The following is a 57,671-nucleotide window of genomic DNA, read 5'->3' as shown; positions in this document are numbered from 1 at the left end:
ACTGGCTGTTGCGCAACTGCATCAGCTTGAGTCCGGCGTGAGTGTTGAATACCGCCAGATCACCGCCGAAGACCTGGCCATCGAAATGCCCGAGCAGTTCGATGTGGTCACTTGCCTTGAAATGCTGGAGCACGTACCTGACCCGGCCTCCGTGATTCGCGCCTGCTACCGCATGGTCAAACCCGGCGGCCAGGTGTTTTTCTCGACCATCAACCGCAATCCGAAGTCCTATCTGTTCGCGATCATCGGCGCTGAATACATCATGAAGCTGATCCCCCGCGGGACCCACGACTTCAAGAAGTTCATCCGCCCCTCCGAACTGGGTGCCTGGAGCCGCCAGGCCGGACTGAGCGTCAAGGACATCATCGGCCTGACCTACAACCCGCTGACCAAACACTACAAGCTGGCGGCCGACGTTGACGTCAACTACATGATCCAGACCCTTCGCGAGGAGTAACACATGCGTTTAAGAGCAGTTCTTTTTGACATGGACGGCACCCTGCTCGACACCGCGCCGGACTTTATCGCGATCTGTCAGGCCATGCGGGCTGATCGCGATCTGCCCCCTATCGCAGACAAGCTGATACGCGACGAAATTTCCGGGGGCGCGCGCGCCATGGTGGCGGCCACCTTCGGCATGGACCCGCAGGCGCCAGGCTTCGAAGACTTGCGCCTGGAGTTCCTTGAGCGCTACCAGCGCGATTGCGCGGTGCATACCAAGCTGTTTGATGGCATGGAAGAGTTGCTGGCCGATATCGAAAAAGCGCACCTGGTGTGGGGCGTCGTCACCAACAAGCCCGTACGTTTTGCGCAGCCGATCATGGAACGACTGGGCCTGGCACAACGGTCGGCCCTGCTGATCTGCCCGGATCATGTCACCCACAGCAAGCCCGATCCCGAGCCGCTTATCCTGGCCTGCAAAATGCTCGACCTCGACCCGGCCAGCGTGCTGTTTGTGGGTGACGACCTGCGCGACATCGAGTCCGGACGGGACGCCGGAACCAAAACTGCCGCCGTGCGCTTTGGTTATATCCACCCTGACGACAATCCCGATCACTGGGGTGCCGACGTGGTGGTCGACCACCCGGGCGAGTTGCGCAAAGTGCTGGATAACGCGATGTGCAGCTGCTGACAAGCGCCAGCTGACGATCCTAGATTTTTGTTGAGGTTTGATATGTTTGATTATTCCGCCCGCCCCAACCTGCTTCAGGACCGGGTCATTCTGGTCACCGGTGCTGGACGTGGCATCGGTGCTGCGGCTGCCAAGACCTATGCCGCTCACGGCGCAACCGTCCTGCTGCTGGGCAAGACCGAGGCCAACCTGAGCCAGGTTTACGACGAAATCGAAGCCGCGGGTCATCCTGTACCGGTCGTCATCCCGTTCAATCTCGAAACCGCCCAGCCCCATCAATACGATGAGCTGGCCGCCATGATCGAAAACGAGTTCGGCCATCTTGACGGGCTGCTGCACAACGCTTCGATCATTGGCCCGCGCACGCCGCTGGAGCAGTTGTCCGGTGAGAACTTCATGCGCGTGATGCACATCAACGTCAACGCCATGTTCATGCTCACCAGCACCCTGCTGCCACTGCTCAAGCTTTCCCAGGACGCCTCGGTGATCTTCACCTCCAGCAGCGTGGGCCGCAAAGGCCGTGCTTACTGGGGCGCTTATGGTGTATCGAAGTTCGCTACCGAAGGCTTGATGCAAACCCTGGCCGACGAAGTCGAGAGCGTCGCCCCGGTGCGCTCCAACAGCATCAACCCTGGCGCGACCCGCACCAGCATGCGCGCGCTGGCATATCCGGGCGAAAACCCTGAAAACAATCCTGAACCGCACGCGATCATGCCAGTTTATCTCTACCTGATGGGCCCGGACAGTACCGGAATCAACGGTCAGGCTTTCGACGCGCAGTAACAACGCCTCAAACAAAAACCGCAGCCTGCATGTGAATGCAGCCTGCGGTTTTTTTACCCGTGAAATCTGGCACTGGGCATTCAGCTCTCAACCAACTCACGACGTCCACGCACAGCAACCGCATTGTCGAGCTGCAAGCAACTTTGCAAAAACAGGTACATGTAGTCGTAACTCTTGCAAATCGCCTTGCGCAGATCGTCAATCAACTCCTGACCAGGGTTCATGCCTGCCAGCGTACATATGATTTCAAGCGCTTCCCAAGGATGCTCATCATCATACTGGGCATGCATCTTCAGCCATTTCATCGCGCGTTTACGCCCCTCGAGCGGAAACGACTCTTCGTAGATATTCTTTGAACACACGACGGCCGCCCACTCACCCACCGCACCTTCAATGGCGTAATTGGTCGCTGCCATGGCCACGGCCAGTGAATCCGTTGCACAGGTATGCCAGCACCAATCGTTGAGGGCCTGGAATTCAGCGGGAAGGTCCTGCGCGTTCAGCTCTTCAAGGCTCACGCCATGCGCCCGAGCCCAGTACACCCAGTAATCGGCATGGTTGAGCTCGACCCGAATATTGCGGATCAGCCAGCGACGCGCCATGTCCTCACCGGGATGACGCCCATAACGGGTTTTCCCAAGGTTACGTCCCATATACAACGAGAACTGCTCGACGACCGGCCAGCCGCCAATCAGGTACGTTCGCATGGCCCGTGGACTCAGGGTGTTATCACGCATGCGCTTGTATATTTCGTGCCCGACAGCCCGGCGCTTGCTCTCGCTGCAGTCGCGAATCAACTGCTGCGCCCACTGCGGATAACTGGCCTCTTCCATGAGAGGCCCTGTCCGGTTAAATACAGTAATCACAATCCAAATCCTTTTTGAGAAGAGACTTCAGAAACTGTACAACACCTCAACGTAAAGTTCCCGGCAACTTCAATGTCAAAGATCTGGATCGCACAGGGCGCTTTAATAAACTGTCAAAGGTAAACAACTGCGGACGCTGAACTATATAGCCCTGCGCATAATCAACTCCGATTTCAATCAACGCCTGCTCGATTTGCGTGCTTTCAACAAACTCTGCAATGGTGCGTTTACCCATGACATGGCCAATATGATTAATAACTTCAACCATGGCCCGGTTGATTGGATCATCCAGCATGTCCTTGACGAAACTGCCATCAATTTTCAAAAAGTCGACGGGCAAATGTTTCAAGTATGCAAATGACGACATACCGGCACAAAAGTCGTCCAACGAAAAATGACAACCCAACGCCTTGAGATCATTAATAAATCGGATGGCACTGCCCAAGTTTGCAATGGCGCTGGTTTCGGTTATTTCAAAGCAGATCAGTTTGGGCGACACGCCATAAAAATCAAATTGCTCATGCAGGAACTCCAGGAAATCGTCATCCCCAATGGTCGAACCTGACAAGTTGATGGCACACATTGCCATCGGCTGTCCGTCTGCCTGGGCTGAACATTCGGAAATGACCCTGAATACATTTTCGACTACCCAGCGGTCGATCAGGCTCATCAACCCATAACGTTCGGCGGCGGGAATAAAACTGTCAGGAAAAATCATCCGCCCGCTTTCATCCTGCAACCGCAGCAGAATCTCGATGTGCCCGCCGCCTTCCTGCACCTCCCCCAAGGGCGTGATTTCTTGTGCATAGAGGCTGAAATGGTTTTCTTCCAGCGCCACATGCAAACGCTGCACCCATGCCATTTCACCAAAACGCAACGAAAGCTCGGTGTCATCCACGTGATAGACCTGCACCCGGTTGCGGCCCTTCTCCTTGGCCATATAACAGGCCATGTCCGCAGCGCGCATCAACCCTTCCAGGGTCGCGGGGGGTTGATGGATGTGTACCAGGCCAATGCTGATGGTGCTCATGAACGGTCGCCCCTTCCAGGCAAAATGCAGGTTTTGCACCGACTGGCGCAAACCTCCCGCTATTTTTTCTGCCATATCGACCGGGCAGTTTTCCAGCAGGATGCCGAACTCATCCCCTCCCAATCTCGCCAGGGTGTCGCCTTCGCGCAACCCGGCTCGCAGCAACACACATATATGTCGTAACAGCTCATCACCTGCCGCGTGGCCGCAGGTGTCATTGACCAGCTTGAACTGGTCAAGATCGAGAAACATCAGTGCATGCCGGCCTTGTTGTCGGCCCAGATTCTTCAGCACCAACTCCAGACGGTATTCAAACTCACGGCGGTTGGCCAAACCGGTTAGCCCGTCGTGGGTGGCTTGCCAGGACAGGTTGGCGATGTATTGACGCTCCTGGGTCATGTCATGCAGCACCAGCACCGCACCGCTCACCTCCCCCCCCGTGGAGGATAGGTGCACCCACCAGCGTAACCGCGACGGTACTGCCATCCATTCGCTGAATCTGCCTGGAATGCTCGCGGCTGTTACCCAGCTGGCCGCTGAGAATACGATCAATCAGCTTGAAGCCGTCGTCCTGATCATTGTCGTCGAGCAACTTGAACAGCGCCGCGAGGGTGACGCCTTGTGCCTGCTCGGACTTCCATTGGGTCAGTTGCTCGGCCGCCGGATTCAGGTAGGCAATGGCACCATTCACGTCGGTCGTTATGACGCCGTCGCCAATGGACTGAAGCGTGATTTGTGCCCGTTCTTTTTCCAGCTGCAGCGCTTCTGCAAATGCCCGACTCTGAGCAAGTACTTTATGAGTCCGCTTGAGCACCAGAAGGATCAGCCCCAGGGCTGTGGCTAAATTGATGGCGACCAGCAACTGCCAGATAAAACGCGACCCCTCACCCAGGGCATCGCTGAAAGCCTTGGCCGCCGGTGCAATACCTTCATTGATGGCAAAGATATTGTCTTCCCAGCGCTTGACGTCCACTTCACTGACCGGGCCGCCAAGCAATGCCTGATGCATGTCTTGAGCCAGCTCATCGAGTTGAATGAGGTAAGCATCTCCCAGGGTCCACTTCTCAATGGCCGTTTTCATATAACTGACGTTACGGAAGTAGCGGTAGAACCAAATGATGCTGGAAGCATCTTGCTCACTGTTACCGCCTTGCAAAATACCTTCTCGGGCAGAGGCTACATCAGGGGGAGATTGATCCATCGCAAGCCGCAGTTTGTGGCCGCCCTGGGGGACACTTATAGCCTGCTGATATTTGCTGAAGTAAAGCGGATTTTGAGTATCGGAATACAAGTGGAGGAAGTAGATGGCATCTTTCTGGCCCTTGGACCACAAACTTTCGCCCCCTACATAACTGCGCACTGCAGAGAGCATATACAGACTCACACACCCCAATAGCGCCTGGAAAAGCACGACGGCAATAAAGGGCCAAACAATGCCCAGCAAGCGTGGTGTCCCATGGGGGCGTTTTGATTTCATGAGTTTCCTTGCTTCATGGCGTCGGATGAAAACCAGAGAGAAAATCTCACTACAAATCAGCCTAGGCCAATTTTCAAAAACCTGAGCAGTGCGTGTTGCCCGAAACCGACAAAAAACCCGAACCTGGGCAGCCCCCTGCCCTTTAAAGACAACCGCTTGTATCAAGTTTGTTGAAGATGCCCGTAGAGCTTGGCGTAAAGCCCTCCCTCTGCAATCAATTGCTGGTGACCGCCTTCTTCAGCAATGCACCCACCATCAAACACCAGCACTCTGTCTGCCTGTTTCACCGCAGACAAACGATGAGCGATGATTAAAGTGGTACGCCCGCTCAAGAATTTTCCCAAAGCGTGATGCAAGTTGTATTCGGTGGCCGCATCCAGGGCGCTGGTCGCCTCATCCAGGATCACGACCTTGGGTTCGGCCAGCACCATCCGTGCAATGGCCAGACGCTGGCGCTGACCACCCGACAATCGCACGCCTGAACGCCCGACAATACTGTCCAACCCTTGGGGGAGCGTGCGAATGGTGCCGTCGAGCTGGGCGATTTCCAGGGCATGCCAGCACGCCTCATCCGTTCGCTCACGGCCCATTGTGAGATTGGCGCGCACGGTATCGTTGAACAACGAGGGATGTTGCAGCACCACCGCGACATGCTCGCGAATGGTCTGCAGACCGATTTCTGGCTGGCTCGCACCTGCAAAGTAGATGCTCCCCGACTGCGGCGTATACAGCCCGAGCAACAGTTGCACCAACGTGCTTTTTCCCCCGCCACTGGTGCCCACGATGGCCACCTTTTCGCCCGGAGCAATGGTCAGGTTCAGATGATCCAGCACTTTTTCATCGCCATAGCTGAAGCTCAGGTCGCGCACCTCGATACCCACAGTCTGGCGGCCCAGAAACGGATTAACACCTGCTGGGTATTGCGGCTCGTCGCTGCGTGCCAGTAACTGGTTGATTCGCGTCACGGCACCGTCGGCGGCGTAGAACGCATATTGCAAGTTAAGCAACTGCTCGACGGGCCCGATCATGAACCACAGGTAGCTGAACACGGCGAGCATCTGGCCAATGGACAAATCCGAAAACAGTACCGTGAGCATCGCAGCGGCGCGAAAAATATCGATGCCAAACTGGAACAACAACCCGCTGGCACGATTTGAAGCATCGCTCTTCCATTGCGAAGCCACGGCAAAGTCCCGGACTTCCCGCGCACGCATCCCCAGACGACCGAGGAAAAAGCCCTGACGGTTACCCGCACGGACCTCTTGAATCGCGTCCAGTGTCTCGGTCAATGCTTGAGTGAAACGCGCCGTACTGTCGTTTTCGAGTTTTTTCAGGTGCTTGACCCGCTTGCCCAGTTGCATCGTGGCGTAGATCACCAGCGGGTTGAACAGCAAGATCAGCAGAGCCAGTTGCCAGTGCATCCATAGCAAAATCGCCGAAGTTCCCACCAGCGTGAGTATGGCCACCAAAAACCGGCTCAAGGTTTCGCCGACAAACTTGTCGAGAGTTTCGAGATCGGTGACCAGATGGGCGGTCACCGTGCCACTGCCCAGGTTTTCATACTCAGCCAGGGATATTCGCTTCAAGCGCTCAATCAGGCGCAAGCGAATGCGAAACACGATGTCCTTGGCCAGGCGCGAAAACAGACGGGCCTGCAGGACGTTAAACAGCAATGCCCCACAGCGCAGCATCAAAGTAATGGCCAGCATGAGGCCAATGTAGCCCGCTGCACTTTGCCAGGCTGTCGGTAGCCAGTGGTTCATGACTTTCAGCGCTGCATCACCGTTGCCCAGCAACACTTCGTCCACCAGCAAGGGCAGTAACAACGGGATGGGGACGCTGCACAGCGTAGCCAGCACGGCCACGCCGTTGGCAATCCACAGTGCTTTTTTATGGCGCAAGGCCAGGCGACGAATTTCAGCCCAGGTCAGGTGATCCGTCACAGGGGACGAGGGCGAGGACTGCACCGCAGAAGGGTCAAACACGCGTAGCGCGTTCAAGCCAACGGGCAAGCAGGTCAGACAATGGCTCAAGTGGCTGATAGCCATTGGTCAGCAAGGCCAGTTGACCGTTACGCTCGGCGAGCAACGTCGGAAAACCGGCAATTCCCAGGTCTTGTACCCAGGTAAAATCGGCACCCGTGGCCGTATGTTGTTCGGCCGAGTCAAAGGCGGCAGCAAACTCGATACGCGGCACCCCTGCCGTTTCAGCGAGCTCAACCAGCACACTGGCCTGGGTGACATCGCGCCCTTGCACATAAAAGGCCTGCTGAATCAGCTTGACCAGCCGCCAGGCGCAATCGGGCGCAAGACTGCGTGCCGCTACCACAGCCCGGCAGGCAGGTTCGGTGTCATACACAAAACCGTCCGGCAAGGCACCGTCGAAATTGAAGGTTTGCCCGGTAGCCTCTGTGACCGCCTGCCAATGCTCAAGGATGTAGCGTCGCGTGGCGGGCTCAAGCGCCGAGCCACTGCCAGTGCGCAATCCACCCACCACCAGGTGCAACTCGACGCCTGCGGCCTGCGCCTGCTCAACCAGCGCTTCGGCGATGGGCGAAAAGCCCCAGCACCAGGAGCACATAGGGTCCATCACATAGAGCAGGCGCGCTGTCATCTCAGGCCTCGGCAGCTTTACGGTAGTTGTGGCCAATCGGGTGCGGCTGGTTACGTTCCTTGGCCAGGTCGATCTGCTTTTGCCGATCAATTGCGCTGCGACGGGTTTTCTCGCTCAGCGTGTCCCAGCAATGGGGGCAACTGATGCCGGGCTGATAGTGCTCGGATTCACGATCCGCGATGCTGATCGGCGTGCGGCAGGCATGGCACTGGTCGTACTCGCCGGCACTCAGGTCATGGCGCACGGTGACGCGGTTATCGAATACGAAGCAGTCGCCCTGCCACTTGGTTTCTTCCTGCGGCACTTCTTCGAGGTACTTCAGGATTCCGCCTTTAAGGTGGTAAACCTCGTCAAAACCCTGGCTGAGCATGTAGCTCGACGCTTTTTCACAACGAATGCCGCCGGTGCAGAACATCGCGACTTTTTTGTGCTTGGCCGGGTCGAAATTGGCTTTGATGTAGTCAGGAAATTCGCGAAAGCTGGTGGTCTTCGGGTCAATGGCACCTTCAAACGTACCGATCGAGACTTCGTAGTCGTTACGGGTGTCAATCAGCAACACCTCTGGATCGCTGATCAGCGCATTCCAGTTCTCGGGGTCGACATAGGTTCCGACTTTCTTGTTCGGGTCTACGCCTTCAACGCCAAGGGTAACGATCTCTTTCTTGAGCTTGACCTTGGTCCGATAGAACGGCTGGTCATCGCAGTAGGATTCTTTGTGGTCGATATCGACCATGCGCGGATCGTTCTTGAGCCAGGCCATCAGGCCGTCAATGCCTTCACGAGTTCCGGAAACCGTGCCGTTGATGCCCTCTTCGGCAATCAGCAGGGTGCCCTTGATGCCGTTGGCGACCATGGCATTGAGCAGCGGTTCACGCAGTTCAACGTAATCTTCAAGGGTGACGAATTTGTACAGTGCAGCTACAACAATTGGCGCGGTCATCGTGTTTCTCTCCAGGTGGCTACCCTCGCAAAGGGTGAACCGGATGCAAAAAAAACGCGCCGGCTAAGCGGCGCGCTGCGGATTCTAGCAAAAAGCAGGTGTATTACACCAACTCAGTGCCCACCGCCAGCACAGGTCGGCGATGCCGGGGCCGTGCCGATTTTTGCCCATTCCTCAGGCGTGTACGTGTGCAGGGCCAGCGCATGGAACTCGCCCATCAGGTCACCCAGGGTGGCATAGACCTTCTGGTGACGCTTGACGCTGTTGAGCCCGGCGAACTGCTCGCTGACCACCACCGCCTTGAAGTGGGTCTGCAACCCGCGACTGTGCATGTGGCTTTCATCCAGCACACTCAGGTGCTCAGGTTGCAACGCGCTGAGCGTCGATTCGATACGTTGCTGCATGTCCATTCAGGCTCCGCTTACTTCTTCTTGGCCGGGGCCGCTGCTGGCTCCAGCTCGGCGGTCATGTCGGCCAACAGCTTGTTGACGACCGGCACTGCGCTTTCCAGTTTGGCCTGGGTCATTTGTGCCGATTGCTGGGTCAGCTGCGGCATTTTTTCCAGGACTTTCTTGCCCAGTGGAGACTGGTAGAACGCTACCAGGTCCTTGAGCTCGGATTCGGTGAAGTTGGTGGTGTACAGCTTGACCATGTCCGGCTTGAGTTTATTCCAGCCGATGGCCTGGTCCAGAGCGGTGTTGGCTTTGGCCTGGTAGGTTTCCAGCAGGGCTTTCTTGGAGGCTGGCGCTTTGGTTTGCTCGAAACGCTGAGCGAACATTTGCTGCACTTGCATATACACCGGGGTACCCAGCTTATCGGCATGTGCCAGTTTCAGGAACGTTTCAGCACTGGCAGCGTGGCTAGCTGCATCGGCGAAAACCTGGCCGCTGGCGCAAACCAGAGCAACCGCTGTACAGATGGCGCGAAGACGGGTCATCGAGTTTCCTTTTCTAGCAAGCGAGGTTGAACCCCAAGGGCGGTCATTCTGCGCCTAATAAAGTGTGTCACTCAACCCCGAGTCTGATAGACGTTCTCATCATCTGACCAAAAGCATTAAAAACATCAGATTGAACCCCCGGTGCAAACCAGCGCCTAAGCTGTCTGGTCAGACCTATAGGAGAAAGAGCCGATGAGCCGTATCGAAACCGACAGCCTGGGTGAAGTAAGTGTGGCCGATGAGGCTTATTGGGGCGCTCAGACTCAACGATCGCTGATCAATTTCGCCATCGGCAACGAAAAGATGCCCCTGGCCGTGTTGCACGCCCTGGTGCTGATCAAGAAAGCCGCTGCCCGGGTCAATAACCGCAACGGCGACCTGCCCGCCGACATCGCCCGCCTGATCGAACAGGCCGCCGATGAAGTACTCGACGGTGAGCACGACGACCAGTTCCCGCTGGTCGTCTGGCAAACCGGCAGCGGCACGCAAAGCAACATGAACGCCAACGAAGTGATCGCCGGCCGCGCCAACGAGCTGGCCGGCAAAGGCCGGGGCGGCAAATCCCCGGTCCACCCCAATGACCACGTCAACCGTTCACAAAGCTCCAATGACTGCTTCCCGACCGCCATGCATATCGCCACCGCCAAAGCGGTACACGAGCATTTGCTGCCCGCGATCAGCGAGCTGTCAGGCGGACTGGCCGAGTTGTCGGCGCGGCACATGAAACTGGTTAAAACCGGCCGCACCCACATGATGGACGCCACACCCATTACCTTTGGCCAGGAGCTTTCAGCCTATATCGCCCAACTCGATTACGCCGAGCAAGCCATACGCTCAGCCATTCTGGCGGTGTATGAACTGGCGCAAGGGGGGACGGCGGTAGGGACCGGACTCAACGCGCCACACGGCTTTGCCGAAGCGATTGCCGCTGAGATCGCCGCATTGTCCGGATTGCCATTTATCACGGCGCCAAACAAGTTTGCTGCACTGGCGGGGCACGAACCCCTGACCACCCTCTCCGGCGCACTCAAAACCCTGGCCGTTACCCTGATGAAACTGGCCAATGACTTCCGCCTGCTGGGTTCTGGCCCGCGTGCCGGGTTGGCCGAGATCAAGCTGCCAGCCAATGAGCCGGGCAGCTCGATCATGCCGGGCAAGGTCAACCCGACCCAGTGCGAAGCCCTGTCGATGCTGGCCTGCCAGGTGATGGGCAATGACGTGACCATCGGCTTTGCTGCAAGCCAGGGGCACCTGCAGCTGAACGTCTACAAACCGGTGATCATTCACAACCTGCTGCAGTCGATTCAGTTGCTGGGGGACGGTTGCGTCAACTTCCAAAAACACTGCGTCACCGGCCTTGAAGCCGACGCCGAAAAAATGGCCGAGCATCTGGAGCGCGGCTTGATGCTGGTGACAGCGCTCAACCCGCACATTGGCTACGACAAGTCGGCCGAGATTGCCAAAAAAGCCTACGCCGAAGGACTGACCCTGCGCGAAGCGGCATTGGCGCTGGGCTATCTGACCGATGCCGAGTTCGATCAGTGGGTACGCCCGGAAAACATGCTGGGTGCTGGCAAGCACTGAAACGTCACCCTGTAGCCGCTGCCGAAGGCTGGGAGGGACTTGCAGTGGCATCAAGAAAACGGGGGGCTTCGCCCCCCTTCGCAGCCTTCGGCAGCGACTACTTTTTGCGCTTCTTGTCGCTCTTCTCGAATGCGGCTTCCAGCGCCTCGTTGATCGTGCGCAACACTTTGACCCGCGCCCAGCGCTTGTCATTGGCTTCAACCAGTGTCCAGGAGGAAATCTCGGTGCTGGTGCGGTCAACCATGTCGCACACTGCCTTGCGATACACATCCCACTTCTCGCGGTTGCGCCAGTCTTCCTCGGTGATTTTGAAGCGCTTGAACGGGATTTCTTCACGCTCATGAAAACGCTCAAGCTGGACATCTTTATCAATCGCCAGCCAGAACTTGACGACAATCACGCCCGCAGCACGCAACTGCTCCTCGAAGTCATTGATCTCACCATAGGCGCGCATCCAGTCAGCCGGGGTGCAAAAGCCTTCGACCCGCTCCACCAGTACCCGCCCATACCATGAGCGATCAAAGATGGTGAACTTGCCGCGCCCCGGAATCTGTCGCCAGAAGCGCCACAAGTAGGGCTGTGCGCGCTCATCTTCAGAAGGCGCAGCAATCGGCACGATATTGTACTGACGCGGGTCAAGCGCCGCCGCCACGCGCTTGATCGATCCGCCCTTGCCTGCCGCATCGTTGCCTTCAAACACCGATACCAGCGCATGACGACGCATCCGCTTGTCGCGCATCAATCCCGACAGGCGCGCCTGCTCGGTGATCAGCTGTTCCTGATAATCGTCTTTTTCCAGATGCTGGGTCATATCCAGGCAGTCGAGCAGGCTCAAACCGTCCTGGGTTTCAGTCAACGGCGCGACATGGGTGGCGCGCACTTTTGTTTTGGGTTCATTCAGCGCGGCTTGCAGACCCTCAAGCAGAATCTTGCCCACTGTCAGGCTGCGGTAATACGGATCGACACCCTCAACGATGTTCCAGGGCGCGTAGTCACGGCTGGTTCGACGAATCACACGCTCGCCAAACCGTACGAAGCGATCGTAGGTTTCTGACTGTTGCCAATCCAGTGGACTGATACGCCAGCTATGCAACGGGTCATCCTTGAGTGCCTTGAGACGGGCTTTCATCTGTTTCTTGGACAAATGGAACCAGAACTTGAAAATCACCGCCCCTTCGTTACACAGCATTTTTTCCAGACGTTCCGCGCCATTGATGGCCTGATCGAGCACGGCATCCTTGAAACGACCATGAACCCGGCCCTGCAGCATCTGGCTGTACCAGTTACCGAAGAACACCCCCATGCGACCTTTGGCCGGTAACTGGCGCCAGTAGCGCCAGGCGGGCGGGTGCGCCAACTCTTCATCGGTTTGCTGATCAAAGGTTCGCACTTCAATCAGCCGCGGATCCATCCACTCACTCAACAGCTTGACCGTCTCGCCTTTGCCGGCGCCTTCAATACCATTGATCAACACGATGACAGCCGAGCGCTTCTGCTGGTGGAGATCGTATTGAGCTTCAAGCAACGCTTCGCGTAAGGCGGGAACTTCCCTGTCGTAGGTTTCTTTATCGATGGCATGACCGATTTCAGCGGATTCGAACATAGAAAGCTCCCTGGCAAGATTTCACAAGCCTAGCGGATTGCGTCTAAACGTGTAGGAACAACACTCACAAAACTGTCATGGATCAGTCGCACCGCTGCTGATCCGCTAGAATGGCCGTCTTACCGCTGCCGAGCCGCACATGACTACTGAAATGCCCAATGCCCAGATTGACTGGGATGACCAAGGTCGCCCCCATTCGCGGGTGTTTGATGACGTGTACTTTTCGGACAAGTCCGGCCTGGAAGAAACCCGTTATGTCTTTATCGAGCAGAACGCACTCGCAGAGCGTTTCGCGGCTTTGCCCGCCAATGCCCAGCTGGTGATTGGCGAGACCGGTTTCGGCACCGGCCTGAATTTTCTGTGCGCCTGGCAGTTGTTTGAACAAACGGCACGGCCCGACGCCCGCCTGCACTTCATCAGTGTCGAGAAGTACCCGCTCACCCGCCAGGACCTGCAGCGGGCCCTCGCCCTGTGGCCCGAACTGACGCCATTCAGCGATCAGTTGCTGGCGGCCTACTTTGCGATTCACCCGGGATTCCAGACCCTGAGCCTGGACAATGGCCGGGTAACCCTCACGTTATTGATCGGTGACGTGCTGGAACAACTGCCGCAACTGGACGCGCAAGTCGACGCCTGGTTTCTCGATGGCTTCGCTCCGGCAAAAAACCCCGAGATGTGGACACCCGAACTGTTCGCGCAACTGGCGCGCCTGGCAGCTCCCGAGTCCACCATCAGTACCTTCACCAGCACCGGCTGGGTGCGCCGGGCGCTGAACGAAGCGGGTTTCAAGATGCGCCGCACGCCTGGGATCGGTCATAAATGGGAAATCCTGCGCGGCACTTTTGTCGGGTTGCCTGACAGCGTGACCGCGACACCCGGCGTCAAACCCTGGTTTGCCCGCCCGCCTCAGGTACAAGGCCCACGCAAAGCGTTGGTCATTGGTGGCGGCCTGTCGGGTTGCGCCAGTGCCAACAGCCTGGCCCGCCGCGGTTGGCAGGTGGTTCTGCTGGAGCGCCATGAGCGGCTGGCCAAGGAAGCATCGGGTAATCCACAGGGCGTGCTGTACCTCAAGCTGTCGGCGCACGGTACAACCCTGTCGCAGTTGATTGTCAGCGGATTCGGCTACACCCGTCGCCTGCTGGAACACCTGCAACGCGGGCGTGACTGGGATGATTGCGGCGTTCTGCAATTGGGCTTCAATGCCAAGGAAGCCCAACGCCAGGCCCAACTGGCCGCGGCATTTCCACCTGAGCTGGTGCATCTGGTGGATCAGCCCCAGGCACAAGCGCTGGCCGGAATAGAACTGGCTCACGGCGGGCTGTTCTATCCCGAGGGAGGCTGGGTTCACCCGCCCGCACTTTGCCATTACCAGACCTTGCACCCCAATGTTCAGGTCTTGACGCACCATGAGGTGTTGCAACTGCACAAGGTCGATGACCAGTGGCAAGCCTGTCAGGACGACACACTACTGGCTCAAGCACCGGTGGTAATTCTTGCCGGTGCTGCAGAGGTCAAGCGTTTCCCGGCCAGCAGCGACTTGCCGCTCAAGCGCATTCGGGGACAAATCACTCAGCTGGTTGAAACCCAGAACAGCGCCGTGCTTAAAACGGTGGTCTGTGCCGAAGGATATGTGGCCCCCGGCCGCCTGGGTGAGCACACGCTGGGTGCCAGTTTCGACTTTCATAACGAAGACCTGACCACCACCCCCGAGGGGCATCAGGGCAACCTCGACCTGCTACAGGAAATATCCCCGGACCTTGCCCATCGACTCGGTGACGAGCAACTCGATCCCCATACCCTGCAGGGTTGGGCTGCCTTTCGTTGCACCAGCCCGGACTATTTGCCGATTGTTGGCCCACTGACGGACCCGGAGCAGTTTGCAAGTGCCTATGCCGTTTTGCGCAAGGATGCCCGCCAGGTGCCAGACACGCCCTGCCCCTGGCTCGCAGGCTTGTATATCAACAGCGGCCACGGTTCCCGAGGGCTGATTACCGCGCCGCTGTCCGGTGAACTACTGGCGGCCTGGATCAACAATGAGCCTCTGCCCCTGCCACGGGTTGTGGCCGAAGCCTGCCTGCCAAACCGTTTCGGTCTGCGAGCGCTGATCAAAGGGTTATAGCCTTAGTGCTGGCCGGTTAACGGCAGATTTCTGCCCCCTTGCGTTAACCGGCAGCCCATTGATGGATGGCATTGCTCAACAGCAATCGTTGAGGATGCCTTGTCGCCTATCCAGAGGTGCATAAAGCCCTGGTCAACCCCCTTGAAATACCCTGCCTTGCGCCCCGTGCAAACGTCTGCTTGATCAACCTCCTGTAAGTTTTATTGAACGATCCGGGCCTCAGTTACTCGATAAAACACGGTCGTTTACCGCGCCGCGGGTGTCTTTTGCCCTGCGCCGCACGGGCTGGCGATGGCGCCTGACGCTTCATCGCCCCTTTAAAACCGGGCCCAAGCGCTACATGGCGTCTCGCAAAGACGCTGACTCAACCTGTAGCACCACATGCCGAAATACCAAGGATTTAAACACCATGTGCGGATTAGCTGGAGAGTTACGTTTTGATCAACACCCTGCCGACCTGGCAGCCATCGAACGCATTACCCACCACCTGGCCCCCCGTGGACCTGATGCCTGGGGTTTCCACAGCCAGGGGCCGATAGCCCTCGGCCACCGCCGTCTGAAAATCATGGATTTGTCGGACGGCTCCGCTCAACCGATGGTTGACAGCCAACTGGGCCTGTCACTGGCGTTCAACGGCGCAATCTATAACTTCCCCGAATTGAGAGCCGAGCTTGAACACCTCGGTTATGCCTTTTACTCCGACGGCGACACTGAAGTGCTGCTCAAGGGCTATCACGCCTGGGGTGAAGCGCTGCTGCCCAAACTCAATGGCATGTTTGCGTTTGCCATTTGGGAGCGCGACACCCAGCGCCTGTTTATCGCCCGCGACCGTTTGGGGGTTAAGCCTCTTTACCTGTCACGTACCGGGGAACGTTTGCGCTTTGCCTCCACCCTGCCCGCGCTGCTCAAGGGCGGCGATATCAATCCGATGCTCGACCCCGTTGCACTCAACCACTATTTGAATTTCCATGCCGTGGTACCCGCGCCCCGCACGCTGATTGCCGGGATTGAAAAATTGCCCCCCGCCACCTGGCTGCGTATCGATGCCAACGGTCATACCGAGCAGAAAACCTGGTGGACCCTGCCCTATGGCCCCCATGCCGATGAACTCGACTTGACCCTCGAAGACTGGCGCGACCGCGTTCTGGACAGTACCCGCGAAGCTGTGGCTATTCGCCAACGTGCGGCAGTGGATGTCGGCGTGCTGCTCTCGGGCGGGGTCGACTCCAGCTTGCTGGTGGGTTTGTTGCGCGAAGTGGGCGTACAGGACTTGTCGACCTTTTCCATCGGCTTTGAGGACTCGGGCGGCGAGCGCGGCGATGAGTTCCAGTATTCGGACTTGATCGCCCGGCATTACGGCACCCGCCATCACCAACTGCGCATTGGTGAGCACGAAATCATTGAGCAACTGCCTGCGGCCTTTCGCGCCATGAGCGAACCGATGGTCAGCCACGACTGCATCGCGTTTTATCTGCTGTCGCGTGAGGTGGCCAAGCACTGCAAGGTGGTGCAGAGCGGCCAGGGCGCCGACGAACTGTTTGCCGGGTATCACTGGTATCCGCCCGTCGATGCCGCCGACGACCCTTATGCCGCTTACCGCGAAGCGTTTTTTGATCGCAGTTACGACGAGTACAAGGCCACGGTGCAGCTGCAATGGCTGACGGCCAATGATGCGGCCGGGGATTTTGTACGCGAGCACTTTGCCCAGCCAGGCGCCAGCGCGGGGGTGGACAAAGCCCTGCGACTGGACAGCACGGTGATGCTGGTGGATGACCCGGTCAAACGGGTCGACAACATGACCATGGCCTGGGGCCTTGAGGCCCGTACACCGTTTCTGGATTACCGTCTGGCCGAACTCTCGGCACGTATTCCGGCGCGGTTCAAATTGCCGGACGGCGGCAAGCAGGTACTCAAGGAAGCGGCGCGGCTGGTGATCCCAAGCGAAGTGATCGACCGCAAGAAAGGTTACTTCCCGGTGCCTGGTCTCAAGCACTTGCAGGGCGACACGCTGAACTGGGTCCGTGACCTGCTGCTGGACCCGAGCCAGGATCGAGGGCTGTTTCAGCCAGCGATGCTTGATCAACTGCTGACCCACCCACAAAGCCAGCTGACGCCTCTTAACGGTTCAAAGCTATGGCAACTGGCAGCCTTGAACCTGTGGCTGAGCGAACAAGGAATCTGATCGATGAAACCCCTCGCTACGGCTTACAGCCAGCGTCTGTTGCGTGGTCAAACACCGTCCTACGAACGCCTGCAAGCGCGCCTGGCCGAAGACGGCAGCCCACTCGACGCACAACCCGTGGCCGTGCATTGCGGCTGGGGGCGGTTGCTGATCGGGCATACCTTTCCCGACCCCGCCAGCCTGGCCAACGAGTTGCTCAACGAACAACCCGGTGAGCGCGATATCGCGCTGTATGTGGCGGCGCCGCAGCAAGTGCTGGCCCAGTCGCCACAACAGCTGTTTCTCGACCCTTCGGACACCTTGCGCCTGTGGTTTACCGATTACCGCCCGGCTACCCGCGTGTTTCGCGGGTTCCGGATCCGTCGGGCACAAAGCGAAGCGGACTGGAACTCGATCAACACGCTGTATCAGGCGCGCTCGATGCTGCCCATCGACCCGACATTGCTCACCTCCCGAGATCAGGGCGGGCCGGTGTACTGGATGGCCGAGGATGAAGACAGCGGCGCGGTGATCGGCAGCGTCATGGGCCTGAACCATCACACCGCGTTCCACGACCCGGAAAACGGCAGCAGCCTCTGGTGCCTGGCAGTGGACCCCCACTGCTCGCGGCCCGGTGTAGGCGAAGTGCTGGTCCGGCATTTGATCGAACACTTCATGAGCCGCGGCTTGAGCTACCTCGACCTGTCGGTGCTGCACGACAACGCCCAAGCGAAAAGCCTCTACAGCAAACTGGGCTTTCGTACCCTGTCGACCTTTGCCATCAAGCGCAAAAATGGCATCAACCAACCGCTGTTTCTCGGCCCCGGGCCTGAAGTCGGGCTCAACCCCTATGCCCGAATCCTGGTCGAAGAAGCCTTTAAACGCGGCATTGATGTGCAAATTGACGACGCGCCCGCCGGACTTTTCACTCTGAGCCACGGCGGACGACGGATTCGTTGCCGCGAATCCCTGAGCGATCTGACCAGCGCCATCAGCATGAGTCTGTGCCAGGACAAATGCCTGACCCATACAGTGTTGCACCAGGCAGGACTGAATGTCCCAAGCCAGCAATTGGCCGGTAATGCCGACGACAACCTGCGCTTTCTTGAGCAACACACGCGGGTGGTGGTCAAACCTGTGGATGGCGAGCAAGGCAATGGCGTGGCGGTGGATCTGGACAGCCTCGAGCAGGTGCAACTGGCCATCGAAACAGCGCGTGCATTCGATAGCCGGGTGCTGCTCGAAAGCTTCCACGAGGGGCTCGACCTGCGAATTGTGGTGATCGGCTTTGAGGTCGTGGCAGCCGCCATCCGCCGTCCTGCCCAGGTGACGGGTGATGGCCTGCACACGGTCCATCGACTGATCGAAGCACAAAGCCGACGCCGTCAGGCCGCCACTGCGGGTGAAAGCCGCATCCCGCTGGACGCAGAAACCCGGCGCACCGTACAAGCCGCTGGCTATGAGTACGACAGTATCTTGCCCGCAGGCCAGGTGCTCGCCGTGCGCCGTACGGCCAATCTGCACACGGGCGGTTGCCTCGAAGATGTGACCTCCGTGCTGCACCCGGCGCTGGCCGACGCGGCCATTCGCGCCGCCCGGGCGCTGGATATTCCCGTGGTCGGCCTGGACTTGATGGTGCCTGCCGCCGACCAGCCCGAGTACGTATTTATCGAAGCCAACGAACGGGCCGGGCTCGCCAACCATGAGCCACAGCCGACCGCCGAACGCTTCATCGATTTACTCTTCCCCCACTGTCAGCCTGCTCTCTAGCTGACCGGCCCTCAGGAGCTTTTATGAATCGCACCCTCCCTGAACCCGACCTCGACTACCTGCAACGGGTACTGCTGGAAATGCTCGCCATCCCCAGCCCCACCGGGTTTACCGACACCATCGTGCGCTATGTCGCCGAACGCCTCGATGAGCTGGGGATTCCCTTTGAGCTGACTCGACGCGGCACTTTGCGCGCGACCCTCAAGGGCCAGAAGAACAGTCCTGACCGTGCCGTTTCCGCGCATTTGGACACCATCGGCGCCAGCGTGCGGGCGATCAAGGACAACGGCCGTCTGGTCCTGGCGCCCGTGGGGTGCTGGTCCAGCCGTTTTGCTGAAGGCAGCCGGGTCAGCCTGTTCACTGACAATGGCGTGATCCGCGGCAGTGTCCTGCCATTAATGGCTTCAGGCCATGCCTTCAATACCGGGGTGGATGAGTTGCCGATCAGTTGGGACCACATCGAGTTGCGTCTGGATGCATATTGCGCGACCCGGGCCGACTGCGATTCCCTGGGGATCAATATCGGCGACTACGTGGCATTTGATCCGCTGCCGGAATTCACCGAAAGCGGCCATATCAGCGCGCGGCATCTGGACGACAAGGCCGGGGTGGCAGCACTGCTTGCCGCATTGAAGGCCATTGTGGACAGTGGCGAGCAACCGCTGATCGACTGTCATCCTCTGTTCACCATCACCGAAGAAACGGGCAGTGGCGCGGCCGCCGCATTGCCGTGGGATGTGAGCGAGTTTGTCGGGATTGACATTGCCCCGGTAGCGCCGGGCCAGCACTCCAGCGAGCACGCGGTAAGCGTGGCGATGCAGGATTCGGGCGGGCCGTATGACTATCACTTGTCGCGGCACCTGCTGCGCCTGGCCAGCGATAATGAACTGCCGGTACGCCGTGACATGTTCCGCTACTACTTCAGCGATGCCCATTCGGCCGTCACTGCCGGGCATGATATTCGGTGCGCCTTGCTGGCGTTTGGTTGCGATGCGACCCACGGGTATGAACGCACCCATATCGACAGCCTGGCGGCGTTGAGCCGATTGCTGGGGGCTTACATCCTGAGCCCGCCGGTTTTTGCCAGCGATGCGCAGCCGGCACAAGGCTCACTGGATCGCTTCAGTCATCAGATCGAACACGACGCGCAGATGGAAAGCGACACGCGAGTGCCGTCGGTGGAGAGTCTGGTGGGGGACAACCGGAACTGAGGCACAGCAGAAGCAATGATGGGAGCAACTGTCATTGAGGATTTATTTTCAAATAATCCTTTCGGACATGGCTTCGCCAGCGATACCGCGTAGCGGTATTACTGGCGAAGCCCTCGCTTCAGTAAAGTGCCCCTCATTTGTTATCAAAATGCGGGGCCTGACATTTCTTCTCTCTCCAACCCGTGCCATCTCGCAGCATTGCGTTAAGACGAATCAATAGCTTACGCATGCATGCCACAACAGCGACCTTCGCAAGCTTGCCTCGCGCTCGCAGAGCCTCATATTCGGCTTTGACTTGCGGATCGTGCTGAACCATTGACCAGGTCGACATATAGGTTGCGCCACGCACTGTATAGCGCCCGCCCTCGATTGATCGGGGGCCGCTCTTCTTGCCACTATCGTTGTTGTAGGGCGCTAACCCTGCCAAAGCCGCAATCTTGCGTCCCGACACGGTTCCGAGCTCAGGAAGAAATGCCATGAGCGTTCCGCAGGTGATGGCTCCGATCCCTTTCACCGACCTCAGTCGCCTGGCTTTCTCCTGATCCAGCACGGTCGAGGCATCTTCAATCTCCTTACCCAATGACTTGATCTGGCCCTCCAGGTAAGCGATGTGATCGGTGTAAGTGGATATGGCTCTAGCGCATGTGGTTTGCTTCATCCGGCGCTTGTCGCTGTCTCGGCTCTTGACCAAGCTGCCTCGCAGCTTGAGCAATTCGCCCAGCTCATCCCGATCCTTATTCGGTTCAACATGCGGCAAGTCCTCGAAATCTCTCGCAAACTTCGCCAGCATCTGAGCATCGATCTTATCGGTTTTAGCTATCTTGCCCATAGCTCTCGCATAGTCGCGAGCGCGTTTGGGATTGACGCGAAAGACATTCAAACCCTCCAACCGCAAGGCTCTGAGCAATGCCCTTTCATAGCCGCCGGTGGCTTCAAGCAAGATCCGCCCCACCTCAAGCTCGTTCAGGCATGTGATCAGCCGAGTGAAGCCCTCAAGGTCATTACTGACCTGAAACTGTGGGTAATTTGCAGGAAGAAACCCCACATCCACAGTCGCTTTCGAAACATCGAGACCAACGTAGTAGGAAATCATCGCCAAGTCCTCTTACACTCAAGAAGTGAGAGCACTCTGACCTATCCCTAGCTTGTGATTTCGAGTTTGCCGCTCATGCAACTGTTCGGGCTTCTGGTCAGAGTGAGAGGTGGATGGCGACTTGGCTCCCACTCGTGCTTTAAGCACCGCTGGCTTTCAGTCTGCCATCCACTGCTCTCACCCTTCTGAGTTTAAGAGACCTTGAAGACACAAGCTGGCTTGCCTGCGATGCAATCAACTCGGTTTAACTGAAAAACCGCGCTGAAACCATCCCGAGCAAGCCCGCCCCACCATGCACCTAGACCTGCGACTGAGCGCCTTCAAACCACTTCAGTTTCTCACGCAGCAAAACCACTTCGCCCACGATCACCAGCGTCGGCGCATGAACTTCATGCTCCGCCACCAATGTTGGCAAGTCAGCCAGGGTGCCCGTAAATACCCGCTGGTTGGACGTAGTGCCCTGCTGAATCAACGCAGCCGGGGTGTCTGCCGAACGACCGTGCTTGATCAGCTCTTGGCAGATGGTCGGCAAACCCACCAGGCCCATGTAGAACACCAGGGTCTGTGCCGGAGAAACCAGATCACTCCAGGGCAAATTGCTGGTGCCGTCCTTCAGGTGGCCCGTCACGAAACGCACGGATTGCGCGTAATCACGATGGGTCAGCGGAATACCGGCATAGGCTGCACAACCGCTGGCAGCGGTGATGCCCGGCACGACCTGGAACGGTATCCCGTGAGCGGCCAGCTCTTCGATTTCTTCACCGCCACGACCAAAGATAAACGGATCGCCACCCTTGAGCCGCACCACGCGCTTGCCTTGCTTGGCCAGGTCCACCAATTGCTGGTTGATCTGGTCTTGCGGCACCGCATGCTCGGCGCGACGCTTGCCGACATAAACGCGTTCGGCATCGCGACGGCACAACTCAAGAATTGCAGGGGCCACCAGGCGGTCGTAAAGGACCACATCAGCCTGTTGCATCAGACGCAGCGCGCGGAATGTCAGCAGGTCCGGATCACCCGGCCCGGCACCCACCAGATAAACCTCACCGGTGGTTACGGTCGCCTGACCATTGATTTTGGCCAGCAGCAAACGCTCGGCCTCAGCGCCCTGCCCGGCCAGTTGGCGGTCGGCAATCGGGCCCTGGAAAACGTCTTCCCAAAAACCGCGGCGCTGCTGTACATCCGGAAACAAGCCTTTGACCTGGGTGCGAAAACGAGCGGCAAGGCCCGCCAACTGACCGTAGGTCGAAGGAATCCAGGTTTCGATCTTGGCGCGAATCAAGCGCGCCAGCACCGGCGCATCACCGCCACTGGAAATGGCGATCACCAGCGGCGAGCGGTCGACAATTGCGGGGAAGATCACGCTGCACAAGGCAGGAGCATCCACCACATTGACGGGCACGCAGCGACGGTGGGCGTCAGCGGAGACCTGGGCGTTGAGTGGCTCATCGTCCGTTGCAGCAATGATCAGGACACACCCTTCAAGGTCAGCCTCAACATAGCCGCGCAGCACCTGTTCGCCACCGCTACTGTTTATCAACTCGCACAACTGGGGCTCTATGGCGGGTGCAACCACCCGCAGCACGGCACCGGCATCGGCCAGCAGCCGGGATTTGCGCAAGGCAATCTCCCCACCGCCGACCACCAGTACACGGCTGCCACGCAGGTTATGAAACAGCGGCAGAAACTCCATTTAGCCGATGACCTCAATGCCGCCCATGTAAGGCTTGAGTACTTCAGGTACACGGATCGAGCCGTCTGCCTGCTGGTAGTTTTCCAGTACGGCTACCAGCGTACGGCCTACAGCCAGACCGGAACCGTTGAGGGTGTGAACCAGTTCAGGCTTGTTGGTTTCCGGGTTGCGGAAACGTGCTTGCATGCGACGGGCCTGGAAATCACCGCAGTTGGAGCACGACGAAATTTCGCGGTACTTGTCCTGGCTCGGGATCCACACTTCCAGATCGTAGGTTTTGACAGCGCTGAAGCCCATGTCGCCGGTGCACAACGCCAGGGTGCGGTATGGCAGTTCAAGCAATTGCAGGACTTTCTCTGCGTTGCCTACCAGACCTTCCAGTGCATCCATCGAGGTGGAAGGCTCAACGATCTGGACCATTTCAACCTTGTCGAACTGGTGCTGACGGATCATGCCGCGGGTATCACGGCCTGACGCACCGGCTTCACTGCGGAAGCACGGCGTGTGAGCCACCAACTTGATCGGCAAGGCTTTGTGCTCAACGATTTCGCCGGCAACGATGTTGGTCAGCGTCACTTCAGCCGTCGGGATGAGGTAGAAATCAGCTTCGCCTTCACGGCTGATCTTGAACAGATCTTCTTCGAACTTCGGCAACTGGCCAGTGCCTTGCAATGCAGGGGCCTGAACCAGATAAGGCGTGTACGCCTCTTCGTAGCCATGCTCACCGGTGTGCAGGTTGATCATGAACTGGGCCAGCGCGCGATGCAGGCGGGCAATCGGGCCGCGCAGCAGGGCAAAACGGGCACCGGACAGTTTGGCGGCGGTTTCGAAGTCCAGCCAGCCATGCTGCTCGCCCAGGGCCACGTGGTCCTTGATCGCGAAATCGAAGGCAGTCGGGGTGCCCCAGCGACGGATCTCGACGTTGTCGTCTTCGTCAGCACCTACCGGCACGGAAGCATCCGGCAGGTTGGGCAGGCCCAGCAGGATGGCGTCCAGTTCGGCCTGGATGGCGTCCAGCTCAACCTTGCCATTGGCCAGATCGCTGCCCATGGTTTCAACACTGGCCATCAGTGGCGCGATGTCTTCGCCGCGAGCCTTGGCCTGGCCAATGCTTTTGGAGATGGCATTGCGCTCGGCCTGCAGCTTCTCGGTCAGGGTCTGGACTTCCTTGCGCTTGGCTTCCAGCGCGTCGATGCGCGCCACGTCCAGCTTGAAGCCACGGGATGCCAGGCGATCCGCTACGTCCTGCAGGTTGCTACGTAACAGTTTGGAATCAAGCATGTCGGTTTCTCGTTATCAAAGTTTGGTCAGGGACAGGCCAGCCCACGTCGCGAGCAGCCCGCCGAATACGCTGAGGGCCGCGTAGCCCAGTGCCAGTGGCACCTGCCCGCTTTCAAGCAGGCGCACCGTATCCAGTGAAAAGGATGAAAAAGTGGTCAAGCCACCCAGGAAACCGACCATCAGCCCGGCGCGGACTTCAATCGGTACTTCCGGGCGTATCAGAAAAAGTCCGTACAGGACGCCAATCAGCAGACAGCCCACGATATTAACGGCCAACGTCGCGGTATAAAAGTGCCGCGGCCAATTGGCGTTGATCCAGTTTCCTGTGGCAAAGCGCAACAGGGTGCCCGCAATGCCACCCACCGAGACTGCAACCACCAATGGAATCACGGTCTTCTCCGCTGTTTGGGACTGGCTCGATCGAGTGCGGCGAGGTGTTTAAGCTTTTCGCCGATTTTAAGCTCAAGGCCTCGAGGGACAGGCTGATACAGGTTCAACGGCTCCAGCTCATCGGGGTAATAGTCCTCGCCAGCGGCATAAGCATCCGGTTCGTCATGGGCATAACGGTATTCGTCGCCATACCCCAGCTGCTTCATCAGTTTGGTCGGCGCGTTGCGCAAATGCAGCGGGACTTCGAGCGAACCATACTCGGCGGCGCTGCGCAGTGCGGCCTTGAACCCCATATACACCGCGTTGCTTTTGGGCGCGCAGGCCAGGTAGGTAATGGCCTGGGCCACCGCCAACTCACCCTCCGGGCTGCCAAGACGTTCTTGTACGTCCCAGGCCGACAGGCACAGGCTCAAGGCCCGTGGATCGGCGTTACCGATGTCTTCGCTGGCCATGCGCACGACACGCCGGGCGATATATAGCGGGTCGCATCCGCCGTCGATCATTCGCGCAAACCAGTACAGGGCACCATCCGGATTGGAACCACGCACCGACTTGTGCAACGCCGAAATCTGGTCGTAAAAAGCTTCGCCACCCTTGTCGAAACGACGCTGGGTATCGCCCAGTAGGTTATGTAACAGATCGGTGCCGATTTCGCTGTGGTCTTCAGCCAGGTCCGAGGCGTTTTCCAGCAGGTTGAGCAAGCGCCGGCCATCACCGTCAGCCGCCCGCAGCAATATCTGGAAACCTTCATCGCTGAGGGTCAGGTCACGCTTGCCCAGGCCCTTGTCTTCCGTCAGCGCGCGTTGCACCAGCTTGTGCAGGGCCGCTTCGTCGAGGCTTTTGAGCACATAGACCCGCGCCCGCGAAAGCAATGCGTTGTTCAGTTCAAAGGATGGGTTTTCGGTGGTGGCACCGATAAAGATCAGGGTACCGTCTTCAACGTAGGGCAAGAAGGCATCTTGCTGTGACTTGTTGAAGCGATGCACTTCGTCGACAAACAGGATGGTGCGCCGGCCATACTGGCCCGCCTGCTGCTTGGCGATTTCGACGGCCTGGCGGATCTCCTTGACCCCGGCCAGCACCGCCGAAACAGTTTCAAAATGCGCATCCGACACTTCTGCCAGCAGTCGCGCCAGGGTGGTTTTACCCACCCCCGGCGGCCCCCAGAAAATCATCGAATGCAGCGCGCCCTGCTCCAGCGCTTCACGCAAGGGCTTGCCGCGAGCGAGCAGGTGTTCCTGACCGACGTACTCGTCCAGATTGGCCGCACGTAAACGGGCAGCCAGAGGCTGGGCAATCGGGGCACTTCGAAACAGATCCATGGGCAGCGCTTGAAACCTCTTCCAGGGCTTATTCCTGGATGACATCAGCCCCTTTCGGGATATCGAACTTGAATTTGGATGCAGGAATCGGCTCGTTGACCTTGACCCCGGTGAACAGGATGTTGGTGCGCTGACCCACGCTGTCGATCAACTGCATGTCGTTGATTTTGCCGCCGCGAAAGGACAGGCGCAGGGAGTCGAACAGGGTGTCCTTGGTCTTGGGCTTGAGGGTGAAGTCCATGACATCACCGGCCTGTTTGGAGGTAATGTCAAAGCTGTCGCTGATTTTCGACACATCACCCGACAGCAACAAGGCAGGGGTCTGGGTCAGGCGCTGATCCAGCTTCTTGATCGTGACCTGCTCCAGATCCGGGTCCCAGAGCGAGACTTTCTGGCCATCGGAGACCATCAATTGTTCTTGCGGTGCGTCGGTGTGCCAGTAGAACAAACCCGGACGCTTTACCGACATTTCGCCGGCAGTTTCCTGCAACTGGGTGCCGCTACCGTCAAGGGTCAGCTGAGAAAAACGGGCGGTGATGGTGTCGGAGCCCAACAGTTGGCCAAGACGTTTCACACTCTCGGCGTCGGCATGGGCCGACAGCGAAGAAAAAGCCAGTACCGGTAGCAACAGCATGCTGACAAAACGCATGGAGATCCTCATTGATTAGTTAGATGCCGTGGGGCAGATCAATCGCGCATCGGGGCTGGTGCCAGTACTTCGCGCGAGCCATTAGTGTTCATCGAGGTCACGACCCCGGCCATTTCCATGGACTCAATCATTCGCGCAGCGCGGTTGTAACCGATCTTCAACTTGCGTTGTACCGCAGAAATAGAGGCACGACGGCTTTCGAGTACAAACTGTACGGCCTCGTCATAGAGCGCATCGGTTTCAGCGTCATCGCTGCCTTCGCTGCCACCATCAAAACCGCTGCCAGGCTCTTCGACGCCGGCAAGGATGTCTTCGTTGTAGTCCGGGGAGCCTCGCAGCTTCCAGGCTTCGACCACACGGTGTACTTCGTCGTCGGAAACAAACGCGCCGTGCACCCGAATCGGCAGGCTGGTGCCGGGCGGCATATACAGCATGTCACCGTGACCCAGCAGTTGCTCGGCGCCACCCTGGTCGATGATGGTGCGCGAGTCGATCTTGCTCGATACCTGGAACGCCATACGGGTCGGGATATTGGCCTTGATCAGGCCGGTGATCACGTCCACCGACGGGCGCTGGGTAGCGAGGATCAAGTGGATACCCGCCGCCCGTGCTTTCTGGGCAATACGGGCGATCAGCTCTTCAACCTTCTTGCCGACGATCATCATCATGTCGGCAAATTCGTCGACCACCACCACGATGGTTGGCAACTTCACCAACAGCGGGGCTTCGTCGTGAATGCTTTCACGCTTGTACAACGGGTCAACCAGGGGCTCGCCAGCGTCCTGGGCGTCCTTGACCTTCTGGTTGAAGCCGGCGAGGTTACGCACGCCCATCTTGGCCATCAGCTTGTAGCGGCGTTCCATCTCGGCAACGCTCCAGCGCAGGGCGTTGGCGGCATCCTTCATGTCCGTCACTACCGGGCACAGCAGATGCGGGATGCCTTCGTAGATCGACAATTCAAGCATCTTCGGGTCGATCATGATCAATTTGGCGTCTTCAGGGCCAGACTTGAACAGAATCGACAGGATCATGGCGTTAACGCCTACAGACTTACCGGAACCGGTTGTACCGGCCACCAGCAAGTGCGGCATTTTCGCCAGATCGGTGATCACCGGACGCCCGCCGATATCATGGCCCAGGGCCAGGGCCACTGGAGACTTGGCATTGTCGTATTCAGGGGTCGACAGCACTTCGGAGAAGCGCACGATCTGACGATCCTCGTTGGGAATCTCGATACCGACCGTGGTCTTGCCCGGAATAACCTCAACCACCCGCACGCTGGTCACAGCCAGGGAACGCGCCAGGTCTTTGGCCAGGTTTGAAATACGGCTGACCTTTACCCCGGCAGCAGGCTGGATTTCGTAGCGGGTAATGACCGGGCCGGGGTGAATGGAGTCCACCGTGACCTCAACCCCGAATTCCTTGAGCTTGATTTCAAGCAAATGGCCAACGGCCGCCAGGGATTCAGGGGAATAATTGAGTTGCTTCTTTTCAGCAGGGTCAAGAATCGAGATCGGCGGCAACGTGCCTTCAACCGCGCTGTCCACAAACAGCGGCGCCTGCTTCTCTTTCTGTACACGCTTGCTCGGTTCAGGTGCCTTGGGCGGTGCCGGCGCGATAACTGCCGGTACGTGCTTTTCACGCTCGGACATGTGCTTGGTCAGCGCCTGCTCACGTTCAATCAGACGCTCTTTGGCCTTGGCCTGCTCCCGCTTGTCGGAAACGCTTGGGGCAACCACTTCATTGACCCGGCTGTCGACTTCGCGCAGTTGGGCAACAAGCTGTTTGCGCTCGTTGCGCTCGGACCACCAGCGATTGGCCGCACCCTGGATGAGTTCAAACAGGTCAAGGGTGATCTTGCCCGTCACATCCATGACCTTGAACCATGAAAGGTCCGTAAAGACCGTCAGGCCAAACAGGAACAACGCAATCAGCAACAGGGTACTGCCCTGGATATTCAGCGCATTCTTGGCCAGATCACCCAGGCTTTCGCCCAGCGCACCGCCCGCGCCTGCAGGCAGGGCCACGGCAGAGTGAAAATGAATATGGGCAAGGGCTGCGCCCGAGATCACCAGGAACACCAGACCAACCAGGCGCCACGAGAACAGCCACCCGCTCCACTGCCAGGGCTGATGCCGCTCGCGGAAGATCTGGTACGCCTTGACCGCCAGCAGCAACGGAAAGATGTAGGCAAAATAGCCAAGCACCATAAACAGGATGTCTGCACTGTAGGAGCCGGCTGGCCCACCAAAGTTCTGTACATCCACGACACGGCTGTTATGGCTCCAGCCGGGATCGTCCTTGCCGTAGGTCAACAGGGCCATGATCAGGAACAGGCACAGGGCGCCGATAGCGATCAATGCACCTTCCTTGAGTCGGTAGTGCAATTGCTGACGCCAGAGAGGAACTGCTTTGGGTGCTGCTGTGGATTTCTTCAAAACGGGTCTTTTCCTGCGCCTGTGGCGCGCCCAACTATTAATTGACTAATGTGACTGCAAAATACTGTTCGTATCGAACAGGCGACACGCTCAAACGTGAAATGAAACCAGCCTTGTATTATTTTGCCAGCAGTAACCTGCTGCAAGGTGGGTGTAGCTTAGATCAGCTCAAACAGGCCAGCCATTGTACGGGTTTGAGCCGTTGATGCCATGCTGGCTCAAGGTGCGGTCCGATTCGTCCCGAAACTGGCCGGGAAGCGCCAATTTGAGCATGTATTACCTTTTGTGACAAAGACTTATACCACCGTCAAAACAGAGCTCGCATTTCATTGGCAGATCGACTGAGACCGCACTTGCGCGACAGAGTTGCAGCCGCCCTTCCCTTCTTCTGTAAGACTGATTGCCATGCTGACCTGGTTAAAACGCGACACCCTGACATTTCCACCATTGGCAAAAGCCATGCGCGAACCCAATGGCCTTCTGGCCGCAGGTGGCGACCTGTCGGCAGACCGACTGATCCAGGCCTACCGTCACGGCTGCTTTCCGTGGTTCAGCGAAGGCCAGCCGATCCTCTGGTGGTCACCTGACCCTCGCACAGTGCTGTTTCCTGAAGAGCTGCACGTGTCCCGCAGCCTGGGCAAGCTGTTGCGCCAGCAGCGCTACCAAGTCAGCTTTGACCGTGACTTTGCCGCCGTGATTCAAGCCTGTGCAGCACCGCGCGACTATGCGGACGGCACGTGGATTACCGACAACATGCAAAACGCCTACATCGAACTTCACGCTCGCGGCCATGCGCATTCGGTTGAGGTCTGGGATGACGGCGAACTGGTGGGCGGGCTGTACGGCCTGGCAATGGGCCAGTTGTTTTTTGGCGAATCCATGTTCAGCCGTGCCGACAACGCGTCAAAGTTCGGTTTTGCAACACTGGTCAAACACCTCAAGGCCTGGGGCTTTGTGCTGATTGACTGCCAGATGCCGACTGATCACCTGCAGAGCCTGGGCGCACGTTCGATCCCGCGTCAGCAATTCGCCGATTATTTGCACCAGCACCTGGATCAACCCACAACTGCACAGTGGGTTTTATAGGCGACTTTTACACACTGGCTTACACTTAATTTAAAGATTTCCCGAGGGCCCATCATGACCGAGCTGGCGCGTCTGAAGTTTTATGCCACTCAACCTCACGCTTGCAGCTACTTGCCTGACGAACAGGCCACCACGCTGTTCCTCGACCCCAGTCAGCCGATGGATGTGCAGGTTTATGCCGATTTGTCCGAAATGGGTTTTCGGCGCAGTGGCGACCATCTGTATCGCCCCCATTGCCTGAAGTGCGATGCCTGCACCCCTGCGCGCATTCCTGTCGCCCGGTTCAAGCCCAATCGTCAGCAAAAACGCATTTTCAAGCGCAACGCCGATTTACAGGTTCGGCCGGTAAAGCCTGGTTTCAGCGAAGAGAACTTTGACCTTTACCAGCGCTATATCGAGCAACGGCATGCCGACGGCGACATGTACCCACCCAGCCGCGATCAATTTTCAACCTTCCTGGTACGCGACCTCCCGTTCTCGAAGTTCTACGAGTTCCGCCTGGACGGGCGCTTGCTGGCTGTTGCCGTCACAGACGTGCTCCCCAACGGCCTGTCTGCCGTGTACACCTTCTACGACCCTGACGAAGAGCGGCGCAGCCTGGGGCGTTACGGCATTCTCTGGCAAATTGCAGAAGCGCAGCGCCTGGGGCTGGATGCGCTGTACCTTGGGTACTGGATCAAGAACTGCAAAAAGATGAATTACAAGACCGAATACAGGCCCATTGAGCTGCTGATTAATCAGAGATGGAGCTCTCTTGATTGAACCCTTGGCTTAAACCCCATTTTTCGGGCACAATGCACGCCGCTTTTGCCTGGCGCAGTTGCACCGGGCCATTCATTGGACACCGAGGGCTTTACTGCATGTCGAAAGAAGACAGCTTCGAAATGGAAGGCACTGTCGTCGACACCCTGCCCAACACCATGTTTCGTGTGGAGTTGGAAAATGGGCACGTCGTAACCGCGCATATTTCCGGCAAGATGCGCAAGAACTACATTCGTATTCTTACCGGTGACAAAGTGCGCGTCGAGCTGACGCCCTATGACTTGAGCAAAGGGCGCATCACTTACCGCGCTCGCTAATCAAGTCAATACAAAACGCCCGGCTCTGCCGGGCGTTTTTGTTTGTCTGCGATTTGAGTCTGTACCCAGGACCTGTGGGAGCGGGCTTGCCCGCGATGCAAGCGGCGCGATATTCCAGCTTAACCGCACCCGCTCCCACAAGGTGTGTGTGGCCAGGCGAATATCCCGCACCAACAATAAGTGCTGCGCACTTCAAACTTCTATACCTGTAACTTCCCTGTCATATTAATGACCTGCCCGGCGAACCACTCCAATAACTTTCAAACTTCCTGAACCGTTGCTGTACCAGCCACACTTATCGGGTTTTAAAGTTGACGCACCACCACCCACTGAGTAGATTGCACAGGTCGGTCATTCAGGCCGCCTATAAACTTCACAAAAGAAGCCAATGGACACAGTATCTAGTCGCTGTCCGGTCACCGTTAATACGGAGATCCGGACGCCCAACCCAGACATTGACGGGACTCGCCTGCACGGCGGGGTCAACTGCGCTAGAGCCTGACGCTCCAACGTAACGACCTCACCGGCAGCAGTCCGGTCACGAGGTGTGTTATGACCTTTAAAACCCATGTTCTACCCGGCGTTCGCGCCTTTGCCTCCAGCATGCGCGTGAAACTGTCCCGCGAGCCCACCTATGCTCGCTCGGCAAAATCCCCCTTCTCCATCCCCGTAACCGGCGTAAAACCTGCGCACCGCCAAGTGCAATGGCGCGTCAGTCCGGCCACCGGCCAACTGGAACAGCGCTGGAGCATGGCCGACTCTCAGGACCCGCAGAGTCGCTTTTTGCGCTAAGTTCCACCCCATTAAAACACGTATTAATGAACTGGAGTTCCTTATGGAAGAAGCCAGTAGTTACCCGCTGCGCGAATATTAATTACCTCGCCGCAGCGGGAATATAAAGCGCACTTAACACTTCAACCAAACCGATTGCGAAGTTTGCGACTCGGCATATATTGGCTCGCCTCTTAAAAGGTAAATCAACATATGCACGGTCAAGAGTTGGCGACAGGAGTACTCATCATGAGCGCCGTAAAAAACACTGAAGTTCGGGACAAGAACAACGCCAGCGACAATAACAAACTGTCCATGCGTGCCGCTCGGGAAGCCCAGAACGGTCTCTCGGCCACTCTGGCCAATGTACGCGCCACCACCGCAGGCCTGACCGAGCAGGACGCCGCCGAACGCCTGCAAAGCGATGGCTACAACGAGGTGGCTCACGACAAGCCACCTCACGCCCTGGTGCAATTTCTGCTGGCCCTGCACAACCCCTTCATCTATGTACTGCTGACCCTGGGCGTTATCAGCTTTGTCACCGACTACTGGCTGCCGGAGCGCGATGGCGAAGAAGGCGACCTGACCAAAGTCATCATCATTGGCTTGATGGTCGGCCTCAGCAGCCTGCTGCGTTTCTGGCAGGAACACCGCTCTGCCAAGAGCGCCGAAGCCCTCAAAGCTATGGTCCGCACCACCGCCACTGTCGTTCGGCGGGACACAGCGAGCGGCAAAACCTCTGTCCATGAGGTGCCGATGCGCGAATTGGTCGCCGGGGATATCGTGCAGCTGTCAGCGGGCGACATGATCCCGGCGGACATCCGCCTGATCGAGTCCCGGGACCTGTTTATCAGCCAGGCCGTGCTCACCGGCGAAGCCTTGCCCGTGGAGAAATACGACACCCTGGGGGATGTGACACAAAAGTCCGCCTCCAGCACCGCGGCCGACCAGAGCAATCTGCTGGACTTGCCCAACATTTGCTTCATGGGCACCAACGTGGTCAGCGGCACCGCCCGGGCCGTAGTGGTGGCCACCGGTCCGCGCACCTACTTCGGCTCGCTGGCCAAAGCAATCGTCGGCTCTCGCACCCAAACCGCGTTCGACCGCGGGGTCAACAGCGTCAGCTGGCTGCTGATCCGCTTCATGCTGGTCATGGTGCCCATCGTGTTTTTTCTCAATGGGTTCTCAAAGGGCGATTGGGGCGATGCCTTCCTGTTTGCCCTGGCAGTGGCGGTTGGCCTGACTCCGGAAATGCTGCCAATGATTGTCAGCGCCAACCTGGCCAAAGGTGCGACCGCCATGGCCAAGCGCAAAGTGGTGGTCAAGCGTCTGAATGCAATCCAGAACCTGGGCTCGATGGACGTGCTGTGCACCGACAAGACCGGCACCCTGACCCAGGACCACATCATCCTTGAGCATCACGTTGATCCAAGCGGCCAACGCGATGAGTCGGTACTGGCTCTGGCCTGGCTCAACAGCCATCACCAAAGCGGCATTCGCAACCTGATGGATCAGGCCGTGGTGCAGTTTTCACGGCAGGATCCCAAGTTCAATGCGCCGCTCAACTACAGCAAAGTCGATGAGCTGCCTTTTGACTTCGTGCGTCGGCGCCTGTCGATCATCGTCAAGGACACCCGAGGCGACCACCTGCTGGTGTGCAAGGGCGCCGTCGAAGAAATGCTCGGCATCGCCACCCATGTCATGGAAGGCGACACCCGCGTTGCACTGGATGCCACACGCCGCGAGCAATTGCTGGCACTGGCCACCGAGTACAATGAGGATGGCTTCCGCGTACTGCTGATAGCCACCCGCGAAATCCCCGAGGTCCAGGCGCAAAAGCAATACAACACTGCTGACGAACGGGATCTGGTGATCCGCGGCTTGCTGACCTTTCTCGATCCACCAAAAGAGACGGCGGGCCCGGCAATTGCCGCCCTGCAAGATATCGGTGTAGCGGTCAAGGTACTGACCGGCGACAACGCGGTTGTCACCAGCAAGATCTGCCGTCAGGTGGGCCTGGAACCCGGCACACCGCTGCTGGGCCCGCAGATAGAGACGATGGACGACGCTGCACTCCAACTGGAGGTCGAACAGCGCACGGTGTTCGCCAAGCTCACCCCACTGCAAAAGTCCCGGGTGCTCAAAGCCCTGCAAGCCAACGGCCACACCGTGGGCTTTCTTGGCGACGGCATCAATGACGCCCCTGCCCTGCGCGACGCCGATGTTGGCATCTCGGTGGACAGCGGCACGGACATCGCCAAAGAGTCGGCTGACATCATCCTCCTGGAAAAGAGCCTGATGGTACTCGAAGAAGGCGTGCTCAAAGGACGTGAGACCTTCGGCAATATCATGAAGTACCTGAACATGACTGCCAGCTCAAACTTCGGCAACGTGTTCTCGGTTCTGGTGGCCAGCGCCTTCATCCCTTTTCTGCCGATGCTGTCGATCCACCTGCTGCTGCAAAACCTGATGTACGACATCTCCCAACTGGCCTTGCCGTGGGACAAGATGGACAAGGAGTACCTGCAAAAACCACGCAAGTGGGACGCCAGGAACATCGGGCGCTTCATGATCTGGATCGGGCCAACTTCGTCGATCTTCGACATCACCACGTTCGCCCTGATGTGGTACGTGTTCTCGGCCAACAGCGTGGAAATGCAGACCCTGTTCCAGTCCGGCTGGTTTATCGAGGGGTTGCTGTCGCAAACCCTGGTGGTCCATATGCTGCGTACCCGCAAGATCCCGTTCTTCCAGAGCACTGCCGCATGGCCTGTCACCATGATGACCATCATTGTGATAGTGCTCGGGATCTACGTGCCGTTCTCGCCGCTGGGCACCATGGTTGGCCTGGAGCCGCTGCCGCTCTCCTACTTCCCTTGGCTGGTTGCCACCCTGTTCAGCTATTGCTGCGTCGCGCAACTGATGAAAACCATCTACATCCGTCGTTTCAAGCAGTGGTACTGACTTGAACCGCCATGGGCTGGCGCAACACTGCGCCAGCCCGTGCCTTCGTATTACGACCTCGTAAAACATGACTATTTGTACTGTGGAGATTCCTCATGTCGGGAACCACTCTGTTGCTCAACCTCGCGGGCGCCATCGCACTTTTGCTATGGGGCACCCACATGATTTCTACAGCCCTGCTGCGCGGTTTTGGCACCCAACTGCGCAACTGGATGGGGCGCAACCTGAATAACCGCTGGATGGCGCTGATTTCCGGAATGGGTATCACCGGCGTACTGCAAAGCAGTACGGCAGTCAGCCTGATGGCAACCTCGTTTACCGCCGCAGGCACCTTGAGCCTGGCGCCAGCCCTGGCAGTGATGCTGGGGGCCAACATCGGCTCAACCCTGGTGGTGCAGCTGCTGAGCTTCGATACCTCGCTGGCGATGCCTGTCATTTTGCTGGTGGGCTTTATCATCTTTCGCCTGCGCGATGATTCGCGCCATGAAAGCGTTGGCTGCGCATTGATTGGTCTGGGCCTGATGCTGCTGGCCCTGGGCTTGCTCAGCGCCAGTCTGGGCCACATGGAAGAAACCTCGGTGTTTCGCGCCGTGATGCAAAGCCTGGAAGGTGATGTGATCATTGCAGTGCTCGCCGCCGTGCTGCTGACCTGGATCTGCCACTCCAGTGTCGCGGTCGTGCTGCTTATCGCTTCGCTGGCGGGCGCAGGCATGATGACTCCGGTCACCGCCATCGCCCTGATGCTCGGCGCCAATATCGGCGGCGCCTTGCCGTCAGTGATGAGCGCCAGTTCGCCAGTCGCGCGACGCCTGCCGGTGGGCAACCTGCTGATCCGCCTGCTGGGCACCCTGGCCCTGCTGCCATGCCTGCCGCTGATAGCCACCTGGCTGGCTGGCACCGATATCGATCTCGCGCACTGGGTTGTTTACCTGCATACCGCGTTCAGCCTGGTGCTGGCAGTGGTGTTTATCGGCCTGACCGAACCTTGCGCTCGCCTGCTTACCCGCCTATTTCCACAACAAGAACCGCCAGCAGACCCGGGCATGCCGCAGTATCTGGACGAAGCCGGGCTGGAAGTGGCCAATATCGGACTGTCCAACAGTGTGCGTGAAGCCTTGCGTCTGGCGGACATGACATCCCTGATGCTTAACCAGGTCTTGCAGCTGTTCGAGAAACCCGATCAGCGCACGATGGACAACGTGCGCCAGCTGGATCACTCCATCGATCTGCTAAGTGCGGCGATCCGCGCTTATCTTGCCGACATCGGCCAGGATGGCCTGAGCGATGCCGATGCCGACCGCGCCCAGGAAGTCCTGATGTTCGTGATCAATCTGGAACATGCCGGTGACATCCTCAACAACCTGGCGCAGTTGGCTATTCGCAGGACTCGCCGGGGTGAACGCTTCTCTTCGTTCGAGCTGATTCACATCCAGGCCATGCACCTGGCCCTGCTGGACAGCCTGAACCTGGCCATTACCGCTTTTTTGCGCGAAGACGTAGCCGCTGCAGATGCACTGATCAGCCACAAGGAGACCATGCGCAAGCTGGAAGCAAGAGCCAGCCGCGAACACTTTCGCAAGCTGCAGAATGACAAGACGGCATGGGCAGAATCCGGAGACATCTTCCAGCGCGTGCTGCGCGACTACCGTCGCGTTCATCACCATATTGCCGCCCTGGGCTACCCGGTACTGGAGCGCAACACCGCGCTGAGCCCGACCACCTGATTGCAGACAGCAAAAAGGCGCCCGAAGGCGCCTTTTTTTACTGCGATGTCACATCAAGCCATTTCAACTGAGGTTTCATACTCGAAGGTCAACTCGCCATTCTCCAGGTCGATGTGTACTACACCGCCATGGTCGGCCAGCTCCCCAAAGAGAATCTCCTCGGCCAACGGACGCTTGATCTTGTCCTGGATCAAACGCGCCATTGGGCGTGCACCCATCAGAGCATCATAGCCACCCGCCGCCAACCAGCCGCGAGCCGCATCCGACACTTCAAGCTGCACATGCTTGTCTTCCAGCTGGGCTTGCAGTTCGGTAAGGAACTTGTCCACCACGTGCTTGATAACCTCGTGGCTGAGGCGACCAAACTGGATGATGGTGTCCAGGCGGTTACGGAACTCGGGGGTGAAGCTCTTCTTGATCGCTTCCATCGCATCGGAAGCATGATCCTGATGAGTAAACCCGATCGAAGCCCGAGAAGCCGTTTCAGCCCCCGCGTTGGTGGTCATGATGACGATCACATTGCGAAAGTCAGCCTTGCGCCCGTTGTTATCGGTCAGCGTGCCGTGATCCATGACCTGCAACAGCAGGTTAAAGACTTCAGGGTGGGCCTTCTCGATTTCGTCGAGCAGCAACACGCAGTGAGGCTGCTTGGTGATGGCTTCAGTCAGTAAACCGCCCTGATCGAAACCGACATAGCCCGGAGGCGCACCAATCAGACGCGATACGGTGTGACGCTCCATGTACTCGGACATGTCGAAACGGATCAGCTCGATCCCCAACGCCTTGGCCAACTGGCGCGCGGCCTCGGTTTTACCGACACCGGTCGGCCCTGCGAACAGGAACGAACCCACAGGCTTGTCTGGCGACTTGAGCCCGGCACGGGACAACTTGATCGCCGTGGACAACGAATCGATTGCCGCATCCTGGCCGAATACGGTCAGACGCAGGTCGCGCTCTAGGTTGCGCAACAGTTCCTTGTCAGAGACAGAGACATGTTTTGGCGGAATACGGGCGATTTTCGCCACGATATCTTCCACCTGCGCCACTTCAATGCGCTTGACCCGGCTCTCGACCGGCTGCAGGCGCTGGTAGGCGCCAGCCTCGTCGATCACATCGATGGCCTTGTCCGGCATATGACGGTCATTGATATAGCGCGAAGCCAGCTCAGCCGCTGCACGCAGGGCCTCATCGCTGTATTCGATACCGTGATGCTGCTCGAAACGACCTTTAAGCCCGCGCAGAATGCCAATGGTGTCTTCAACCGAAGGTTCGGACACATCGACTTTCTGGAAACGTCGCGCCAAGGCACGGTCTTTCTCGAAAATTCCGCGAAATTCCTGGAACGTAGTGGAGCCGATGCAACGAATGTCGCCCGAAGACAACAAGGGCTTGAGCAGGTTGGAGGCATCCATCACCCCGCCAGAAGCCGCGCCAGCACCGATAATGGTGTGAATTTCGTCGATAAACAGAATCGCTTGTGGACGCTTTTTCAGCTCGCCGAGCAACGCCTTGAAGCGCTTCTCGAAATCACCGCGGTATTTGGTACCCGCCAGCAACGCGCCCAGATCAAGGGAGTAGACGATGCTGTTAGCCAGCAGGTCAGGCACTTGATTGTCGACGATGCGCTTGGCCAGACCTTCGGCAATCGCGGTTTTACCCACACCTGCCTCACCGACCAGCAACGGGTTGTTTTTGCGACGACGGGCCAGGATCTGAGCAACGCGCTCAACTTCCATTTCGCGCCCAACCAGCGGATCGATGCGACCCTGGCGGGCCAGCTCGTTCAGATTGCTGGCGTAGGCATCCAGAGGATTGCTTGAAGACGACGACTCGCCACCCTCTTCATCCTGCATCTCATGATCGCTGTCAGTGTGGTCGCCATGCCCCGGCACCTTGGAAATGCCGTGGGCAATAAAGTTGACCACATCAATGCGCGCCACGCTCTGCTGCTTGAGCAGAAACACAGCCTGGCTTTCCTGCTCGCTGAAGATGGCAACCAGTACATTGGCGCCCGTTACTTCACGCTTGCCGGAACTCTGCACGTGGAATACGGCACGCTGCAAGACACGCTGAAAACCAAGGGTTGGCTGCGTTTCGCGGTCTTCGTCGTGGACAGGGATAAGGGGTGTCGTGGAGTCAATAAACTCTTGCAGGTCATGCTTGAGTTTGTCGAGGTTTGCGCCACAGGCGCGTAGAACGGTTGCGGCCGCCTCATTATCCAAAAGCGCTAAAAGGAGATGCTCAACCGTCATGAACTCATGACGTTTGGAGCGGGCTTCCTTGAAGGCAAGATTGAGGGTGACTTCGAGCTCGCGATTTAACATGGCTTCACCTCATACCCAAGTGGTCGGCGTTAACCGTCCTTCTCGATTTCACAGAGTAGCGGATGCTGGCTTTCGCGTGCGTACTGGTTTACCTGCGCCGCCTTGGTCTCGGCAATGTCGCGGGTATAGATGCCGCACACAGCCCGTCCTTCTGTATGGACGGCCAGCATGACCTTGGTCGCCAATTCGCGATTCAAGTTAAAAAACGCCTCAAGGATTTCGACAACAAAATCCATGGGAGTGTAGTCATCATTAAACAAAACCACCTTGTACATCGGCGGCGCCTGAAGCGCAGGCTTAGCCTCTTGCACAGCCAAGCCAGCGGAATCTTCGTCATCAAAATCCGGATGATCCTGATTGAATGTTAGTCGAGTCTGGCTGATTGCATGCATGGAAAAAAAGGTTCGTCGTAGGTTGTACAGATACAGTGATGGAGGCACACGTCTCAAATTTCAACCGCGCCGCCGCGTGACCTTGACTATCGGTAAAACGGTGTTACAACCATTAGTGCCCACAGTGGGAAAAATGGTCCGCACAGTCAACCATAATTACTGGTTTCTGTGCGAGTGAACTGGATGATACTCCAGTGATGGAGTTGTTTGCAGCAGAGGGATATGAGTATGCAAGGCAAGGTCAAGTGGTTCAACAACGCGAAAGGCTTTGGCTTTATTAATACGCAGGCCAAGGAAGGCATCGATGAACACGGAAACCCAATCGACTTTTTTGCACATTTTTCAGCAATCCAGATGGATGGTTACAAGACCCTCAAGGCTGGCCAGCCTGTGAGTTTCGAAATAACCCAGGGCCCCAAGGGCCTGCATGCTGTTGCTATCACCAACGTTCAAGTTCCAGCCAGCGCACAGGCGACTGTGCAAGAGGTGACGAGCCTCTCGGTCTGACCCACTGCAAAAGAAAACCGGCCGATTCAATCATTGAACCGGCCGGTTTTTTTATGCCTGCTCCATCTGGGAGAAAGGTGAAGATTGCCGAAAAAACCCGCAAACACGGGCTAAAGCACCAACAATAAGGGCATTTTGACGCAGGGACTTAGACCAATTGATGATTCGTGATAGGCCGCCCCCCTCGCAGCAACCTTAGTGACCTATGTATACTGCGCCGGTGACCACGGAGTCACAGTGAAACACCTACTGGAATGAGTCTTTCAGGCCTAGAAAGGCTGAGCCGTTACCCCGGCTCGACCGCTTGACGCTCTACTGATGCATTCAATCACCGCGAAGAACCTCGACTTTCGGCTCATTGTTCACTGTGAACGAAAGCGCCTACCCTGCGCATCTCGAGTATCTGAGCACGCTCAGCAAAGAAGAGAGTTAATCCGAAATGCCCAACCGTTCGAAGATCATCTACACCTTCACCGACGAAGCTCCGGCGCTCGCCACCTATTCACTGCTGCCTATCATCGAGGCGTTTACCGCCAGCGCCGATATCGCCGTTGAAACGCGCGACATCTCTCTGGCAGGCCGCATCCTCTCAAGCTTCCCCGAGCAATTGGGTGACAAGGCTGTAGCAGACCACCTCGCCGAACTGGGCGCCCTGGCCGTTACTCCTGAAGCCAACATCATCAAGCTGCCTAACATCAGCGCCTCGGTCCCGCAATTGCAGGCCGCGATCAAGGAACTGCAAGCGCAGGGCTTTGATATCCCGGATTACCCGGAAACCGTGACCACTGACGCTGACAAAGAAGTCAAAGCGCGTTACAGCAAAGTCATGGGCAGCGCCGTAAACCCGGTTCTGCGCGAAGGCAACTCTGACCGCCGCGCACCGCTGTCGGTCAAGAACTACGCTCGCAAGCACCCGCACAAAATGGGCGCCTGGGCGAAAGACTCCAAGTCCCACGTCGCTCACATGAGCGAAGGCGACTTCTACGCCAGCGAAAAAGCCGCCCTGATCGAAGAACCGGGCAGCGTTAAAATCGAACTGATCGCTCAAGACGGCACCACCACCGTCCTGAAAGAAAAAACCGCCGTCCAGGCCGGTGAGATCATCGACTGCTCCGTCATGAGCAAAAAAGCCCTGCGCCAGTTCGTAGCGGCCGAAATCGAAGACGCCAAGAAACAGGGCGTACTGTTCTCGGTTCACTTGAAAGCCACCATGATGAAGGTCTCCGACCCGATCATGTTTGGTCAGATCGTGGCTGAGTTCTACAAGGATGCGCTGGAAAAACACGCCGACGTCCTGAAAGAAATCGGTTTCAACCTGAACAACGGTATCGGCGACCTGTACGCCCGCATCAAGGCGCTGCCAGCCGAGAAGCAAGCTGAAATCGAAGCCGACATCGAAGCCGTGTACGCCAACCGCCCTGCGCTGGCCATGGTCAACTCTGACAAAGGCATCACCAACCTGCACGTGCCGAGCGACGTTATCGTCGACGCCTCGATGCCGGCCATGATTCGTGATTCCGGCAAAATGTGGAACACCGAAGGCCAGTTGCAAGACACCAAGGCCGTGATCCCGGATCGCTGCTACGCCACCATCTACCAGGCGACCATCGAAGACTGCAAGCAACACGGCGCCTTCGATCCGACCACCATGGGCAGCGTGCCAAACGTTGGCCTGATGGCGCAAAAAGCCGAAGAATACGGTTCCCACGACAAGACCTTCCAGATCAAGACCCCGGGCGTTGTACGGGTAACTGACAGCAACGGCAACGTGCTGATGGAACAGAACGTCGAAGAAGGCGATATCTGGCGCATGTGCCAGGCCAAAGACGCGCCGATCCGCGACTGGGTCAAACTGGCCGTCAACCGCGCCCGCGCCAGCAACACCCCGGCCGTGTTCTGGCTTGATCCAAAGCGTAGCCACGACGCTGAAATGATCAAAAAGGTAGAAACCTACCTGAAGGATCACGACACCAGCGGCCTGGACATCCGCATCATGGCCCCGGTAGACGCCATGAAGTTCACCCTGGAGCGCACCCGCAAGGGTCTGGACACCATCTCGGTAACCGGCAACGTTCTGCGTGACTACCTGACCGACCTGTTCCCGATCATGGAACTGGGCACCAGCGCCAAGATGCTGTCGATCGTTCCGCTGATGAATGGCGGCGGTCTGTTCGAAACCGGCGCAGGCGGTTCGGCCCCCAAGCACGTTCAACAGCTGCTGGAAGAAAACTTCCTGCGCTGGGACTCGCTGGGTGAATTCCTGGCACTGGCTGCCTCCTTGGAGCACCTGGGCACGACCTACAACAACCCGAAAGCGTTGGTGTTGGCCAAGACCCTGGACCAGGCTACCGGCCAGTTCCTCGACAACAACAAATCGCCATCGCGCAAAGTCGGCAACATCGACAACCGCGGTAGCCACTTCTACCTGGCGCTGTACTGGGCTCAGGCCCTGGCTGCCCAGACTGAAGACAAAGAGTTGCAAGCCCAGTTTGCTCCAGTAGCAAAAGCCATGGCCGAGAACGAGGCAAAAATCGTTGCCGAACTCAACGCCGTGCAGGGCAAGCCTGTCGATATCGGTGGCTACTACCACGCCGATGCCGACAAGGTCAGCAAAGTAATGCGCCCTAGCGCCACGCTGAACGCGATCATCGCCTCACTGGTGTAAGAGCAACAGGCAACACCACAGACCCCGGCCCACGACGCCGGGGTTTGTGTTTTTACGGTGCTCGCAACCCTGTAGTCGCTGCCGAAGGCTGCGATCGACGGCGAAGCCGGCGTAAAATCAACGCATGCGATCTCTCGGTCAAACTCTTTACACGGCATAACGATTTCTTCGCAACCGAACGCAGCCTTCGGCAGCGACTACAACATCTCACCCCCAAGGAGTGAACAATATGGAATGGAAACCCCACATCACCGTCGCCACTGTCGTCGAAGACAATGGCCGCTTCCTGATGGTTGAAGAGCTCAAGCGCGACCTCGCCGTGCTCAACCAACCGGCCGGGCATCTGGACCCGAACGAAAGCCTGATCGAGGCCGCCATCCGCGAAACCCTCGAAGAAACCGGTTACGACGTCGAACTGACCGGCGTGATCGGCATTTACCTGTATACCGCCCCCAGCAATGGCGTGACCTACCAGCGTATCTGCTTTGCCGGCAAGGCCATCAAGCACCACCCCGAATACCAACTGGACACGGGCATTATCGGCCCGCTGTGGCTGACCCGCGACGAGCTGATAGCCCAGCGTGAACGCTGGCGCAGCGAGCTTACCCTGCAGTGCATCGACGATTATCTGGACGGTAAACTGTTCGACCTGACGTTAATCCGCCCTTCGGTTTAGCCTTGAGCGCTCGGGCCTGCTAGAATCGCGTCCTTTTTCAAGACACTCATTGAAACCTTATGCGTGATCCAGCCCTAGTCGCCCCCGAAAAGCAGCGCGTCATCGTCGGCATGTCCGGCGGTGTCGATTCTTCCGTTTCCGCCGTTCTGCTCATGGAGCAGGGCTACCAGGTGGAAGGCCTGTTCATGAAGAACTGGGAGGAAGACGACGGTACTGATTACTGCACCGCCATGGATGATCTGGCAGACGCCCAGGCCGTGTGCGACAAAATTGGCATCAAGCTGCACACCGCCAATTTTGCTGCCGAGTACTGGGACAACGTGTTTGAGCACTTCCTGGCCGAATACAAGGCCGGTCGCACGCCGAACCCGGACATCCTGTGCAACCGCGAAATCAAGTTCAAGGCGTTCCTCGACTACGCCGTAATGCTCGGTGCCGACTTGATCGCCACCGGCCATTACGTGCGCCGTCGCGACATCGATGGCCGCACCGAACTGCTCAAGGGCCTGGACCCTAACAAGGACCAAAGCTACTTCCTGCACGCCGTTGGCGGCGAGCAAATCGCCAAGACCCTGTTTCCGGTCGGCGAACTGGAAAAACCCGAAGTGCGCAGGATCGCTGAAAAGCACGATCTGGCCACCGCGAAGAAAAAAGACTCCACCGGGATCTGCTTTATCGGCGAGCGCCGCTTCAGCGACTTCCTCAAGCAATACCTGCCGGCGCAGCCTGGCGAGATCAAAAATACCGAAGGTGAAGTGATCGGCCGCCACCACGGCCTGATGTATCACACCATCGGCCAGCGCCAGGGCCTGGGCATTGGCGGCCTTAAAGACGCCAGCGACGAGCCGTGGTACGTGCTGATCAAGGACCTGGAACACAACGAACTGATCGTTGGCCAAGGCAATGATCACCCGTGGCTGTTCTCCGGCGCCCTGCTCGCCTCCGAAATCTACTGGGTCAACCCGATCGACCTGAGCACCCCGCTGCGCCTGACAGCCAAGGTTCGCTATCGCCAAAGCGATCAACCCTGCACCCTGGAAAAAACCGCTACGGGATATCGCGCGACCTTCGACGACCCGCAACGGGCGGTCACTCCCGGCCAGTCCGTGGTGTTTTATGACGGCGAAGTCTGCCTGGGCGGCGGTGTGATCGAAGTGGCCGAGCCATGGTCCAGCAAGGGCAACCGGACATGAACGCCACTCAGGAGCAACTGGTAGCCCTGGGGGGCGTGTTTTTGGCCGCCGTGCTGGTGGACAAGATCGCCAAGACCGGACAGGTCAGCGAGGCCGACCTGAGCTGCATGCTCGGCAGCCTGCTGGTGCGCGACCCCAAGGACACGCTTGAAGTGTTTGGCGGTGACGACATCAACCTGCGAGAAGGCTATCGAGCCCTGATTGGCGCCCTTGAGCGCGACCCCAACACCCTGCAGCGCGAACCCCTGCGCTACGCGTTGTCGATGCTGGGCCTTGAACGCCAACTGGCCAAGCGCAATGACATGCTGGAACTGATCGGCAAACGCCTGCCGCAGATCCAGTCCCAGGTCGAGCACTTCGGCCCGGCCCACGAAAACGTGGTGGCCGCCTGTGGCGCGCTGTACCAGGACACCCTGAGCACTTTGCGTCAGCGAATCCAGGTACACGGCGACATGCGCAACCTGCAACAACCGAACAACGCATCAAAAATTCGCGCCCTGCTGCTGGCCGGTATCCGCTCAGCGCGGCTTTGGCGTCAATTGGGTGGCCACCGCTGGCAGCTGGTCATCAGCCGCCGCAAGCTGCTCAAAGAGCTTTATCCGATGCTGCGCGGCAACTGAAGCACGCCAGCTGGCACAGGTTTGAAAATCGATACGCGTATGACGCCGGTCACTTGGCAACGGACCGGCCGTTTTTTCATGTATGATACGCGCCCCATTTCGTTGCCCGACTGTCCGAGAACACCCCATGAAGCTTTCTTCGCTCACTGCGGTTTCCCCTGTTGACGGCCGCTACGCCGGCAAAACCCAGGCCCTGCGCCCAATTTTCAGCGAATACGGCTTGATCCGTGCTCGCGTCCTGGTTGAAGTTCGCTGGCTCCAGCGCCTGGCTGCTCACGCTGCCATCCCTGAAGTCCCGGCTTTTTCCGAGCAAGCCAACGCCGTTCTGAATGAACTGGCCGAAAACTTCTCCCTGGAACACGCCGAGCGCGCCAAAGAGATCGAGCGCACCACCAACCACGACGTCAAAGCCATTGAGTACCTGCTCAAGGAACAGGCTGCCAAGCTGCCTGAACTGGCCAACGTCAGTGAGTTCATCCACTTTGCCTGCACCAGCGAGGACATCAACAACCTGTCCCACGCCCTGATGCTGCGCGAAGGCCGTGATGACGTGATGCTGCCGCTGATGCGTCAAACCGCCCAGGCCATCCGCGAACTGGCCATCAAGTTCGCTGACGTGCCCATGCTGTCGCGCACCCACGGTCAACCGGCTTCGCCGACCACCCTGGGCAAAGAACTGGCCAACGTGGTTTACCGCCTGGAGCGTCAGATCGCTCAGGTTGCAGCCGTACCGCTGCTGGGCAAAATCAACGGCGCCGTAGGTAACTACAACGCCCACCTGTCGGCTTACCCGCAGATCGACTGGGAAGAAAACGCCCGCGCCTTTATCGAAGACGAACTGGGCCTGGGCTTCAACCCGTACACCACCCAGATCGAACCGCACGACTACATCGCCGAGCTGTTCGATGCAATCGCCCGCTTCAACACCATCCTGATCGACTTCGATCGCGATATCTGGGGCTACATCTCCCTGGGCTACTTCAAGCAGCGCACCATTGCCGGCGAAATCGGTTCCTCGACCATGCCACACAAGGTCAACCCGATCGACTTCGAAAACTCCGAAGGCAACCTGGGTATCGCCAACGCCCTGTTCCAGCATTTGGCCAGCAAGTTGCCAATTTCCCGCTGGCAGCGTGACCTGACCGACTCCACCGTACTACGCAACCTCGGCGTGGGCTTTGCCCATAGCGTGATCGCGTACGAAGCCAGCCTCAAAGGCATCAGCAAGCTTGAGCTTAACGCTCAGAAAATCGCTGCTGACCTGGACGCTTGCTGGGAAGTCCTGGCTGAGCCGATCCAGACCGTAATGCGCCGCTACAACATCGAAAACCCGTACGAGAAGCTCAAAGAGCTGACCCGCGGCAAGGGCATCAGCCCTGAAGCACTGCAAACTTTCATTGACGGCCTTGAAATGCCGGAAGCGGCCAAAGCCGAGCTGAAACTGCTGACCCCTGCCAACTACATTGGCAACGCGGTCGAGCAAGCCAAGCGCATCTGATCGCTGCAACGACCTATTAACGCCCGGCCGTGCCGGGCGTTTTTATTCCCGATTACAAAGTGCATTTTTTCAATAGGTTACACATGAATCCTGATATTCCTCTTCAACTTCTGGGCGGCATCACTGCACGCGAGTTCATGCGCGACTACTGGCAGAAAAAACCGCTGCTGGTCCGTCAGGCCATTCCTGACTTCGAAAGCCCGATCGACGCCGACGAACTGGCCGGTCTGGCCCTTGAAGAAGAAGTCGAATCGCGCCTGATCATCGAACACGGCGAGCGCCCATGGGAATTGCGCCGCGGCCCGTTCGCTGAAGACGAATTCGGCAAACTGCCTGAGCGCGAATGGACCCTGCTGGTGCAAGCGGTCGACCAGTTCGTACCTGAAGTCAACGAGCTGCTGGAAAACTTCCGTTTCCTGCCTAGCTGGCGCATCGACGACGTCATGATCAGCTACGCCGCCCCAGGTGGCAGCGTGGGCCCGCACTTTGACAACTACGATGTGTTCCTGCTGCAAGGCCACGGCCAGCGTCACTGGCAGATCGGCCAGATGTGCGACTCCGAGAGCAAGCTGCTGGAGCACGCCGACCTGCGCATCCTGGCCGACTTCCAGGCCACCGACGAGTGGACCCTGGAGCCCGGCGACATGCTCTACCTGCCGCCGCGCCTGGCCCACTGCGGCGTCGCCGTGGACGACTGCCTGACCTACTCGGTGGGCTTCCGCGCGCCGAGCGCCGCTGAAGTGCTGACCCACTTCACCGACTTCCTCAGCCAGTACCTGCCGGACGAAGACCGCTACACCGACGCCGACGCGCAGCCGGTCAGCGACCCGCACCAGATCCAGCACGACGCCCTGGGCCGCCTCAAGAGCCTGCTGACCGAGCACATGAGCGACGAGCGCATGCTGCTGACCTGGTTCGGCCAGTTCATGACCGAGCCACGTTATCCGGAACTCGTGGTCGGCCCTGAACTCGAAGAAGAAGACCTGCTGGGCAGCCTGGAACAGGGCGCGATCCTGATCCGCAACCCGAGCGCCCGCCTGGCCTGGTCCGAAGTCGATGAGGACCTGCTGCTGTTCGCCAGCGGCCAGAGCCGCCTGCTGCCGGGCAAGCTGCGCGAGCTGCTGAAAATGATTTGTGCCGCCGATGCGCTGCACAGTGACAACCTCGGCACATGGCTGGCCGATGAAGATGGACGCAACCTGCTCTGTGAGCTGGTTAAACAAGGAAGCCTGGGGTTCGCTGATGAATAGCATTCACGTACGTGTCGCCGACTGGCAAAAGGACAACGCCGAACTTCGACGCATTCGTGAGGCGGTGTTTATTGCCGAACAATCTGTACCTCCAGAACTGGAGTGGGATGCAGACGATGCCGATGCAGTGCATTTTCTGGCCTATGAAGGCGACTTTCCGATTGGCACCGCCCGGCTGCTGCCGGACGGCCATATCGGCCGCGTGTCAGTCCTCAAGGACTGGCGCGGCCTGAAAGTCGGCGACGCGTTGATGCAAGCCACGATCGAGGAAGCTGAAAAACGCGGCCTCAAGCAGCAAATGCTCAGCGCACAAGTGCATGCCACGCCGTTCTATGAGCGCCTGGGCTTCAAGATTGTCAGCGACGAATTCCTGGAAGCAGGGATTCCCCACGTTGATATGGTGCGCGGGAGCTGATCATCACGCCCTCCCACAAGAACCAGGCAACCCCAAAACGCCCTGCCATCCCCGGATCGCAGGGCGTTTTGCTATCTGCCACACTCTTCCCATCGCCCTCTCGAGCACCGCGGAGAAAACACAGATGCCACTACGCCCTTTTATCGCCAGTCTGCTGCTGATAGTCAGCGCCAGCGCGATCGCCGAAACCCAGGTCATTACCCTGCAAAACCGCACCAGCGCCAGCCTGCTGCCGATAGCCCGGGACTATATCGGCATCACCGGAAAAGTAAGCGCCTACGGCAATCAACTGATCGTCGACGCCCCGGCAGCGAGAATCCAGAGCCTGCAGGAGCTGCTGGCCAAGCTCGACAAGCCGGCCCGGCGCTTGCTGATCAGTGTTGATACCAGCGATAACAGCCCGCCCGACAGCAATGCCCGGGTCTACAGCACCGCCAGCCGGGAAGGTGGCACCCAACAGATTCAAGCCACAGAAGGCGTACCCGCCCTGATCCAGACGGGCAGCACCGTGCCACTGACCAGCAGCCAGACCGATGCCTATGGCCGCATGCTGAGCCAGACCGATTACCGCGATGTAACCCGCGGGTTTTACGTCACCGCCAACGTCACGGGAAATACCGTACATCTGTCCATCCGTACAAATCGTGACCGAATGAGCCAGGAGCGTTCTGATGTAGTGGAAACACAAAGTACCGACACAGAAGTCAGCGGCCCCCTGGGCCAATGGATAACCCTGGCCGGCATCAGCGGCCGCAATTTATCCCGCCAATCGCCCACAACCCGCACCTACTCTACTCAAAGTCGGGATGACATGACTGTACGAGTGAAAGTCGACGCACTCGACCAAAAGGGCCAAAACTGACTGACGAGTCGTTTTTCCGCAATTATGTAGTGTTATTAAAAAAGCACTACAAAACATTTGACGCCTCAAAAATGCAAGGGCATGATGGCCCCGCTCCCGCTGATCAGAGGCCCTGCAAAGGCCCTGGGGCCAGTACCGCCCATAGCGAGCAGCCATTCACGCACTCACTTCAAACAACATTGTTGTGTGCCTGGTGGAGCAACCATTTTTCAACCCAGACCTATGCGACGAGGTTTATCTCCATGGCACTGACACGCGAACAGCAAATTGCAGCCCTTGAAAAAGACTGGGCCGAAAACCCACGCTGGAAAGGCGTGACTCGCGATTACTCCGCTGCTGACGTGGTCCGCCTGCGCGGCTCGGTTCAACCCGAGCACACCTTTGCAAAAATGGGTGCCGACAAGCTGTGGAAACTGGTGACACAGGGCGCACACCCGTCCTTCCGTCCTGAGAAAGATTTCGTCAACTGCATGGGCGCCCTGACCGGGGGCCAAGCGGTTCAACAGGTTAAAGCCGGTATCCAGGCTATTTACCTGTCGGGTTGGCAAGTGGCGGCAGACAACAACTCTGCCGAATCCATGTACCCGGATCAGTCGCTGTACCCGGTGGACTCCGTTCCAACCGTGGTCAAGCGCATCAACAACTCGTTCCGCCGCGCCGACCAGATCCAGTGGAAAGCCGGTAAAAACCCGGGCGACCAGGGCTATATCGACTACTTCGCACCGATCGTGGCAGACGCTGAAGCCGGTTTCGGCGGTGTTCTCAACGCTTACGAACTGATGAAAAGCATGATCGAGGCAGGCGCCGCAGGCGTTCACTTCGAAGATCAGCTGGCCTCGGTTAAAAAATGCGGGCACATGGGCGGCAAGGTACTGGTACCGACCCAGGAAGCTGTGCAAAAGCTGACCGCTGCTCGTCTGGCCGCCGACGTTGCAGGCACACCGACGATCATTCTGGCCCGCACCGACGCCAACGCCGCCGACCTGCTGACCTCTGATTGCGACCCGTACGATCAGCCGTTCGTAACCGGTGAACGCACCAAGGAAGGCTTCTACAAAGTACGCGCCGGCCTGGATCAAGCCATCGCTCGCGGCCTGGCGTATGCGCCTTATGCCGACCTGATCTGGTGCGAAACTGCAAAGCCTGACCTGGACGAAGCCCGTCGCTTTGCCGAAGCGATCAAAAAGGAATACCCGGACCAACTGCTGTCGTACAACTGCTCGCCTTCCTTCAACTGGAAGAAAAACCTGGACGACGCGACCATCGCCAAGTTCCAGCGCGAACTGTCGGCAATGGGCTACAAGCACCAGTTCATCACCCTGGCGGGCATCCACAACATGTGGCACAGCATGTTCAACCTGGCGCACGACTACGCCCGCAACGACATGACTGCCTACGTAAAACTGCAAGAGCAGGAATTCGCTGACGCCGCCAAGGGTTACACCTTTGTGGCTCACCAGCAGGAAGTGGGCACCGGCTACTTCGACGACATGACCACCGTGATCCAGGGTGGCTCGTCTTCGGTCACTGCCCTGACCGGTTCGACTGAAGAAGAACAGTTCCACTGATAGTGGAACCACGGCCATTGCCCGGCTCGTAAAGCAAAAACGCAATGCCTCGCACATGACGCCCCGACTGGCTCGGGGCGTTTTTTTGCCTGCTAACTCCCATTACCACCACCAAACACCAAACACCAAACGTAGTCGCTGCCGAGGAACGAAGGCTGCGAGCTTTTGATTTTCATGGCGGCATATAAACAGCTCGCAGCCTTCGTTCCTCGGCAGCGACTACGGGATCAGAATGGTGAGTTGGATCAGAAGAATCAGGAATCAGGCCCATCCGACAAAACCCTGACCCAGATCCATAACCGAAAACAGAAACCGGGTTAAAAAGCCAAGTTCAAAACTTGCGAAGTGCGCTTATATAAGCCAACTTCAACCGGTACAAAGCACCGCGCCGCACTTAAACAATATTGATTATCATTTAGAGTTGCTGTTGTTGATTACCGGCGCTGTAAAACATAATCAACAAAACTCGCTGTAATGCCCGTGCCACAAGGCTTACAGCACATTCCAGGAAGGCCATACCACTAAAGGACTGAATTAATTCATCTTAGAAAATTTACTTGCTGGGTGTTTAGCCATAAAATCCCGGCAATCAATAGCACTGCGACATAACGTCACTGCTTTATTACCTTTTTAAGCTCAGAGACCTTTGCTCTCTGTTAAGGATTTCCAGCATGCCCGAAGCGACAGGACTCATAGCCCACAACTGGGGCTTTGCCATTTTCCTTCTCGGCGTTGTCGGCCTCTGCGCCTTCATGCTCGGTGTCTCCAGCCTCCTCGGGTCAAAAGCCTGGGGTCGCAGCAAAAACGAACCGTTCGAGTCCGGCATGCTACCCACCGGTGGCGCCCGCTTGCGGCTCTCAGCCAAATTCTATCTGGTCGCGATGCTGTTCGTGATCTTCGATATCGAAGCCCTCTATCTCTTTGCATGGTCTGTGTCTGTTCGCGAAAGCGGCTGGACCGGATTCGTCGAAGCTCTCGTTTTCATAGCAATTCTGTTGGCAGGCCTTGTCTACCTATTTCGGGTGGGTGCTCTTGATTGGGCACCGGAAGCTCGTCGTAAGCGGCAGGCCAAGCTGAAACAATGAGGCTTTGGCAATGCAATACGAACTCACCAGGATCGACCCGGATGCTCCTAACGAGCAATACCCGATCGGCACACGGGAAACCGTTGCCGATCCGTTAGAAGATCAAGTCCACAAAAACATCTTCATGGGCAAGCTGGAAGACGTGCTGAACGGCACGGTCAACTGGGGGCGTAAAAACTCCCTGTGGCCGTACAACTTCGGCCTGTCCTGCTGCTACGTGGAAATGACTACCGCCTTCACGGCGCCCCACGACATCGCACGCTTTGGCGCCGAAGTTATCCGGGCATCGCCGCGTCAGGCGGATTTCATGGTTATTGCCGGTACCTGCTTCATCAAGATGGCGCCGATCATTCAGCGTCTCTATGAGCAAATGCTTGAGCCTAAGTGGGTTATTTCCATGGGTTCTTGCGCCAACTCCGGTGGCATGTACGACATCTACTCCGTGGTTCAAGGGGTCGACAAGTTCCTGCCCGTGGACGTTTACGTGCCAGGCTGCCCACCCCGCCCTGAGGCTTTTCTGCAAGGTTTGATGCTCTTGCAAGAGTCGATTGGCCAGGAGCGTCGCCCACTTTCCTGGGTTGTCGGCGAGCAAGGCGTTTACCGCGCCGAGATGCCGTCCCAAAAGGAACAGCGCCGTGAACAGCGTATTCAGGTAACCAACCTGCGCAGCCCCGACGAAGTCTGATCCAGCACCGTTTCTATCAATAGAACGAAACCCTGGCTTCATTCTTTACGTTGACCGAAAGCGATAAAAAAACCATGACTACAGGCTCCGCTCTGTACATCCCGCCTTACAAGGCTGACGACCAAGATGTGGTTGTCGAACTCAATACCCGCTTTGGCCCTGAGGCGTTCACCGCCCAGGCCACGCGCACCGGCATGCCGGTGCTTTGGGTTACCCGCGCAAAACTGGTTGAAGTCCTGACCTTCCTGCGCAACCTGCCAAAACCTTACGTCATGCTCTATGACCTGCACGGTGTAGACGAACGTCTGCGTACCAAGCGTCAGGGCCTGCCATCGGGTGCGGACTTCACCGTCTTCTATCACCTGATGTCGCTTGAACGTAATAGTGACGTAATGATCAAGGTCGCCTTGTCCGAGAGCGACCTCAGCGTACCGACCGTGACCGGTATCTGGCCGAACGCCAACTGGTACGAGCGCGAAGTCTGGGACATGTTCGGCATCGACTTCAAAGGCCACCCTCACCTGTCGCGCATCATGATGCCGCCGACCTGGGAAGGTCACCCGCTGCGCAAGGACTTCCCGGCCCGTGCCACCGAGTTCGACCCGTACAGCCTGACCCTGGCCAAGGTGCAACTGGAAGAAGAAGCCGCACGCTTCCGTCCAGAAGACTGGGGCATGAAACGTTCGGGCGAAAACGAGGACTACATGTTCCTCAACCTGGGTCCGAACCACCCTTCGGCCCACGGTGCCTTCCGTATCATCCTGCAGCTGGACGGTGAAGAGATCGTCGACTGCGTGCCAGACGTCGGCTACCACCACCGTGGTGCCGAGAAAATGGCAGAGCGCCAGTCCTGGCACAGCTTCATCCCGTACACCGACCGTATCGACTACCTCGGCGGCGTGATGAACAACCTGCCGTACGTGCTCTCGGTCGAGAAGCTGGCCGGCATCAAGGTTCCGGATCGGGTCGATACCATCCGCATCATGATGGCCGAGTTCTTCCGCATCACCAGCCACCTGCTGTTCCTGGGTACTTACATCCAGGACGTGGGCGCCATGACCCCGGTGTTCTTCACCTTCACCGACCGTCAGCGCGCCTACAAAGTGATCGAAGCCATCACCGGTTTCCGTCTGCACCCGGCCTGGTACCGCATCGGCGGCGTTGCACACGACCTGCCCCGCGGTTGGGAAAAGCTGGTTCAGGAATTCATCGACTGGATGCCAAAGCGTCTGGACGAGTACCAGAAAGCCGCTCTGGACAACAGCATCCTGCGTGGCCGTACCATCGGCGTTGCCGCCTACAACACCAAAGAGGCCCTGGAATGGGGCGTCACCGGTGCTGGCTTGCGTTCGACCGGTTGTGATTTCGACATCCGTAAAGCGCGCCCGTATTCGGGCTACGAGAACTTCGAGTTCGAAGTCCCGCTGGCAGCCAACGGCGATGCCTACGATCGTTGCATCGTGCGTGTCGAAGAAATGCGTCAGAGCCTGAAAATCATCGAGCAGTGCATGCGCAACATGCCGGCAGGCCCGTACAAGGCGGATCACCCGCTGACCACGCCGCCGCCTAAAGAGCGCACGCTGCAGCACATCGAGACCTTGATCACGCACTTCCTGCAAGTTTCGTGGGGCCCGGTCATGCCGGCCAACGAATCCTTCCAGATGATCGAAGCGACCAAGGGCATCAACAGTTATTACCTGACGAGCGATGGCGGCACCATGAGCTACCGCACCCGGATTCGTACTCCAAGCTTCCCGCACCTGCAACAGATCCCTTCGGTGATCAAAGGTGAAATGGTCGCGGACTTGATTGCGTACCTGGGTAGTATCGATTTCGTTATGGCCGACGTGGACCGCTAAGCATGAACAGCACGCTTATCCAGACAGACCGTTTCGCCCTGAGCGAAACCGAGCGCTCGGCCATCGAGCACGAGATGCATCACTACGAAGATCCACGCGCAGCGTCGATCGAAGCCCTGAAGATCGTTCAGAAGGAACGCGGCTGGGTGCCGGACGGCGCGATTTACGCCATCGGCGAACTGCTGGGCATCCCTGCCAGCGACGTTGAAGGTGTGGCCACGTTCTACAGCCAGATCTTCCGCCAGCCCGTTGGCCGTCACATCATCCGCGTGTGTGACAGCATGGTCTGCTACATCGGCGGCCACGAATCCGTGGTTGGCGAAATCCAGAACAAGCTGGGCATCGGCCTGGGCCAGACCACTGCGGACGGCCGCTTCACGCTGCTGCCGGTGTGCTGCCTGGGCAACTGCGACAAGGCGCCGGCGTTGATGATCGACGACGACACATTCGGTGACGTGCAGCCTGCTGGCGTCGCCACGTTGCTGGAGGCCTACCCATGAGCCTGACTTCTTTCGGCCCTGCCAACCTGATCAAGCGTTCGGCAGAAACCCACCCCCTGACCTGGCGTCTGCGTGACGACGGCGAGCCGGTGTGGCTCGACGAATACCAGGCCAAGGACGGTTACGCCGCTGCGCGCAAGGCATTCGCTGACATGGCCCAGGACGACATCGTCCAGACCGTGAAAGACGCTGGCCTCAAGGGCCGCGGCGGTGCGGGCTTCCCCACGGGCGTGAAGTGGGGGCTGATGCCAAAAGATGAGTCCATGAACATCCGTTACCTGTTGTGTAACGCCGATGAAATGGAACCCAACACCTGGAAAGACCGCATGCTGATGGAGCAACTGCCCCATCTGCTCATCGAAGGCATGCTGATCAGTGCCCGTGCGCTCAAAACCTACCGCGGCTATATCTTCCTGCGTGGCGAATACACCACGGCTGCCGTGCACCTGCGCCGTGCTGTCGAAGAAGCCAAGGCAGCAGGCCTGCTGGGCAAGAACATTCTGGGCTCGGGGTTTGACTTCGAACTGTTCGTTCACACCGGCGCCGGGCGTTACATCTGCGGCGAAGAAACCGCACTGATCAACTCCCTCGAAGGCCGTCGCGCCAACCCGCGCTCCAAGCCGCCGTTCCCGGCTGCCGTGGGCGTATGGGGCAAGCCGACCTGCGTGAACAACGTTGAAACCCTGTGCAACGTACCGGCCATCATCGGCAACGGCGTTGACTGGTACAAATCCCTCGCCCGCGAAGGCAGCGAAGACCACGGCACCAAGCTGATGGGCTTCTCCGGCAAAGTGAAGAACCCTGGCCTGTGGGAACTGCCGTTCGGCGTGACCGCTCGCGAACTGTTCGAAGACTACGCTGGCGGCATGCGCGACGGCTTCAAGCTCAAGTGCTGGCAGCCAGGTGGCGCCGGTACCGGGTTCCTGCTGCCGGAGCACCTTGACGCACAAATGTACGCCGGTGGTATCGCCAAGGTCGGCACCCGTATGGGTACCGGCCTGGCAATGGCCGTCGACGACAGCGTCAACATGGTCTCCCTGCTGCGCAACATGGAACAGTTCTTCGCTCGCGAATCGTGCGGTTTCTGCACCCCTTGCCGTGATGGTCTGCCGTGGAGCGTCAAGCTCCTGATGGCGATTGAACACGGCGAAGGTCAGCCCGGCGATATCGAGACCCTGCTGGGTCTGGTCGGCTTCCTCGGCCCTGGCAAGACGTTCTGTGCTCACGCACCGGGTGCCGTGGAGCCTTTGGGCAGCGCGATCAAGTATTTCCGTCCAGAGTTCGAAGCCGGCATTGCGCAAGCAAAACCCGGTGTACCGCCTCTGGCACGCCCGATTGTAATCGGCGCGTAACGCTCTGTAGGAGAGCGGTCCGTGCCGCTCTTTGATCGTTCGATAACGCCGTGAGGCTGAGTTGTTTCGAACGCATAACAAGATTCCATTAGCCACGCCCGCTGACACCGGGCCAACGAAGACCTTTGAACAATGGCCACTATCCACGTAGACGGCAAAGATCTCGAAGTCGATGGGGCAGACAACCTGTTACAGGCGTGTCTGTCGCTGGGCCTCGATATCCCGTATTTCTGCTGGCACCCTGCCCTGGGCAGTGTTGGCGCTTGTCGCCAATGCGCCGTCAAGCAGTACACCGACGAGAACGACAAGCGTGGTCGTATCGTCATGTCATGCATGACCCCGGCCACCGACGGTAGCTGGATCTCCATCGACGACGAAGAGGCGAAAGTGTTTCGCGCCAGCGTTGTTGAATGGCTGATGACCAACCACCCGCACGACTGCCCGGTGTGCGAAGAAGGCGGTCACTGTCACCTGCAAGACATGACCGTGATGACCGGCCACAACGAGCGCCGTTATCGCTTCACCAAGCGTACCCACCAGAACCAGCAACTGGGCCCGTTCATTTCTCACGAGATGAACCGCTGCATCGCCTGCTATCGCTGTGTACGCTTCTATAAAGACTACGCTGGCGGCACTGACCTGGGCGTATTCGGTGCCCACGACAACGTGTACTTCGGTCGCGTTGAAGACGGCGTGCTCGAAAGCGAGTTCTCGGGCAACCTCACCGAAGTCTGCCCGACCGGTGTGTTCACCGACAAAACCCACTCCGAGCGCTACAACCGCAAGTGGGACATGCAGTTTGCACCGAGCATCTGCCACGGTTGCTCCAGCGGCTGCAACATCAGCCCGGGCGAGCGTTATGGGGAACTGCGTCGCATCGAAAACCGCTTCAACGGTTCGGTCAACCAGTACTTCCTGTGTGACCGTGGTCGTTTCGGCTATGGCTACGTCAACCGCACCGATCGTCCACGTCAGCCACTGCTGGCCGACGGCACCAAGCTGAGCCTGGACAACGCGCTGGATAAAGCCGCTGACCTGCTACGCGGTCGCAACATTGTCGGTATCGGTTCGCCACGGGCCAGCCTCGAAAGCAACTACGCGTTGCGCGAACTGGTCGGCGCCGAGCACTTCTACTCGGGCATCGAAGCCGGTGAGCTGGAGCGCATCCGCCTGGTGCTGCAAGTATTGAAAGACAGCCCGCTGCCAGTGCCGAACATGCGCGAGATCGAAGATCACGACGCCATTTTCGTCCTCGGCGAAGACCTGACCCAGACCGCCGCCCGCATGGCGCTGTCACTGCGTCAATCGGTCAAGGGCAAGGCTGAGGACATGGCCGACGCCATGCGCGTTCAGCCGTGGCTCGATGCCGCCGTGAAAAACATCGGCCAGCACGCGCTGAATCCGCTGTTTATCGCAAGCCTGGCTGAAACCAAGCTCGATGACGTGGCTGAAGAATGCGTACACGCTGCGCCGGATGACTTGGCCCGTATCGGTTTCGCCGTGG

46 protein-coding genes and 1 pseudogene (2 of these 47 running past the window's edge) are annotated in these 57,671 nt (G+C 58.2%); 30 read left to right on the top strand and 17 right to left on the bottom strand.

The genetic code is table 11. The features are described from left to right. The 3 genes in view from ubiG to V6P94_RS11515 are tightly spaced (at most 42 nt apart) and all read left to right on the top strand, a layout consistent with a single transcriptional unit that may run on beyond the window. Positions 1-457 carry the 3' portion of a bifunctional 2-polyprenyl-6-hydroxyphenol methylase/3-demethylubiquinol 3-O-methyltransferase UbiG gene (gene ubiG, locus V6P94_RS11525; RefSeq protein ID WP_133077099.1) on the top strand. Its footprint begins 242 nt before the window's first position, so only the last 457 of its 699 coding nucleotides appear in the window; its start codon lies off the left edge, out of view; the stop codon is at positions 455-457. A 3-nt stretch (positions 458-460) separates the two neighbouring features. Beyond that, positions 461-1,132: an N-acetylmuramic acid 6-phosphate phosphatase MupP gene (gene mupP, locus V6P94_RS11520; RefSeq protein WP_326398250.1), complete on the top strand. Its 672-nt coding sequence runs from the start codon at positions 461-463 to the stop codon at positions 1,130-1,132. 42 nt (positions 1,133-1,174) lie between these two features. Then, complete coding sequence (locus V6P94_RS11515; RefSeq protein WP_133077097.1) at positions 1,175-1,915, top strand: YciK family oxidoreductase; 741 nt, start codon at positions 1,175-1,177, stop codon at positions 1,913-1,915. An 80-nt stretch (positions 1,916-1,995) separates the two neighbouring features. Here the strand turns inward: V6P94_RS11515 and V6P94_RS11510 are convergent, their stop codons facing one another. The 7 genes and pseudogenes from V6P94_RS11510 to V6P94_RS11480 form a co-directional block, all read right to left on the bottom strand. Continuing rightward, on the bottom strand, positions 1,996-2,781 hold the full coding sequence (locus V6P94_RS11510; RefSeq protein WP_133077096.1) for a TenA family transcriptional regulator: 786 nt from the start codon (positions 2,779-2,781) through the stop codon (positions 1,996-1,998). 46 nt (positions 2,782-2,827) lie between these two features. After that, a pseudogene (locus V6P94_RS11505) lies at positions 2,828-5,288 on the bottom strand (EAL domain-containing protein). A gap of 161 nt (positions 5,289-5,449) precedes the next feature. Beyond that, positions 5,450-7,231 carry an ABC transporter ATP-binding protein gene (locus V6P94_RS11500; protein WP_338649436.1) on the bottom strand — a complete coding sequence of 594 codons (1,782 nt, stop codon included), beginning with the start codon at positions 7,229-7,231 and terminating at the stop codon, positions 5,450-5,452. Positions 7,232-7,265: 34 nt separating this feature from the next. Further along, complete coding sequence (locus V6P94_RS11495; protein ID WP_133077094.1) at positions 7,266-7,901, bottom strand: DsbA family protein; 636 nt, start codon at positions 7,899-7,901, stop codon at positions 7,266-7,268. Between the two features lies 1 nt (position 7,902). Continuing rightward, on the bottom strand, positions 7,903-8,841 hold the full coding sequence (locus tag V6P94_RS11490) for a rhodanese-related sulfurtransferase (protein WP_133077093.1): 939 nt from the start codon (positions 8,839-8,841) through the stop codon (positions 7,903-7,905). Between the two features lie 113 nt (positions 8,842-8,954). Then, positions 8,955-9,251 carry a BolA family transcriptional regulator gene (locus tag V6P94_RS11485; protein WP_019826801.1) on the bottom strand — a complete coding sequence of 99 codons (297 nt, stop codon included), beginning with the start codon at positions 9,249-9,251 and terminating at the stop codon, positions 8,955-8,957. Between the two features lie 11 nt (positions 9,252-9,262). Then, the gene (locus V6P94_RS11480) at positions 9,263-9,778 is read right to left on the bottom strand and encodes a DUF2059 domain-containing protein (protein WP_095036428.1); all 516 of its coding nucleotides are present in this window, start codon (positions 9,776-9,778) and stop codon (positions 9,263-9,265) included. Between the two features lie 192 nt (positions 9,779-9,970). On the opposite strand from V6P94_RS11480, the gene V6P94_RS11475 reads away from it, so the two are divergent. Beyond that, positions 9,971-11,362, top strand: coding sequence for a class II fumarate hydratase (locus V6P94_RS11475; protein ID WP_133077092.1), 1,392 nt, complete (start codon positions 9,971-9,973; stop codon positions 11,360-11,362). Between the two features lie 97 nt (positions 11,363-11,459). Here the strand turns inward: V6P94_RS11475 and pap are convergent, their stop codons facing one another. After that, positions 11,460-12,965 carry a polyphosphate:AMP phosphotransferase gene (gene pap, locus V6P94_RS11470; protein WP_133077091.1) on the bottom strand — a complete coding sequence of 502 codons (1,506 nt, stop codon included), beginning with the start codon at positions 12,963-12,965 and terminating at the stop codon, positions 11,460-11,462. 139 nt (positions 12,966-13,104) lie between these two features. Here pap and mnmC point away from each other — a divergent pair, with 139 nt between their 5' ends. The 4 genes from mnmC (at position 13,105) to V6P94_RS11450 (ending at position 20,226) form a co-directional block, all read left to right on the top strand. Further along, entirely contained in the window at positions 13,105-15,084 is a 1,980-nt protein-coding gene (mnmC, locus tag V6P94_RS11465) for a bifunctional tRNA (5-methylaminomethyl-2-thiouridine)(34)-methyltransferase MnmD/FAD-dependent 5-carboxymethylaminomethyl-2-thiouridine(34) oxidoreductase MnmC (RefSeq protein WP_338649347.1), read from the top strand. Positions 15,085-15,493: 409 nt separating this feature from the next. Next, the gene (locus V6P94_RS11460; protein ID WP_338649346.1) at positions 15,494-17,266 is read left to right on the top strand and encodes an N-acetylglutaminylglutamine amidotransferase; all 1,773 of its coding nucleotides are present in this window, start codon (positions 15,494-15,496) and stop codon (positions 17,264-17,266) included. A 3-nt stretch (positions 17,267-17,269) separates the two neighbouring features. After that, positions 17,270-19,015, top strand: a complete 1,746-nt coding sequence (ngg, locus tag V6P94_RS11455) for an N-acetylglutaminylglutamine synthetase (protein WP_338649345.1) — start codon at positions 17,270-17,272, stop codon at positions 19,013-19,015. A gap of 23 nt (positions 19,016-19,038) precedes the next feature. Then, positions 19,039-20,226, top strand: coding sequence for an osmoprotectant NAGGN system M42 family peptidase (locus V6P94_RS11450; RefSeq protein WP_019828486.1), 1,188 nt, complete (start codon positions 19,039-19,041; stop codon positions 20,224-20,226). 133 nt (positions 20,227-20,359) lie between these two features. Here the strand turns inward: V6P94_RS11450 and V6P94_RS11445 are convergent, their stop codons facing one another. The 7 genes from V6P94_RS11445 to ftsK form a co-directional block, all read right to left on the bottom strand. Further along, on the bottom strand, positions 20,360-21,319 hold the full coding sequence (locus tag V6P94_RS11445) for a transposase (RefSeq protein ID WP_338649344.1): 960 nt from the start codon (positions 21,317-21,319) through the stop codon (positions 20,360-20,362). A 298-nt stretch (positions 21,320-21,617) separates the two neighbouring features. Continuing rightward, entirely contained in the window at positions 21,618-23,012 is a 1,395-nt protein-coding gene (cysG, locus tag V6P94_RS11440) for a siroheme synthase CysG (RefSeq protein WP_133078178.1), read from the bottom strand. After that, positions 23,013-24,293 (bottom strand): serine--tRNA ligase, encoded by a 1,281-nt coding sequence (serS, locus tag V6P94_RS11435; RefSeq protein WP_133078177.1) that lies wholly within the window; start codon positions 24,291-24,293, stop codon positions 23,013-23,015. Between the two features lie 15 nt (positions 24,294-24,308). Continuing rightward, a complete protein-coding gene (crcB, locus tag V6P94_RS11430) occupies positions 24,309-24,683 on the bottom strand; it encodes a fluoride efflux transporter CrcB (protein ID WP_133078176.1) in 375 nt (124 codons plus the stop codon). Beyond that, complete coding sequence (locus tag V6P94_RS11425) at positions 24,680-26,005, bottom strand: replication-associated recombination protein A (protein ID WP_133078175.1); 1,326 nt, start codon at positions 26,003-26,005, stop codon at positions 24,680-24,682. Before V6P94_RS11425 ends, crcB begins: the two co-directional genes overlap by 4 nt. A gap of 28 nt (positions 26,006-26,033) precedes the next feature. Next, positions 26,034-26,654 (bottom strand): outer membrane lipoprotein chaperone LolA, encoded by a 621-nt coding sequence (gene lolA, locus V6P94_RS11420; protein ID WP_133078174.1) that lies wholly within the window; start codon positions 26,652-26,654, stop codon positions 26,034-26,036. 38 nt (positions 26,655-26,692) lie between these two features. After that, on the bottom strand, positions 26,693-29,134 hold the full coding sequence (gene ftsK, locus V6P94_RS11415; protein WP_374105697.1) for a DNA translocase FtsK: 2,442 nt from the start codon (positions 29,132-29,134) through the stop codon (positions 26,693-26,695). A gap of 363 nt (positions 29,135-29,497) precedes the next feature. On the opposite strand from ftsK, the gene aat reads away from it, so the two are divergent. From aat to V6P94_RS11385, 6 genes are all read left to right on the top strand, one after another. Beyond that, positions 29,498-30,178, top strand: a complete 681-nt coding sequence (gene aat / locus V6P94_RS11410) for a leucyl/phenylalanyl-tRNA--protein transferase (RefSeq protein WP_133078172.1) — start codon at positions 29,498-29,500, stop codon at positions 30,176-30,178. 54 nt (positions 30,179-30,232) lie between these two features. Beyond that, complete coding sequence (locus V6P94_RS11405; RefSeq protein WP_133078171.1) at positions 30,233-30,940, top strand: arginyltransferase; 708 nt, start codon at positions 30,233-30,235, stop codon at positions 30,938-30,940. Positions 30,941-31,038: 98 nt separating this feature from the next. Then, positions 31,039-31,257: a translation initiation factor IF-1 gene (gene infA / locus V6P94_RS11400; RefSeq protein ID WP_002553999.1), complete on the top strand. Its 219-nt coding sequence runs from the start codon at positions 31,039-31,041 to the stop codon at positions 31,255-31,257. Positions 31,258-31,809: 552 nt separating this feature from the next. Further along, complete coding sequence (locus V6P94_RS11395) at positions 31,810-32,049, top strand: hypothetical protein (RefSeq protein WP_046809210.1); 240 nt, start codon at positions 31,810-31,812, stop codon at positions 32,047-32,049. A 228-nt stretch (positions 32,050-32,277) separates the two neighbouring features. Next, positions 32,278-34,992 (top strand): magnesium-translocating P-type ATPase, encoded by a 2,715-nt coding sequence (mgtA, locus tag V6P94_RS11390; protein ID WP_326398251.1) that lies wholly within the window; start codon positions 32,278-32,280, stop codon positions 34,990-34,992. Between the two features lie 95 nt (positions 34,993-35,087). Then, complete coding sequence (locus V6P94_RS11385; protein WP_133078169.1) at positions 35,088-36,716, top strand: Na/Pi cotransporter family protein; 1,629 nt, start codon at positions 35,088-35,090, stop codon at positions 36,714-36,716. Positions 36,717-36,769: 53 nt separating this feature from the next. On the opposite strand, the gene clpA is transcribed toward V6P94_RS11385, so the two are convergent. Both clpA and clpS read right to left on the bottom strand, forming a co-directional pair. Continuing rightward, the gene (gene clpA / locus V6P94_RS11380; protein WP_019828501.1) at positions 36,770-39,040 is read right to left on the bottom strand and encodes an ATP-dependent Clp protease ATP-binding subunit ClpA; all 2,271 of its coding nucleotides are present in this window, start codon (positions 39,038-39,040) and stop codon (positions 36,770-36,772) included. A 29-nt stretch (positions 39,041-39,069) separates the two neighbouring features. Further along, complete coding sequence (gene clpS / locus V6P94_RS11375) at positions 39,070-39,432, bottom strand: ATP-dependent Clp protease adapter ClpS (RefSeq protein ID WP_019828502.1); 363 nt, start codon at positions 39,430-39,432, stop codon at positions 39,070-39,072. 228 nt (positions 39,433-39,660) lie between these two features. Here clpS and V6P94_RS11370 point away from each other — a divergent pair, with 228 nt between their 5' ends. The 16 genes from V6P94_RS11370 to nuoG form a co-directional block, all read left to right on the top strand. Next, a complete protein-coding gene (locus V6P94_RS11370) occupies positions 39,661-39,939 on the top strand; it encodes a cold shock domain-containing protein (RefSeq protein ID WP_133078181.1) in 279 nt (92 codons plus the stop codon). Positions 39,940-40,378: 439 nt separating this feature from the next. Next, positions 40,379-42,604, top strand: coding sequence for an NADP-dependent isocitrate dehydrogenase (locus V6P94_RS11365; protein WP_338649340.1), 2,226 nt, complete (start codon positions 40,379-40,381; stop codon positions 42,602-42,604). Between the two features lie 229 nt (positions 42,605-42,833). Then, the gene (locus tag V6P94_RS11360; RefSeq protein ID WP_133078167.1) at positions 42,834-43,280 is read left to right on the top strand and encodes an NUDIX hydrolase; all 447 of its coding nucleotides are present in this window, start codon (positions 42,834-42,836) and stop codon (positions 43,278-43,280) included. 59 nt (positions 43,281-43,339) lie between these two features. Then, positions 43,340-44,473: a tRNA 2-thiouridine(34) synthase MnmA gene (gene mnmA, locus V6P94_RS11355; RefSeq protein ID WP_133078166.1), complete on the top strand. Its 1,134-nt coding sequence runs from the start codon at positions 43,340-43,342 to the stop codon at positions 44,471-44,473. After that, positions 44,470-45,093: a high frequency lysogenization protein HflD gene (gene hflD / locus V6P94_RS11350; RefSeq protein ID WP_019828508.1), complete on the top strand. Its 624-nt coding sequence runs from the start codon at positions 44,470-44,472 to the stop codon at positions 45,091-45,093. Before mnmA ends, hflD begins: the two co-directional genes overlap by 4 nt. A 127-nt stretch (positions 45,094-45,220) precedes the next feature. Beyond that, a complete protein-coding gene (gene purB, locus V6P94_RS11345; RefSeq protein ID WP_133078165.1) occupies positions 45,221-46,591 on the top strand; it encodes an adenylosuccinate lyase in 1,371 nt (456 codons plus the stop codon). 83 nt (positions 46,592-46,674) lie between these two features. After that, positions 46,675-47,841: a JmjC domain-containing protein gene (locus V6P94_RS11340; RefSeq protein WP_133078164.1), complete on the top strand. Its 1,167-nt coding sequence runs from the start codon at positions 46,675-46,677 to the stop codon at positions 47,839-47,841. After that, complete coding sequence (locus V6P94_RS11335) at positions 47,834-48,256, top strand: GNAT family N-acetyltransferase (RefSeq protein ID WP_133078163.1); 423 nt, start codon at positions 47,834-47,836, stop codon at positions 48,254-48,256. Before V6P94_RS11340 ends, V6P94_RS11335 begins: the two co-directional genes overlap by 8 nt. 124 nt (positions 48,257-48,380) lie before the next feature. Continuing rightward, positions 48,381-49,118, top strand: a complete 738-nt coding sequence (locus tag V6P94_RS11330; protein WP_133078162.1) for a secretin N-terminal domain-containing protein — start codon at positions 48,381-48,383, stop codon at positions 49,116-49,118. A gap of 242 nt (positions 49,119-49,360) precedes the next feature. Continuing rightward, entirely contained in the window at positions 49,361-50,686 is a 1,326-nt protein-coding gene (gene aceA, locus V6P94_RS11325; protein WP_003446991.1) for an isocitrate lyase, read from the top strand. Positions 50,687-51,357: 671 nt separating this feature from the next. Then, positions 51,358-51,771 carry an NADH-quinone oxidoreductase subunit A gene (locus V6P94_RS11320; RefSeq protein ID WP_048358577.1) on the top strand — a complete coding sequence of 138 codons (414 nt, stop codon included), beginning with the start codon at positions 51,358-51,360 and terminating at the stop codon, positions 51,769-51,771. Positions 51,772-51,781: 10 nt separating this feature from the next. Beyond that, complete coding sequence (locus V6P94_RS11315; RefSeq protein ID WP_016780200.1) at positions 51,782-52,456, top strand: NADH-quinone oxidoreductase subunit B family protein; 675 nt, start codon at positions 51,782-51,784, stop codon at positions 52,454-52,456. Between the two features lie 74 nt (positions 52,457-52,530). Continuing rightward, on the top strand, positions 52,531-54,315 hold the full coding sequence (nuoC, locus tag V6P94_RS11310) for an NADH-quinone oxidoreductase subunit C/D (RefSeq protein WP_019828515.1): 1,785 nt from the start codon (positions 52,531-52,533) through the stop codon (positions 54,313-54,315). A gap of 2 nt (positions 54,316-54,317) precedes the next feature. After that, positions 54,318-54,815, top strand: coding sequence for an NADH-quinone oxidoreductase subunit NuoE (gene nuoE / locus V6P94_RS11305; RefSeq protein WP_016780198.1), 498 nt, complete (start codon positions 54,318-54,320; stop codon positions 54,813-54,815). Further along, entirely contained in the window at positions 54,812-56,167 is a 1,356-nt protein-coding gene (nuoF, locus tag V6P94_RS11300) for an NADH-quinone oxidoreductase subunit NuoF (RefSeq protein ID WP_086796175.1), read from the top strand. The genes nuoE and nuoF overlap by 4 nt, the downstream gene beginning before the upstream one ends. 132 nt (positions 56,168-56,299) lie before the next feature. Further along, a protein-coding gene (nuoG, locus tag V6P94_RS11295) for an NADH-quinone oxidoreductase subunit NuoG (protein ID WP_133078161.1) crosses the window boundary here: on the top strand, positions 56,300-57,671 show its 5' portion. 1,343 nt of this gene lie beyond the right edge of the window; only the first 1,372 of its 2,715 coding nucleotides appear in the window; it begins with the start codon at positions 56,300-56,302; the stop codon falls past the right edge of the window.

Source organism: Pseudomonas sp. ML2-2023-3 (genome assembly GCF_037055275.1).
Taxonomy (GTDB): domain Bacteria; phylum Pseudomonadota; class Gammaproteobacteria; order Pseudomonadales; family Pseudomonadaceae; genus Aquipseudomonas.
The sequence above is the reverse complement of the archived record's forward strand: the minus strand, read 5'-3'. Positions and strand labels throughout refer to the sequence as shown.

Excerpts from the sequence above, each read along its gene's own strand:
- mupP (WP_326398250.1), top strand. The coding sequence starts at position 461 with ATGCGTTTAAGAGCAGTTCTTTTTGACATGGACGGCACCCTGCTCGAC.
- V6P94_RS11515 (WP_133077097.1), top strand. The coding sequence starts at position 1,175 with ATGTTTGATTATTCCGCCCGCCCCAACCTGCTTCAGGACCGGGTCATT.
- V6P94_RS11495 (WP_133077094.1), bottom strand. The coding sequence starts at position 7,901 with ATGACAGCGCGCCTGCTCTATGTGATGGACCCTATGTGCTCCTGGTGC.
- V6P94_RS11490 (WP_133077093.1), bottom strand. The coding sequence starts at position 8,841 with ATGACCGCGCCAATTGTTGTAGCTGCACTGTACAAATTCGTCACCCTT.
- V6P94_RS11485 (WP_019826801.1), bottom strand. The coding sequence starts at position 9,251 with ATGGACATGCAGCAACGTATCGAATCGACGCTCAGCGCGTTGCAACCT.
- V6P94_RS11480 (WP_095036428.1), bottom strand. The coding sequence starts at position 9,778 with ATGACCCGTCTTCGCGCCATCTGTACAGCGGTTGCTCTGGTTTGCGCC.
- V6P94_RS11475 (WP_133077092.1), top strand. The coding sequence starts at position 9,971 with ATGAGCCGTATCGAAACCGACAGCCTGGGTGAAGTAAGTGTGGCCGAT.
- pap (WP_133077091.1), bottom strand. The coding sequence starts at position 12,965 with ATGTTCGAATCCGCTGAAATCGGTCATGCCATCGATAAAGAAACCTAC.
- mnmC (WP_338649347.1), top strand. The coding sequence starts at position 13,105 with ATGACTACTGAAATGCCCAATGCCCAGATTGACTGGGATGACCAAGGT.
- V6P94_RS11460 (WP_338649346.1), top strand. The coding sequence starts at position 15,494 with ATGTGCGGATTAGCTGGAGAGTTACGTTTTGATCAACACCCTGCCGAC.
- ngg (WP_338649345.1), top strand. The coding sequence starts at position 17,270 with ATGAAACCCCTCGCTACGGCTTACAGCCAGCGTCTGTTGCGTGGTCAA.
- V6P94_RS11450 (WP_019828486.1), top strand. The coding sequence starts at position 19,039 with ATGAATCGCACCCTCCCTGAACCCGACCTCGACTACCTGCAACGGGTA.
- V6P94_RS11445 (WP_338649344.1), bottom strand. The coding sequence starts at position 21,319 with ATGATTTCCTACTACGTTGGTCTCGATGTTTCGAAAGCGACTGTGGAT.
- cysG (WP_133078178.1), bottom strand. The coding sequence starts at position 23,012 with ATGGAGTTTCTGCCGCTGTTTCATAACCTGCGTGGCAGCCGTGTACTG.
- serS (WP_133078177.1), bottom strand. The coding sequence starts at position 24,293 with ATGCTTGATTCCAAACTGTTACGTAGCAACCTGCAGGACGTAGCGGAT.
- V6P94_RS11425 (WP_133078175.1), bottom strand. The coding sequence starts at position 26,005 with ATGGATCTGTTTCGAAGTGCCCCGATTGCCCAGCCTCTGGCTGCCCGT.
- lolA (WP_133078174.1), bottom strand. The coding sequence starts at position 26,654 with ATGCGTTTTGTCAGCATGCTGTTGCTACCGGTACTGGCTTTTTCTTCG.
- aat (WP_133078172.1), top strand. The coding sequence starts at position 29,498 with ATGCTGACCTGGTTAAAACGCGACACCCTGACATTTCCACCATTGGCA.
- V6P94_RS11405 (WP_133078171.1), top strand. The coding sequence starts at position 30,233 with ATGACCGAGCTGGCGCGTCTGAAGTTTTATGCCACTCAACCTCACGCT.
- infA (WP_002553999.1), top strand. The coding sequence starts at position 31,039 with ATGTCGAAAGAAGACAGCTTCGAAATGGAAGGCACTGTCGTCGACACC.
- V6P94_RS11395 (WP_046809210.1), top strand. The coding sequence starts at position 31,810 with ATGACCTTTAAAACCCATGTTCTACCCGGCGTTCGCGCCTTTGCCTCC.
- mgtA (WP_326398251.1), top strand. The coding sequence starts at position 32,278 with ATGAGCGCCGTAAAAAACACTGAAGTTCGGGACAAGAACAACGCCAGC.
- V6P94_RS11385 (WP_133078169.1), top strand. The coding sequence starts at position 35,088 with ATGTCGGGAACCACTCTGTTGCTCAACCTCGCGGGCGCCATCGCACTT.
- clpA (WP_019828501.1), bottom strand. The coding sequence starts at position 39,040 with ATGTTAAATCGCGAGCTCGAAGTCACCCTCAATCTTGCCTTCAAGGAA.
- clpS (WP_019828502.1), bottom strand. The coding sequence starts at position 39,432 with ATGCATGCAATCAGCCAGACTCGACTAACATTCAATCAGGATCATCCG.
- V6P94_RS11370 (WP_133078181.1), top strand. The coding sequence starts at position 39,661 with ATGCAAGGCAAGGTCAAGTGGTTCAACAACGCGAAAGGCTTTGGCTTT.
- V6P94_RS11365 (WP_338649340.1), top strand. The coding sequence starts at position 40,379 with ATGCCCAACCGTTCGAAGATCATCTACACCTTCACCGACGAAGCTCCG.
- V6P94_RS11360 (WP_133078167.1), top strand. The coding sequence starts at position 42,834 with ATGGAATGGAAACCCCACATCACCGTCGCCACTGTCGTCGAAGACAAT.
- mnmA (WP_133078166.1), top strand. The coding sequence starts at position 43,340 with ATGCGTGATCCAGCCCTAGTCGCCCCCGAAAAGCAGCGCGTCATCGTC.
- hflD (WP_019828508.1), top strand. The coding sequence starts at position 44,470 with ATGAACGCCACTCAGGAGCAACTGGTAGCCCTGGGGGGCGTGTTTTTG.
- purB (WP_133078165.1), top strand. The coding sequence starts at position 45,221 with ATGAAGCTTTCTTCGCTCACTGCGGTTTCCCCTGTTGACGGCCGCTAC.
- V6P94_RS11340 (WP_133078164.1), top strand. The coding sequence starts at position 46,675 with ATGAATCCTGATATTCCTCTTCAACTTCTGGGCGGCATCACTGCACGC.
- V6P94_RS11335 (WP_133078163.1), top strand. The coding sequence starts at position 47,834 with ATGAATAGCATTCACGTACGTGTCGCCGACTGGCAAAAGGACAACGCC.
- V6P94_RS11330 (WP_133078162.1), top strand. The coding sequence starts at position 48,381 with ATGCCACTACGCCCTTTTATCGCCAGTCTGCTGCTGATAGTCAGCGCC.
- aceA (WP_003446991.1), top strand. The coding sequence starts at position 49,361 with ATGGCACTGACACGCGAACAGCAAATTGCAGCCCTTGAAAAAGACTGG.
- V6P94_RS11320 (WP_048358577.1), top strand. The coding sequence starts at position 51,358 with ATGCCCGAAGCGACAGGACTCATAGCCCACAACTGGGGCTTTGCCATT.
- V6P94_RS11315 (WP_016780200.1), top strand. The coding sequence starts at position 51,782 with ATGCAATACGAACTCACCAGGATCGACCCGGATGCTCCTAACGAGCAA.
- nuoC (WP_019828515.1), top strand. The coding sequence starts at position 52,531 with ATGACTACAGGCTCCGCTCTGTACATCCCGCCTTACAAGGCTGACGAC.
- nuoE (WP_016780198.1), top strand. The coding sequence starts at position 54,318 with ATGAACAGCACGCTTATCCAGACAGACCGTTTCGCCCTGAGCGAAACC.
- nuoF (WP_086796175.1), top strand. The coding sequence starts at position 54,812 with ATGAGCCTGACTTCTTTCGGCCCTGCCAACCTGATCAAGCGTTCGGCA.